The sequence below is a fragment of the Paenibacillus sp. OT2-17 genome, from assembly GCF_009827695.1.
Lineage (GTDB): Bacteria > Bacillota > Bacilli > Paenibacillales > Paenibacillaceae > Paenibacillus > Paenibacillus polymyxa_B.
In genome coordinates this window covers 57672-114109 of sequence record NZ_WUDQ01000001.1, presented here as the reverse complement: position 1 = coordinate 114109, position 56438 = coordinate 57672, and the positions used below count along the sequence as shown (strand labels likewise).

The following is a 56438-nucleotide window of genomic DNA, read 5'->3' as shown; positions in this document are numbered from 1 at the left end:
ATACAGCTGATAGCGATTCAGCAAGCGAACCTGTGGCAACCACATTGGCAAACATCCGGCCGTTTAAGAGACCCATATCTACGTTTTTCACGCGGGTAGAAGTCAGTGTACGGATCGCCAGCTCGGGACTTAGCGGAATTTGCAAGGCACGGGCAAAATCATTGACTGTCCCCAGAGGAATGACACCCAGTCTTGGACGATGGTCTTGATCAATGAAACCGTTGATTGTTTCGTGAAGTGTGCCATCCCCGCCGATGGAAACGACTAGGTCACAAGCTTCCTCACACGCATTGACGCAAAAACGAGTGGCGTCCAGTTCCTTTGCCGTCTCTTTAACCGTAACAACGTATCCTTGATCACGTAGAATTTCTTCTACGCTTCTGACATGTTGGAGGGATTCCTCTTTGCCGGAAGAGGGATTTACAATAATCATAGCTTTCTTCATATACATGTTCCTTTCTCTGGGGAAAGTCTGGTTACCAACTCTTACCCGAAAAGCAGACCTTTAGACTCTAGATTAGACATGTGTTATATTTTTAGTTACTATATAAAAGTGAATACAATTTGAATGGAGGATTTCATATGAAAATTGCATTAACAGGAGCAACGGGGCAACTGGGTTCCATCGTGATAGATACGTTGCTTACATTTGTCTCCGCAAACGATCTTATTGTTAGCGTAAGAAATCCAGAAAAAGCAGAGAACTTACGGTCTCGTGGTGTTGACGTTCGTCATGGCGATTTTGATAAACCGGAGACGCTGGATCAGGCGTTTGCTGGAGTAGATCGACTGCTGATTATATCCGCAGACGGGGATAATGATACTAGAATCCGTCAGCATAAAGCGGCTGTTGATGCTGCTGTGCGTGCTGGAGTAGGCTTCATCGCCTATACTAGCGCTGCCAATGCCGCTGACAGCACTCTATTCCTTGCGCCCGTACATCGCATCACGGAGGAGTTCATTCGTGAGTCAGGCATTCCTTACTCCTTCCTGCGTAATAATTGGTATCTGGAGAATGAGTCAGGCACGATCCAATCCGTACTCGCGGGAGCTCCTTGGCTAACCTCGGCAGGGTCCGGTAAAGTAGGTTGGGCTACCCGCGCAGATTATGCGCAAGCAGCTGCAACCGTTTTGTCTGGCGAAGGGCATGAGAATACAATATATGAGCTCTCCGGTAAGCCGATTACCCAAGAAGAGTTTGCAGCGGTACTTGCTGAGGTTCTGGGCAAAGACGTACCTGTACAGCAGGTGGATGATGCTACGTATGCCGAGGTTATGCTCGGTGCGGGAGTCCCGGAAGGTGCCATCCCTATTGTGGTCGGTATTCAACAAGCAATTCGTGAAGGAGCCTTGGATGTCGTAAGCAACGACTTCGAGAAGCTGTTGAAACGCCCCCTTACGCCGCTTAGTCAAGGAATTAGTGAACTGATCAAGCAAACCCAAGCATAATAAACGTGCCGTAAAAAAGGATGCTGCCTAGGAAGACAGCATCCTTTTTAATTACATGTTTACCTCTCGGCATTTTCAGCAGACAGAACGCTTACATATAAGATACAACAATACTCAGATTAGTTTCATCGATGAGTGGAATCGTGACGGATTATCCAATATACTTGTAGGGAACTCCAAGGAAGACTTGGAGCAAGCTTGGTCTATCAAGGAAGCTTAGCATAGCAGTAGAATTTGAAAATGAATGGAGTACATAATACCATGTCTAATTTACCAAATTGTCCTGAATGTAATTCAGAGTACACTTATGAGGATCGCAGTCTTTTCATTTGCCCGGAATGCGCTCATGAGTGGTCTACCGAGTCAGAAGCAAGTAGTGAAGACGTAAAGGTCGTCAAAGATGCGAATGGTAACATTCTGCAGGATGGTGACTCTGTAACGGTCATTAAAGACCTTAAAGTGAAGGGAAGCTCATCCGTCTTGAAAATCGGCACCAAAGTAAAAAACATCCGTCTGGTAGATGGCGATCACGATATTGACTGCAAAATTGATGGTTTTGGAGCAATGAAGCTAAAATCGGAGTTTGTAAAAAAGAATTAAAATGTAAGAAAGGAGAAGCCGGGGCTTCTCCTTTTTTATGTTTATAATGGTGCTAACCATACGGTTCCTGTTCCCCTGTACACATTTACTAGCCCTTCGCCGGAAGCAGCCGAGCCCATTTTGGTTTTCCCGGATTTTTCGACGGTGAACTGTAAGGTATTGGACCACATGAGGGCGAAGTTACCATCCACCTTCAGCACATCATTTTGCAATTCTATAACGACCGCTTCTTCGGAAGGGATCGGAGCTTGAAGTGCAAGCACTCCTTTTCCGCGGGCGCTTAAATTAAATAACCCTTCTCCACCCAGTGCAGCAGAGGAAAGATTACTACGTGCAACGACGGATATGTCTAGCGTGGTGTCACAAGCCAAAAACAAGCCGTCTTCGATGGCAATATCGTCATTGTCCACATCAATAAGCCAAATATATTGGTAGGTAGGCTCCAGCATGATGGTACCCGTGCCTTTATAGTGTGGTTTAATGGCACCTGTCCCGGTTACAGCACCGGACACCAAGTTTCGCATTAAGCCTCCAACGCCTTTTACACCGGTAGTCATTTCCATGCTACCCACAGTATATTGCATGGCTCCCGCCTTCATCATAATCTCACTATTGTTGATTTCGATCATGAGTTGTTTGCGGCGCATATTACTTTTGCTCATATAGTAATTGTTTTTCGCAGCCTCCACCGAGGTGGAACTCAAATCTGTTATGTATTCCAGTACCGTAAATCCGCCTAATTGGTCAGTGATGGCAACATTGCTGTTATCCTTTAAATTGTTAATGACAAAAGCCATAAATGTATGTGCCTCCTTGTTGTATTCATGTTGTGGGATGGGAATCTTCTTTATTCCATACAATATTCGACAAAGAGACTTCTTTTCCTGCGGCGAATCTAGACACTTCCCTTGGCTGGTTTTCAGACTCAGAAAAAGAGAGCTTGAAAAAGATGCAAAAAAGGTTCAATATAAAGATATCGGTTTTTAAAATGATTGGCTTCGAAAGCAGCCGTATGAGAATAGGGCATGAAAATAGGGGGTAGAACAAGTGGAGATAGGGATAAGCACGTTTGTAGAAACAACGCCGGATCCCCAAACGGGTGAGGTCATCAGTCATGCACAACGAATACGTGAAGTTGTCGAGGAGATTGTGCTTGCAGATCAGGTAGGGCTGGATGTGTACGGCGTGGGGGAGCATCATCGTAAAGATTATGCAGCATCTGCTCCGGCTGTTATCCTCGCTGCTGCTGCTGCGCAGACCCAACGAATTCGGTTAACCAGTGCAGTTACGGTGCTTTCATCGGATGATCCCGTACGTGTGTTTCAGGATTTTGCTACACTAGACGGCATTTCGAATGGACGAGCTGAGATTATGGCAGGCCGGGGTTCTTTTATCGAATCGTTCCCGTTATTTGGGTATGATTTGGATAACTACGATGAGTTATTCGATGAAAAGCTGGAGCTATTATTGAAAATACGGGAATCCGAGAAAGTTACCTGGAAAGGCGGACATCGGCCGGCAATCAACAATTTGGGCGTGTATCCGCGTCCAGTTCAAAATCCGTTGCCCGTATGGATTGGAAGTGGGGGCAATCAGGAATCTGTGGTTCGTGCAGGCTTGCTCGGATTGCCGCTGGTTCTGGCGATTATTGGGGGTAGTCCTGTACAGTTTGCCCCGTTGGTGGAACTGTATAAAAAAGCCGCTAGGCATGCTGGTCATGATGCATCGCTGCTTCCGGTTGCATCACACTCACATGGTTTTATCGCAGAGACGACTGAGCTGGCAGCGGATAAGTTCTTCCCTTCCACCCAGCAGAGCATGAATGTGCTTGGGCGTGAACGGGGTTGGGGTCCTTACACTCGCTCCAGCTTCGATGCCGCACGCAGCTTTGAAGGAGCGTTGTATGTAGGAGATTCCGACACGGTTGCCAAGAAAATCATCCATCTGCGTAAACAGGTAGGCATTACACGTTTTCTGCTCCACGTACCCGTTGGGACGATGCCGCATGATGATGTCATGAGAGCTATTGAGCTATTGGGAACAGAGGTAGCACCACGGGTGCGTGAAGAGATATCCAAGTGGGAATCCGAGAGTAAATAAGCGGGTTACCTCATAGATAAAAGAGAAAGGAGCAGGCCATGGGGGTGAGGTCGCTCCTTTTTTGGGTTCTAAAAAACTATATGTGAGCTGATAGATCGTTGTTTATTTTGTCCGTTTTTTATGCGTGATGCGTTTCTGTAATTGAGGCTTCCCTTGTTTTAGTCTCTTAGGTGTTGCAGGAACTCTGCGCAAAATAGGTTTCTCTTGGGTTGCTTTGGAAGGCAATGTCATGCGGAGTGTGGAAGATGCAGGTTTTCTTTGACTGCTGCTCGTTACAAAGTTGATAGTATAGTCGAAGACGAACGGGCTAACTGCGATTCTCCGCAGTCCCACGCTTCTACAAGTGGTACAGCCTGTATCCCAGCACCAATTGAAGGCATTCTCAGGAACTTGAGTGAAATATGAACCCCGCCATTCGCGTCCAAAATCATCTTCAGCGTAATAAAAGAACGTATTACCTCCTGCGAAGCCGCTCCACAACTGAACAGTCTGTCCGGGGTTAACGCGGTACCAGCCTGTTTTAGAGTAGTTAACAGGACTACAGCTGAAGTCCGGGTAGGCGAAGACCACAAAGATAGCCGCACTAGTACTGTTGCGAAAATTGAGACCCATTGTCGTCACTTCTTTCCTCATATAGTAATTTACAGTGTATCCTATGAGAGTTTTGAAAGAAGGGAACGGACAGGAGTCTCTTAATCACTAAAATTAAACCATTTGCTGATGTCTATTTTGTGATGTTCATTCATAGATCGCCATTCATTCGTATCTGGTTGATAGATATAATCTTTTTGCCAGGTCGTGATGTTTTCCACGATTGCTCGTAAGGAAGAGGCGATATAGGAGACTTCCTGATTCGTCATCATGGGATGGAGCGACAGACGCACCCAGCCGGGTTTTCGAGATAAGTCTCCCGCATGGATCAGGTCTGTCATTTGTTTAGATGTTTGCTGGTCGATGCCCAGCAAATAATGTCCGTAGGGGCCTGCACAAGAGCAGCCGCCCCGGACCTGAATGCCAAACCGATCATTCAATAGTTTTACAATCAGGTTATAGTGAATATGGCCGACAACGAAAGAAACGATTCCCATTCGTTCTTGGCTGCTTCCTCCTAAAATGTGTAGCCCTGGTATGGTATTCAAGCTTTTTAGTAATAATGATGTTACTTCCTTTTTGCGCTCCAACATGCGGTTGTATCCCATTTGCTCCTTCAGCCGAATGCAGAGCGCCGTTCGAACGGCCTGTAGAAAGGCAGGCGTCCCTCCATCCTCGCGGGCTTCAGTATTATCTTTATACTCGTATCCACCCCAAGGATTGGTCCAGCTAACTGTGCCCCCTCCTGGCTGATCTGGAGCACAATTGAGGCACAGCCTCGAATCCATAATTAAAACGCCGCTTGTACCGGGACCCCCAAGAAATTTGTGGGGTGAAAATACAATCCCATCCAGCTTCTCAAGGGGATCTGTGCGGTGCATGTTGATCTCGGTATAAGGTGCGCTTGCCGAAAAATCAACGAAACAAACGCCGCCATGTTCGTGCATTTTGCGGGCTAGCTGGTAAATCGGCACTTCGAACCCTGTAACATTGGAGCAGGCGGTAAAGGCGCCGATTTTGATAGGGCGATGCCGGAATTGAAGCAGCAGTCGTTCGAGATGAGTTGGATCGACCATCCCGCCAGGACCTGGAGGAAGACACACAACGTCTCCAATGGTTTCTGCCCAGGAAATATGATTGGAGTGGTGCTCCATGTGTGTAACGAAAATAACGGGACGTTCTTTTTCGGCGATGGGGTAGAGGGGCTTTAAATTTTCATGTATTTTCAATCCTAACAGTCGCTGAAGCTTATTCACTGCACCTGTCATACCAGACCCGGCGAACAGGATGATATCATGTTCATTGGCATGAACGTGGCTTTTAATGATTTGTTTCGCTTCTTCATAGGCTTGGGTCATCAGAGTCCCTGTCAAATTAGACTCCGTATGTGTGTTCGCCACAAAAGGGCCTAATTCATTTGCTATTTTCGACTCGATGGGTCCATACAGACGGCCGCTGGCTGCCCAATCCGCATAAATCAGCTTTTTTTGCCCATATGGAGATTCAAAGGTCTGGTGATATCCGATTGTACTTTCACGATACCTTTGGAAATAAGCCTCGTTAGAAGGCTGATACCTACAATTACTGCTTCCAATTCGAGCCATGAGCATACGGCGCCTCCCAAGTCGTTCTGTCTTCTTAGGGTACGTAGGTAGGCCCGAATGGGTTAAAAAAAATAGGCGAGTGTCATCATTTAGTCACAATAAAAGCCTCATCCAAAAGCGGGATAAGGCAGTAGGTCTATCTTATATAAACAACTGCATATCGGATTCGAGCGCATCTTTTAGATACGTTTTGGCCTCGATAATTTCCAGTTCAGGTATAAATTCTTCCGGTTTAAAACCCATAATATCGACCGATAGCTTACAGGCATAAAATTTTACATTTTTCTTTCGCGCTCCTTTCAAGAAATGAATGAGCTTCGGGGCTTCATTATCTTCGATCATTTCCGTCAGCATCAGCTTGCCAAGGCCGCTAAAATTCATTTTGGATAATGGCAGCTCTTCGGGTCCTTTTGGAGTCATCCAGCCCATGATTTTTTCATAAATCGTCTTGTCCTCAAACGTCATCTTGTCAGGGTCACGAACCAGAAATAGTCCCCAGAACGCAAAAAACATCGTCACGTCCACGTCCAATTCCCGTGCCGTATTTGCCAGAATCAGTCCAGCCATTGCCTTATCATAATCGCCGCTGAACATAAGCAGATTCATCCTTTTATCCATAATTCCCGCCTCCATTACCAACAGATATATTCAGTATGGATTTGGGAATGAGAAGTATGCCCAGTTCACATATTGCTCACAATTTATGGAGTGGGTGTTGCCAAGAAATTTTTAGCGTTGCTTTTCATATGGAGATAAAGGGCCGGATGCTTTCTTTCAGTGAAGTGAGCGGACCACCGATCAACTGTTCCAAATCATCCGACGTGGAGCGCGTATCTATTTTGCTCAAGAACCCAAATATCCAATTTTTGATTTGGGGGTCATGACGGAGGGAGACGGATCTGCCTGTAAGCTCGGTCAAAGCTGCTGTCAAGTCTGAAAAGGTCCAGGGACTGGAGGAGACAAATTCATATTTCTTGTTCTTATGGCGGTCTGGATCGGATAGCACTGCTGCGATCCCTCTGGCAAGATCCCAACGCGTGACGGTGTTAAATTTCCACTCTCCAGGGTAAATATCGAGTGCGCCCTTCGCTATGGCGGCGTTCAGGTCAAGAGTTTTGACAAAATCAGTATATAATGCATTCCGTAGAAAAGTGTAAGGAATTCCAGTGGTACAAATGGCGTGTTCTGTAGCCAAATGCAGATTGGAAAGGGGGATAGAGCTGGCTTCAGAAAAGGCAAAGCTGGTGTATAAAATGTGTTCTACTTCACATTTTTTAGCTGCTTCTATGATATGGGTATGTTGACGAATACGAATCGTATCGTCGGGATGTGAACTTGAAATCAACAACAGTTGGGAAGCACCCGCGAATGCTTGCTCAAGTGAATCGGGTTGATCGTAGTCACCCAATCGTACTGTAATTCCCTGTGCCTCATAGTGTTTTCCGGTTTCAAGGTGGCGAACACAAGCGGTAATTTCATGAGGTGAGACTTTTTGAAGGAGCTGTTGTATGATTAGGCTCCCCAATTGACCATTGGCTCCAGTAATAACAATTGACATGGAATATCATCCTTTTTATACAAATGGGATTTTAGTTTAGGACTTAACCAATTGAGTAAAAAAGCTGCATTACGTCCTCTTTAATTTGTTGAGCAGGGAAAGGAGCTGCTTCAATTCCTGATCATTCAACACTTGCATTTTTTCCTCAATCCTCTGCCGGTTTTCGGGTAAATTACGCAGCAGAAGGCTTTGCCCTTCGCTTGTTATAGAAATTACCGATTTTCTACCGTCCATGGGATGGCCTTCCCGGCGAATGAATCCTTCGTTTTCGAGCGGGGTGAGCAGCAGGCTAATATTTGATTTGGTGACACCGATCCTTTGGGCGAGCACAGATGGGAGAATTGTGCCTCCTTCCTTCATGATTTCAACCAGAATTCGAATTCTGGCTCCATTGGTTCCCTTCGAATGCCAGTATTTCTCTGAGACATCGACTAATCCAGCTGTCGTTTCCACCAGTGAAAAGAAAACCAGAGAATGCAGCGGCAAATCAAGTACGTAATCCTGTAGATCTTTCAAACGATCACCACCATAAATGTAGTTAAGTGCTTAACTAATATGAATTTACTAAAGTTCGGCAGTGCTTGTCAAATTAATTTTTTCAGCTCTGATAGGCGGATTCCAAGGTCACTATCGCTGTTGTATCTGTTTGGCCCCGCCGTTACCAATGTCATATCTACAAACCGCTCCTATTCTGTATAATCTCAAGGGGATTCAAGACTTAAGCCTGAGATTGGGAGGATCATGAGAAAGTGAGTATAGAGAACAAATATAAAGCACTTGAACTGGAAAAGCCGGGAATCTACGGGCTGGAGGGACTGGAAGTCGGGGTTACCTCCAATTGCAACTTCAAGTGTGATTACTGCTGCGCGTATCAGCGGAACGACGGGCAATGCATTAGCAGCAAAGAGGTCATTGATATTATTGATGACATTCCAACGTTAAAACGTGTGCGACTGTCCGGGGGAGAAGTGACCTTGAAGTATGAGGATTGTCTGGACATTGTGGCTCACTGCTCAAGCAAGGGCATCGCTACCCAGCTCAATACCAATGCCAGCTTGCTCAGCCCTGAACGAATTGAGAAACTGCGTGATGCAGGACTTTCCAATATTCATATCTCCTTCAACTTCACGGATGCCGATAAATATGCAACCTATTATCATGTTCATCCTCGCATGTATGAGAAAATCGTTCAAAATATCCGGTTATGTACCGAAGCCAAGCTGGAAACGGTGCTGGAGACGTTGCTGTTTGCCGAGACGCAGAACAACATGCCAGCGATTAGCGAAAAGGTATATGAACTCGGTGTGCGCATCCATGAAATCCAAAACAGCATCGTAATGGATCATACCAACTGGAACGCTATTTCCACCAAGGAAGCGCTCGTCCGTTCCGTTCATGACCTGATTGCACATAAAAAGGACGATACTGTGTTGTATTTCACCTGTATGGACCGTTTTGCAGAAGCGCTGGGCTTCAAGGAACAGCCTGGTGTTTATTTTTCCAACTGTGTTGATGGTAAAAAACAGCTCCATCTTCACGGGAACGGGGACATCCTGATCTGTGAGCTATGCCATCCTGTGGTCATCGGCAATATTTATAATGGAACATCCCTAAAGGATATTTACAAAAATAAACCGAAGCAGCTTCAGGAGTTTCTCGACAAACTGCCTTGTCCCGCATATGATGCGCTTTTTCCTGTAGGAAGCAAGCAAATATGATTTGAGATTGTGAGACTATAAGCATCTACCACCCTAACAGTTAGGGTGGTAGATATCCTTCATATAACTCCATGAGTCCTTTATCAATGATTTTAATGAAAGGGTTTACATGTTAAAATATAAAAATATGATCTTCTTATGAAAGAAGGAGTAGATATGAAATATAGAAATGTAGGCAACAGTGGTCTTAAAATTAGTGAAATCGGTCTGGGTAGCTGGTTAACGTACGGTACAGCTGCCGAGCAGGAAGCAGCTCATACCTGTATTGCCAAAGCCTTTGAACTCGGGATTAATTTCTTTGATACCGCGAACGCGTATAACCGGGGAGAAGGCGAGAAGGCTATGGGAGCTGCCTTGAAGCCTTATCGAAGAGAGAGCTATGTGTTATCTACCAAGGTTTACTTCCCTATGGATTCTGGTCCCAATGACAGGGGACTGTCACGCAAGCACATTATGGAGCAATGTGAAGCGAGTCTGAAGCGTCTTGGCACGGATTATATCGACATGTACTTCTGTCATCGTTATGATTCGGGTACTCCTTTGGAAGAGACGCTGCGAGCGCTTGATGACCTTCAGGCTCAGGGTAAGATTCTGTACGCTGCTGTCAGTGAATGGAGTGCTGCTCAGCTCACGGATGCCCATGGGATTGGAAAAAGGCTGAACTTGCGCCCGCTGATTGCTAATCAGCCGATCTATAATATGTTCGAACGTTATATCGAACATGAGGTACTTCCCGTATCCGGGCAGGTAGGTATCGGCCAAATTGTATTTTCGCCTCTGGCCCAAGGTATCCTCACGGGTAAATACAAGCCTGGACAACCTTTACCGACGGGCAGCCGCGGGGCTGATGCCTCTGTCAATAATGTCATCAGCAGTTACATGAACGATACCGTTCTAAACTGTGTCCAGGAGCTGGATAAGCTGGCGAAGGATTTGGGTATTACCCTGTCACAGCTCGCGCTTGCCTGGATTCTGAGAGAACCGGATATCAGCGCTGCACTCATTGGGGCCACTAAACCGGCACAAATCGAAGAAAATGTAAAAGCAGTCGAAGTGACGCTGCAACCGGAGACATGCGTGGAAATTGAGCGGATTCTCAAGCAAGCAGAAGGTTTTGAACCTTTGCGTTAAGCATTTTTAACTTGCTTCAAGCATGGCATAAATACCTGAAACCACACTAAATACAATCCCGCTTACTAAAACAAGGATTTGCTTCTTACTGAGATCCAGCGGATCAAAAAAGATAGGCAACAGCCATTTTAGGCTGATGACAGCCCATAAGCCCTCCAGTAGACCTAGCAGCAACACCTTTTGTCCCCAGTGAAACTTCATTTGTGGTGTTAGCGGACCTTCAAGAAACAGGTCACCTGAAGTATGGAGGTTCCAAGAAACAATAACTACGAATATAAGGAGAGTTAATAGGGTAGACATAATATAGGTGATATCTTTTTTAGCATTTTTCGTGAGTTTCGGCGATCTTTTAAACTCAGGCAAGCCAATCAGGAAAAAGACGATTCCTACGATAATAGCCACGCCTACAGAGGAACAGAGTATGATATTGGCTACGATGCCGATGCCATTGATGATTAATAATAAAATAAGCTCTCCCCCTTTGGGGTTACGATGATAGTTATTTTATTGTACACATAGGAACGAAAATGCTCAAATATTTGGAAAAGCCCCAGCGCTTTCGCCTGGGGCTTTTTTTTGCTTTTTGCCGATTACAATGCTGATTTAATGACCTTTTTATAATACAGGATGGATAGTATCCCGAAAATGGAATATAAGGCGGTGTACAGCACCATAACGATGATCATAGGCATCCAAATTTCAGTTCCAAACAAGAACCAGCCAGATTGAACGGCGAAATAGCTATGTGAAAGGCCAATTACTAGTGGAATGCCGAAGTTAAAGAGTTGTTTTATTTTAATGCCTCTAAGCAGGTCACTTTGAGTGAACCCTAACTTTCTTAACACGGTGTAATTGGCTTTTTCGTCTTCACTCTCATCCATTTGCTTAAAATAAAGGATGCAGCCTGATGTAATGAGAAAGGTCAGTCCTAAAAAGCCAACTACAAACATGATCACTCCCATGTTCCGCTTCTGATTGCTGCTCATTTCAAGGCGTGATGTTTGTTGATCATTAAAATTCGCAGCTGCAAAGAGACGATCGGCTTCTTTGATCTGTTCTGTATTTATCATATCAATTCCAATATATAAGGATGACTTCTTTTGAATCTCAGGATTTGCATCTTTCTTTAGCCGCTCAAAGATACTTTCGTCTACAATGACAGTGGGTAATCCACCGGCTGTGAAATAGTAGGGAATCACGTACTCCTTTTTTAGACCCAAATATTGTTGATGTATGACTTCTTTTTTTCCCTTCAAATCCAATGGACCAAAGTTTTTCAAGGACATAAATTTCTGTAACAGATCATTATAGCCCGTTAAAATCGTTTGACCTGGAGATACATCCGCACCCTCCACAGATTGATCGCTTATGACAGGCAGCGTCATAGAATCGGCACCAACATTTAATTCTTCCAGAGGAGTCTCCATAATTTGCGCTGTCTTCACACTGACTTGAACGATTTCAATTTTCTTCTCACGATACTTTATATCATGCTCATGAAGTAACGCTTTGAATTCCTCCGCATCCGGTACATTCGTCATTGCAAAATGGGAAGGCACATTGTCCTCAGCTGCTTGATCCGCAGAATAATAGGCGATATAGCTTAAGGAAAGTAAACCGATGGCAAGTGCTGATACTGTTGTAATAATGGTCAACAACAAAGCATTGGATTTCATGCGGAACATAATGGATGAGAGAGATAGCACCTCATTAATGTTCAAATAGCCGCCTTTACTTTTTCTGATGATATTGGAAATAAAGCGGATAGATCCTTTATAAAAAAGGAGTGTTCCGATGATGACAGAGCCCAAAATAAACACCATAGCCATAAATAACTCATTCATGGATGTAAAGTCTCCGCCAAATAATTTGGAAGAAACATAGTATCCTAAAGCGATGAATGAAACTCCAATGATCCCGATGATCATCTCATAGATAGATATTTTCTTGATTTTCCCCTCGGTAGTTGAGGTTACTCTGAACAAAGACAAAATACTTTGTCTTTTGATAAAGGAATAATTCATGAGCATGATCAACAGGTAGATGATACCAAAAACGATGAGTGTTTGAGTCAGTGCTTGGTTAGAGAAATATAAAGTGGCAATGGCTTCGACGCCCGTCGTCTTAAATAAAATCATGATCACTAATTTGGAAAAGGAAAATCCAACCCCAATTCCGATGAATAGTGAACTGAAGTATAGAATTAAGTTTTCAGCACTCAGGATGCGAAAAATTTTATTTTTAGTCATTCCGATCAATTGAAATAGGCCAATTTCTTTGCTGCGTCTTTTTATAAAGATATTATTAGCATACAAAAGGAAGATGCAGACAATGGCGACCAGTAAAACGGATGCTGCCCGTATGGAGGCTGCACCTTTAACAGAACCCTTCACTTCGTCCATGGAGGGATCGTATTGTAATGTGACAAAAGCGAAATAGAGCGCAACACTGAAAATGAGAGCAAAAACATAAAGGTAATAATTTTTCAGGTTTTTCTTCAAATTTTTTAGAATGAGCAGATTAATGTTCATATTGGACCCCGCCTAAGACCCCTTGGGTTTTCATGATATCCTGGAAGAAGCTTTGTCTTTCCTGCTCGCCTTTGTGAAGCTGCGTATACATTTGCCCATCTTTAATAAAAATGACCCGACTGCAATGGCTGGCAGCGACAGGATCATGCGTGACCATAATAATGGTTGCCTTGCGTTTTTGATTCAACTGGCCCAGCTTATTTAATAAATCGGAAGCCGACTTGGAATCCAGCGCACCCGTAGGTTCATCGGCAAAAATAATACTGGGCTCATGAATAAACGCTCTGGCCGCAGATGTACGCTGCTTCTGTCCACCCGAAATTTCATTGGGGTATTTGTCCTTGAGCTCATAAATTCCCAGTTCTGTAGCTACTTCCTGAAATTTTTGGTTGGCTTCTTTTTTAGGGGTTTTGGTGATGGATAACGGTAAGAGGATGTTTTCCTTCACAGTTAGCGTATCCAGCAGATTATACTCTTGAAAAATAAAGCCTAAATGCTTTTTGCGAAATTCAGCCAGTTGCTTTTCTTTCATTTTCGTCATTTCGATATCATTGATTTTAATGGAGCCTTGGCTCACTTTATCAATAGAGGAAAGAACATTCAGCAGTGTGGTTTTACCTGAGCCGGAGGCTCCCATAATACTGACAAATTCTCCTTCTTCAATGACGATATCTATTCCCTTCAAAACCTCCTGCATATTTAACTTATTACCGTAACTTTTATGAATTTTATGGGCTTCTAAAATACTCACTTCGATGCACTCCTTATTGTTCTTGTAGCCTTATTATAAAAATAGAGCCGATGTTTTTCCTTTGATTGGGCGAACAATACATAAAAGCATGTGACATCTCTGTCACATGCTCACCATGCTCACGAAATCATTTCGTTTGGGGAAAATTAAAGTGAAGGTTGTACCCACGTTCGGTTTGGAGTGCACATCTATATGTATGAGCAAGGACTGTGCTGCCTTTTTCGTTAAATATAACCCCATACCCGTTGAAGTATGATCAGAATGTTGGGTTGTGGAGGTAAAACCTTTCTCGAAAATACGGGGTATATCCTTCGGATCAATACCGCGCCCAAAGTCTTGGACCTCAAGCTGTATTCGATCCCTTTGTACATAGCTGTGAATGATAATATCACTGGCATCGCTATATTTGATGGCATTGGTTAAGAGCTGTCTGATGATAAAAGCCAGCCATTTGGCATCACTCAGCACTTCCATGTGCTCCAATTGGATGTCAAAACCGATCCCTTTTTGGATGCACCATGACTGTAGTGCTTTGATCTCTTTAAAAACAAGAGATTTTAAATTCACTTGCTCGACATACAGATCATTTTCAATAAAGGATATGCGTTTGTGATGGAGCTGTTGATCCAGCAGTAAGTGAATTCGTAGCCATTCATAGGTTAGCTGAGCTTTTAGGGGCTTATCGTCCAACCGCTCAATCATCAAATGCATGGTGGTCAAAGGTGTTTTTACCTCATGAATCCAGGATAATAATTCATCTTTTTCATGTTCAAGTGTCAATTGATTTTGCGAGATGATCTGCTGTAATCGTACGGTCTGGTCAGTGATTTTTTGTTCAATGATTTGCTCAAATGGACTCTCCGGTTCGCCTATACCCGTTAGTTCAAGAGGGCTCTCCCATTCTTCTAGTGTGGTATAGAATTTGGTTTCCTTGGGATAGCGAATGATTAAAAAAACCAAGAAAATCATCATAGATAAGAAGACGATATAAAGAATCGGCATTAACGGAATTGCTGCATCCACATAAGCAATGAACAGGATCAGGAATTGCTGACACACAAACAGTAGAATCCAGCTCCGCCTCTCTATAAGGTATTTTTTAATCATAGGCAGGTGCCTCTTCTGTAGCCATATAGCCTTGCCCGACTTTCGTTTCAATGAAACGGCCCAAATCCAGCTCGTCTAATTTTTTACGCAGGCGGTTCAAGTTGACGGTCAGGGTATTGTCGCTGACAAAACGTTCATCATCCCAGAGGCTTTTAATTAATTCCTCTCGTGCGACAATTTTATTTTTTTGTTCAATTAGCAACTTCAAAATAAAAATTTCGTTCTTGGTTAATTCGATGGAGCCAGCCTCATTGGCTACTACGTTTTTTTCATAATCGACCGTCGCTCCACGCCATGTTTTCAGGGAGACAGGTTCTGTATTGTAATTATATACGCGGCGGAGTGTCGCCTGTAATTTTGCAATGAGTACATCAAAATGAAACGGTTTTTGGATAAAATCATCCGCGCCAAGCTGCATCGACATCACCATATCCGTAGGATGATCCCGTGATGATAAGAAAAGAATGGGCACGTTAGAGTGGGATCGAATCATTCGACACCAATGAAACCCATCAAATTTCGGCAATTGAATATCTATCACGACCAGGTCAGGCTTTATCGTTGTGAATTCCTGAATGACTTTATTAAAATCCTGGATGCCATACACATCATAGTTCCATTGAGTTAACCGATCCTTCATTTCATGGAACAAAGTTTCATCATCTTCAATTAGTAGGATTTTGAACAACGATTTCACCACTTTATACTTTTTTAGGATTTTGCAACTCCCCTTTTATAAAGTGTATAGCAAAAATTGTATATGTGCTACATGTGTGGATTCAACTTGATATTGCGATAATCTGCTGTTAATAGTTGAGGTTTATAGTGGGGTTTATATTGACTATCTCATATATATTAAAGGATGGATGCAATGATGGGGATTCACACGTATTTTCGGTCGCTAAATGAGCTGGAGAGAATCATCCGTTGTCCGGGTAAGTTTAAATTCGAGGAACACAGCGTATCGGCACATTCTTGGAAAGTAGTACAATACGCTAAAACGCTGGCTGATATTGAAGAGAGAAATGGTGTCAGTATTGACTGGAAAAAGCTATACGAGATTACGAGCAGTCACGATTACGGGGAAATTTTTATTGGGGACATCAAAACGCCTGTTAAGCATTCCTCTAAGGAACTACGATTATTAATCCAGCAGGTCGAAGAAGGTATGATTGAGTATTTTATTGAAGAGAATATTCCCGAGGATTTTAAAGCTATTTTTCGCAAACAGTTGCGGGAAGGCAAAGATAATTCAGTAGAAGGTTTGATCCTTGAAGTTGCTGACAAGATGGATCAGGTGTACGAAGCATTTGCCGAACTACAGCGGGGAAATACTGAAAAAGAATTTATAGTCATGTATCGTAATGCGCTTGTGAAAATCAAGAATATTCAGTTACACTGTGTTGATTATTTTTTGGAAAATATCCTGCCCGATATGGTCAAGGAAGAAACGCCTTCATCCATTGATATCAAAAAGATTACGGAAGAAGCCTTAGCTCTGTAAATGAATTTCTCTACCGTCCAGAAGCTACTGAAGCGCTTCTGTTCATACATAATCATAGTTTTATTTGTAATAAAGTAGCTTCTATATGAAAATAAAGAGCAATAAGGGCAGTTGATTGAACTGCCCTTATTGCTTTTTTGGGGTTGGAAAAACGGAGGGCTAAGCGTATTCCTTAAACAATTTATTAAGGTATAAGAATATTAGTTATTCCGAAAAAGGATTTGGGAAATTCGTTTTCGTGGCAGCATATTGTTCCTTGGTGTTGCCGATTCCCAGTTCGCCGTTTTTGTTATATCCCCAGGACCAAACCGTCCCATCGGCTGTCAAAGCATGGGAGTGGGTTCCTGCTGCACTGAATGCTACTACATCGGTTAGTGGCGTGTTTGTGTCATCTACAACTTGGGATGGGACTTTAACAGAAAATACATCGGTCCCGTCACCTACCTGTCCCTCATTATTGGTTCCCCAGCCCCAAAGAGTTCCATCATTTTTAAGTGCAAAAGTTTGAGTTTTGCCTGCTTTCAGTCTACTTACATTGGAAACATTGATCAATACGGGTGATCTTCTAAAAGTAGAGGTTCCATCCCCAAGCTTTCCAGAAGTGTTACTCCCGGAAGCATATACTTCTCCGCTGTTCGTTAGTACATAAATGCGGTCAGCTCCGGCAGTAAAAGTTTTGATATCATCAATTCGATATTGAACAGGGGTAAGCTGGTTTTCTTTGTCATCCTGCCCCAGTGCGCCGTCATAACCACGTCCCCATACCCATAGCTGATTATTTTTGTCCAGGGCTGCGCCAAAACTGTCACCAGCATCAATGGATACAATATCTTCTAAACCTTGTACCTGAACAGGCTTAACGGAAAAGGCGGAAACTCCTTTTGTGCCAATCCCCAGCTGTCCAAAGTTGTTTTCTCCATAAGCCCACACTGTGCCGTCATTTTTGAGCGCAAGCGTAAATTGACCTCCTGCTCTCACTTCCTTAACATTATCAATATATTTGTTTTTAACAGGTACTCTTGCCGTGTCCCTCTTATTCCCTGTCCCTAGTTCGCCGTAACTTGCAAACCCCCAAGACCAGATGGTTCCGTCTTTTTTGAGCAAAGTTGAATGCAAATCACCAGCATCAATCATTGCGATGTCGGATACATCTGCTTGCATTGGGCTTGTTTTATTATTCCCTCCGCCAGCGCCTACGCCGAGCTTGCCATCACTGTTACTTCCCGTTGCATAAAATGAAGATCCATCTTCCATGGCCAGGAAAGCGTTAGTGGTCCCTGCCGAGAGCAAATGATCGTAATTTACAGTAGAATCAGCGCTTGCCGTAATAGAGCTTCCTACTAAAAGTGTTGATGCAGCGAGAGCTACCAAACTGAGTTTTTTTAACATATAATTGCACACCTTTCAAAATGTAATGGATAAATACAGACTAAAGCAACCAAATTGTTCCTGTCCGCGTCTTAATAGTGAACGTATTCTTTAAACCAGATTAGGGAGGATCACTTATGAAAAATAGAGTTTCTGCCCTTGTCCTTGTCTTGCTTGCGGCAGCATTACTGCCTGCATGTTCTACAACAGAATCGGCTACGCCGGTTAACGAATCTAATGGAGCGGTGGCTCAATCTATTTTTGACTTAGTCCGTCTGGAAAGCACAACGGTATACACAGGGCGTGCCAAAATCGAAAGTATTGAAAGAATTGAAAAAGAAGTAGAACAACCCTTAGCAGCCCCCACCATGGACTATTTGGTCCGATTTGAACAGCCTGTTCAATTTGCTAAAGAACTACCCCAAAGTGATGATCCAACGGAAAAACCTATCCAAGCGGTCTATATATCTGTCCCAGATACACATATTTATAAGCAGATGGATGGTCAGCGGAGGCAATTAATCAATCCAGCAGAATTACAAGCGGGGCAACCGATTGAAGTTTCTTATCTGTACCCTGTAACACCTGTTTTCCTGGCATTGGAAATCGTTGTGCTGGATGATTTATAGAGGAGGCCGATAAGGCCTCCTTACTCCTATACAAGCACGTTATATCATAAGGCTTAGGTGATATTAATGAGTTTTACCATGTTGTAGATATAACGTGTTTGCTCATACTTAACCATAGTGCCTGCAGAGTTCTTAACTTGAATACCGGACGAGCCTCCACCATCAAGAAGAATGGCTTCAAAGCAATCCTGTTTAATAAAATAATTGCGAAGTTGTTTCAGTGTCGCATTTTCATGAACAACCAGGTAGACCTGCCAAACATTATTTACGACCTTGAAGCCCAGGCCAGTTCGCCCGGTGGAATCGGTGTATCGCAACGTTCCGCTCAAATCAAATTTTTCAATATCTTTTAAATCCTCAAGCCATGCTTCTTCCTCTTTCTTCAGCGACAGGCTACCGCCGCTAATAATAGACTTATACGTAATCGAAGTCCCCATTTGTTTTTTGAGATCCGTCACACTTGAAGCACGGGTAATCCCTATTTTCGTTTTGTTGCTCTCCGTGTATACAAATGCTGTACCACGGCTATTCCCTTTGGCATTCGCCTTAGTATCATGGGTATTATTAGGTGTGACCGCGATAGACAAACACTCGGTCGGCGCCTTTGCTGTGCTGATTGGGTTAAAGAAGCCCCCATTAATCCCGTAATCGGTTTGCTGTGTGATCCGGCTTCGAATATTTTTATTTTGAATATTCGAAGCTGGCGTGATGATAACATGGAAACCATCGGACGTTTTGGTGTAAGAGTAGTTTGCTGGCATGTTAAACCTCCAATTGGATTATTTTGAAACCGAACCTCGCGCGATAATTCGTTTCTCATATATATAGGAAATTTACAGCTGCCTCTTACAACCCGGAAATCAAATTTTTCTAAAAAATTTTGAAATAGCATATACAAGACAATACTTGACTTCAAGTTAACTTTAAGTAGTAACATACGGAATGTGACGTAGTGATTAGGAAATGCGATGACTATTCTGATAATTTAGGAGTGATAAAAATTGAAAAAGAAACAACTGGGTAACAGCGACCTTCAAGTATCTGCACTGGGTCTGGGCTGCATGGGTATGTCCGAATATTACGGTGAGTTGAATGATCAGGAGTCGATCAAAACTCTTCATCGTGCGCTGGAGCTAGGGATAAACTTCTGGGATACTGCTGATGTCTACGGTGTGGGGAAAAATGAAAAACTGATTAGCCAAGTCCTGCGGAGCCACCGTGACGAAGTCGTATTGGCTACTAAATTTTCCATTATGCGTGGGGAAGATGGCGCATTTATGGGTGTAAGTGGCCGTCCCGAATATGTAAAAGAGGCATGTGACCGCAGTCTGCAAAGACTAGGAGTAGATGTGATTGATTTGTACTACCAGCACCGTGTCGATCCGAATGTACCTATCGAGGAAACGGTTGGCGCGATGAGTGACTTGGTTCAGGCGGGAAAAGTCCGCTATTTGGGGCTGTCCGAAGCTTCTCCTGGGCTCATTCGACGCGCTCACAAGGTACATCCGATTACAGCGCTGCAAACGGAATATTCTTTATGGAGCCGGGAAGCGGAAGATGAAGTTATACCGACGTGTAAGGAGTTGGGTATCGAATTTGTGGCCTACAGTCCACTTGGACGCGGATTTTTGAGCGGGCAAATTCAGAAGTTTGATGATTTTGCAGAAGATGATTTCCGTCGCTCTGTGCCACGTTTTCAACCTGAGAATTTCCAGAAAAATCTGGATCTCGTGCAGCATGTTAAGGACCTTGCTGCCCAAAAAGGGGTCAAACCTTCTCAACTGGCGTTGGCATGGCTGCTTGCGCAGGAGGGAATTGTACCGATTCCAGGAACCAAGCGGGTTACGTATCTAGAGGAAAATGCAGGAGCAGTTGATGTGGTTTTGTCCGCAGAAGAAATGGAGACTATTAACGCAATCATCCCCAAAGGAATGGCAGCAGGCCTTCGCTATCCTGCAGAGCGGATGCCGAATTGGCAAGCTGAATAATGAAGATAATGAGATAAACCCAAAAGCCTTCTTTCACGCGGATCGGCGTGAAAGAAGACTTTGCGGGTTTCATAGATAAGCAAGAACGTACTTTATCTCTTTACAAAACGGGAGCTTGCAATGCAGTATTGATATTTTGCAGATCCATCGAAAGCTGCTCTTTTACGTTCCAAGGGTGATACCAGCCGCGTTCAATCATGTATGTGGAAATTTGTTCATGCGTATCAATAGCTTCATCCAGTTGCTTTGTAAGAATTGCCTTAATTTCTGGAGTTCCCGCTTCTGTTACGGCCATAGCGTAATTTCTCACACCGCTTTTGGCCGCGTTCAGAAAATCGGCTGCAATGACTTGGTCCGTTAAGGTATGCAGTCCGGTCAAATGCTCCAACAGTGTATTCATGGCTTAACCTCCTGTGAAATGGCTTGATCTAAGAGGGTGCCGAGTTCTTGTAATTGGCGGGTCGATAAGTCAACATCCTGCTGTAATATAGCTTTGAGAGTCGGATCAGAGATCAATGCTTGCATTGTTTTGGAATTGGTAAGACATACTGTTTTGAACGCTGACAGTTCATGGACTTCAAGGGTTTCGTGCAGGCCATACACCATATGACGTTTACCTCCAATACTCCAATATATAGTTAAGGTTTAAGCACAACTTTGATGCAATTGTCTTGTCTGGTATCGAAAATTTCATATCCACGTTTGGCGTCGCTTAACGGAATGACGTGTGTAACAACGTCTCCTGGGTCCACCTTTCCCGTATCAATCAGCTCATACATATATGGCATATAGTGAATAACGGGAGCCTGTCCCGTACGTAAATTAACATTTCGCTGAAAAATGTCTCCCAAAGGAAAACCGTTATATCGTCCGCCGTATACACCTGTAACTTGAATGGTCCCGCCTTTGCGGACAGCCTGTGTGGCTATGACCAACCCTCCTAAAGCTCCACCGTGAAGTTTGAGACCAGAAGCCAAGGATTCCAGCGGAGACATTTTACCACTCATGCCGGAGCAATCAATAACTACGTCCGCGCCTCCTTTGGTCATCTCCTTCAGGTAGTTGCCAACGTTTTCTTGCGATTCCACATTAACGATCTCCACGTGATTGGTGCGCTTCGCGTGTTGCAGACGATAATCCAGATAGTCTGCCGCAATGACTCGTTTTGCCCCTTTGAACCAGGCGAACTTTTGCGCTAACAGACCTACCGGCCCACAGCCAATAACAATGACAGTATCTCCCTTCTTCACTCCGGCATTATCGACGCTCCAAAATGCAGTAGTCATGGCATCAGCAATCAGGCAAAGCTTCTCGTCAGGATGTTCACAACTCTCCGGAATTTTGAAGTGAGTGAAGTTGGCAAAAGGCACACGTAAATATTCAGCTTGTCCACCCGGATATCCACCAGTTGTTCCTGAATAGCCGAAAAAACCGCCCATATCTCCATGCTCATTAGAATGATCACATTGACTTTCCAATTGGTTTTTACAATAAAAGCATTCACCGCACGCTATGTTGAACGGAATGATCACGCGGTCTCCCTTTTTCAAGTTGGTTACGCCGCTGCCGACTTCTTCTACAACCCCCATCGGCTCATGCCCAATTACATAATCCTCTTGTAGATTCGGAATCATTCCATGAATGAGATGCAGATCTGAACCACAAATAGCGGTTGTTGTCAGTCTGATAATCGCATCATCGGCTTTTTGAATACTCGGGTCCGGAACATCTTTAACCACAACGTTTTTGATACCTTGGTAGGTCACTGCTTTCATGCCTGGTTTCCTCCCATATGTTCGTCCGGCGTGCGATCAAACATACCCTTGCGGGTGGTATCGTCTGGGAACAGTTTCATTTTACTGATGTCCACCGTCTTGTTGGCTGATAGTTGATCCAATTGATACTGCTTTTGCAGATCATAGGGATGAAACCATTTTTTTCGTACCATAAGATCAGTGATTTCCTGATGAAACGCGATGCCTTGATGCAATTGATTGCGCAACAGAGTTCTAGCATCTGGGGAGACGGTTTCCGTCAAGGCTATGGCTGTATTTCGAACCCCTTCCTTGACGCGAATCAGAAAGTCCATCGCTAAGGTCATGTCTGCCATTTCCGGCATATTTAATGAGTTTTTTGGATCCACATAATCCATTCTTGCGGACTGGGTCTGATTTAATGTCACATCATTCACCTCAATTTAAAATTGGTGTTGGTCGGAATTCTGGAACAGGTGCCTGAAACGGTGCTTTAACATACAATGCTTGCAAATCGGCAATAGCTTGTATAGATTGCTGAACATCTTTTTCCATTAAATCCTTTAGCTCTTGATCGAATACTAAGCCCTGCATTAATTTGGACTTGGCTAAGCATAACGTTTTAAAATTAAGCGCTTCGTGGATCTCTAGGGACTCATGCGCCGCTAATGTAGGCTGTTGGCTTATCATAGGATCACCTTTCTTTTATGATTCTCAAAGGTATGTTGTCCAGCGTAACTATGTTTATTCAGAGCTACGAAAAGGTTAGGTTATCGGGGTGTAGCTCTTCATGTAGGGCTCTTGCCGACTTCAATCTTGCCAAGCGATTTTTTGGCCGGTCCTTCAATGACTTCGCCTTGATATGAAAAGCGTGAGCCATGACAAGGGCATGCGCCCGCTCTTTTGCCGTTTACCCGAATGACCGCCCCTTCGTCGTGCTGCAGTTCTTCGGCTTTTTTGTAGTTGATCCCCAATTTCCCAGCAATCAAATGTTTAGCCACATTCGCATTTTGAGTCACAAATGTTTTAATGTCAGGGTCCATATGAAATCTTGAAGGGGAGAAAAGATCCTGATACGGGCTTTCCTCTCTGGTAATCAGCTTCGTATTTAATAAAGCTGCCGCTACACTTGTGGTCATCCCCCATTTTCTATACCCCGTAGCAACGAGGATGTTAGAAGTGTTAGATAGTTCCTGCCCAATATAAGGGAGTTTGTCTAGCGTATACAAGTCTTGAGCCGACCAGCGATAAACGATCTCCTTTAATCCAAATGTTTGCTCTGCGAACTTTTGTAAAGCTTCATAGTACTGGAAAGTACAGATTCCTTGTCCCGTTTTATGGCCTTCCCCACCGACGATAACCATCGGTTCTCCGTTAACCATTACGGAGCGAAGCGAACGTTTCGGGGTTTCCGCACTTAGGTACATACCACCCGGATAGATTTTATCGGTTTTGACTGCTAGTACATAAGACCGTTCGGCATGCAATCGCGCAAAATAAAGACCGTTTGGATCATTGAATGGAAAATGCGAGGAGGATACGACATGATTGCGGGGTTTCCTTTTTCCACACCTACAACGGTGGTTTGTTCATAAATTTTCTCGCCCTGACGGATGACTTGGTTTGCCAAATATCTTAAGAAAGGTACCGGATTAAACTGGGCTTGGTTTTTCATCTTAATAGCTGCTTTAGTTGAAAACGGCAGAGGCGTTTGTTCGATATAACTTCCCGGGATGCCAAGTTCCTCTAGGCTTTATATTCAGCAGATATTTTTTCCACATACGTATCTGCACATGTATAAACGTAGGCATCTTCTTCTGTAAATTGACAATTGATATTAAACTCTTCTACCGTTTGCTTGATAAATTGAAGAGCGTTGTGGTTCGCTTCGTAATAAAGCCGGGTTTTTTCCTTGCCAAAATGTGAAAGAGACTCGCTGTAGATCAAATCATGCTGTGCGGTAATTTTGGCGGTAGTATGGCCCGTTGTCCCATGAAGTATCCGCCCTGTGTCGACGACTGCAACGTTTAGTCCTTTTTTAGAAAGTAAATAAGCAGTGGTAATGCCAGTAATCCCCGCACCTACAATGGCAACATCCACCTGAATATCTTCACTAAGTTTGGGGAAATTGGGGATGTCAGTTGTTGAAGCTAACCAATACGATTCGGGAAATTGCGGAAATGTGGTACGAGATTCGTCTTGTGTCATTTTTTAAAATATCCCTTTGATTGCAATTTATGTATATTGTTATCATTGTGGGCTTTTATATTCACTAAACGACTCTCTTTAGTATTTTTTGATACGGAGGGAGTGATGGAAAAGGAATAAAGCCGTCCTTTACGCGGATCGGCGCGAAAGGCGGCTTTGTGGGTTTACATATACAGTTAAGGACGTGGCTTGAAAATGCCGAAAGGACGTCCAACGGGCAGGAATGTACGGCCAAAATGAGCATTTAGAACGGCAGCTCCTGTACCGTACAGTGAGAGTAGACCAATGCCCATTTCAGCATAAGCGGCGATGGTATGGAATATCTCTGGTGCAACGCCGAATGCATCGAAGCTAAGACCGAGGAACAGAAAATCAATCAACACAAAAATAAAGAATAGAACCTTATGCGTCTCCATCGCTCCAATGGTCATAAAGAGCGTAAAGATGAGATAGCCCGCAAAGGCAAAGCCGAGCTGCTTGCCGTCTACAGCAGACGCCAGCTCAGGGCCGAATACGCCCATTTTAATCATCCAGCTACTAGCTACGGCTAACCAGAAGAAGGCGTAAGCACCAAATGCCGTCATGCCGAAGGTATTGTTATGTTTTGCATCCTGAATGGAGGCAAACAGCTGCGCAAAAGCACCGAGAAATATAGCCCAAGGGATGATGAAGCTTAAGCCTTCGGTGAGACCAAGCTTTTGGGATGAAGCCACAAGCGTTACAATAGCCAAGCCAAACAGGCCGATCGCACTCGGATCGGCCGTTATGATTTTTACGTTAGAATGAGATTCATTTTGCATGAAAAAATAGAAGCCTCCAATAATATTCAAGTACGCGTCAATCTGCCGATGCCAGAATCACACTGACATATTGTAACGGAAACCGGCGTGCTCGCATAGTAGGGAATTCATAGATTTTCTATCTGTTACGGTTGCCTGTATTAACGTTATTGCAACCACCCTCGATACTGACTGAGGTAAAAGGAATACTTTCAGCTAGCTTTAATCCTGTTTTCAGCTTGACCGGGTACAATCAAGGCAATTTTCCCGGAGAGGATGCATAACTAATGAAAACGAAAAAGACCGTTTGGATTCCGGCAATCATCGCAGTTACGGTAGCAGCTCTGCTCGTAATCTACTATTACTACATGCCTTCGGTTTCCGGGGGCGGACCTGGCCTGCGACCGCCGGGAGGCGAGGTAAGCAATGTGCCAGGGCACATGGGCGGACGTCCCGGTGAAAAAGGAGGTGGAGGCAACGGGGAATTATTCAAGACTTCGGGTACTATCTCCGTGTTCCTTGGGGCTGCGACCTTCTCTTGGTTCTGGTTTAAGAAGAAGTTGAGATCGCCATCGATGTTGGTTAGAAAGACTGGGAAATTGTTACACTCTATGCATAAACTGCTGGGTTGGGCGACCTTGATCCTGATTGCCGTTCATGGTATTTATTTTTTGATTACCAAGCTTCAAGATAACAAAACCTATACCGGGATTGCGGGATTTGTCATTCTGCTGGCGATCGCCGGGTATGGCTTCTTCATTAACAAAGTTCGTAACAAGTGGATGCGGACTGTGCATCGTTCGCTCGGGCTGCTGTGGGTTCCCGTGCTGCTGCTGCATGCTGGCGGATCGGCGATTATGGCGGTCATCGCTAGCCTTGCAGTGGGGGGACTTGTCTGGGTGCTGGAAAAAATGGTGGGAAAAACGGCGGAACCGTCCCGGGGGATCGATAATTAGCCAAGCAGCTATTCGGCTAAAAGTCATATATCACCTGGCACAATAGCAGGCTGTGTCACCAGCGCTTGCTGGAAATAAAAGCTCCGCTACCGAAAGAGGTTGCGGAGCTTTTATTATTTGGTGACAGCCTATTTTCTGTGGTCCGAACCCCGAGTCTGTCCAAAAGGGTGTCTCCTAGGGGGGGTGGTATTTATAACAGCTGGGACATGCCTTTTTGTAACATAAATCTTGGTTTCTAGCAGAGGTAGCGGCCCACGCAGAAGGGGATCTGGATGCATATGCATACTGTATGCGCAGAAACCCAAAAAGATAAGAGGGATGACAAGTGCCTATTGGAAAAATGAAAAAGCATAAAGAAATGTTGCAACATCCCGTTTTGCGTTCGCATTTACCTGAAACCCACTGGTTTACGGATTCAAGGACCTCGCGGATGCTGAATACTTATTCATCGGTCTTCATAAAACCCAATCACGGGAGTGGTGGCAGCGGGATCATCCGGGTCAAGAGATTGAAGAAAGGATATGAGGTTCGTAGCGGTTCAAGTCGAAAGTTTGTTGGATCTCGTTCTGTCTTAAAAGCAATTAAGTCATACCGGAAATCCAGACACCGGTATTTGGTACAGAAAGGACTTCGGTTGGCTAAGTACCACGGGTCGATTTTTGACACCAGGATATATTTACAGAAACCAGGGAGAAAATGGGTAATTTCCGGAGCGGCCGCCCGTGTTGCGGCACCTCATAAATATGTTACCAATTATCTTAAAGGAGGGCATGCAGTATCTTTGCAACGAGTGCTATTCAGCCTTTTTAAGCACAACCGTACGAAAGCAGATGCCTACTATCATAGAATCTCTAAGCTATCCGTCAGCATTGCCAAAACGATTAATAAACGGCATCCGGTTCGCGAATTGGGGGTCGATATTGCCATAGATAAAAAAGGCCATATTTGGATTATAGAGGCCAATTCACACCCTGGACATATGCTATTTACTCAGCTTCCCGATCCTACTATGATCAACACGATCATGAGAAACAAGAGTATTATTTGGAAGTAGATTCCTTGCACGTTATTTTTAGGGGAGAAGGAGAAAGTCTCAATGAAAAAAACAAAGCAGCTAAGAGAGTTGGTCAATTCTCAAAAACTGGAGTTTATCATGGAAGCTCATAATGGTCTGTCAGCCAAAATTGTGGAGGAGGCGGGGTTTAAAGGAATTTGGGCCAGTGGGTTATCTATCTCTGCAGCGATGGGAGTCAGAGACAACAATGAGGCCTCCTGGACGCAGGTATTGGATGTTTTGGAATTCATGAGTGACGCTACCTCCATCCCGATTTTGTTGGACGGAGATACGGGGTACGGCAATTTCAATAATGCAAGGCGGCTGGTAAAGAAGCTGGAACAGCGTCATATTGCTGGGGTATGCATCGAAGATAAGCGGTTCCCCAAAATGAATTCTTTCATTAACGGTCAAGGGCAGACCTTGGCTGATATCGAAGAGTTTTCCGGGAAAATTAAAGCAATGAAAGATACGCAAACGGACGCGGATTTTACGGTGGTGGCCAGAGTAGAGGCATTTATTGCCGGGAAAGGGCTTAAAGTGGCGCTGCAGCGGGCAGAGGCGTACCGGAAGGCAGGAGCCGATGCCGTATTTATACACAGTAAAAGATCGGATGTCACAGAGATTGAAGCGTTCATGAAGGAATGGGCCGGAAGATTGCCGGTAGTGATCGTACCTACCAAATACTATACAACCCCAACCGTCAGGTTTCAGGAGATGGGGATCAGCCTTGTGATTTGGGCAAACCATAATTTGAGAGCATCCATCCGAGCCATGAAACAATTATCTGACCGAATTTATCGGGATGAAAGCCTTGTCCATATCGAAAAGAGCGTCGCAACCCTCGAAGAAGTATTCCGGCTTCAAGGGGTAGAGGAGCTGCAAGCTGCGGAACGAAAATACCTCCCATCGTCAGAACCGGATTCGGGTGAGCGCGTATAATGGACACGAAATTGTTAGGAGAAGAGCTGAAAAAATTAGGATTTACCTTTTTCAGCGGTGTTCCATGCTCCTTCTTGAAAAGCTTGATCAATTATGCCATAAACGAATGCGATTATGTTGCAGCGGCTAACGAAGGAGATGCGGTCGCCATTGCATCCGGAGCTTATATAGGGGGGAAGAAATCGGTAGTCCTTATGCAAAATTCGGGGCTGACCAACGCTGTTTCGCCATTGACCTCCCTTACTTACCCTTTTCGTATTCCTCTGCTTGGATTTGTCAGTCTGCGCGGAGAACCGGGGATACCTGACGAGCCTCAGCATGAACTGATGGGCCAGATTACAACGCAAATGCTGGATTTGATGGATGTGGAATGGCAGTATCTCTCCAAGGATTTAGAGGAGGTAAAAAATCAATTGATCCAGGCTAATGAGCAAATCGTCCGGAATCGCCCGTTCTTTTTTGTCGTTAAAAAAGGCACGTTCGACAAAGAGCCATTGAAAAAACAGCAAACCTCCATCCATTTAAATCAGATCCGGCAGCATGGTCGTGCGAATCATCAAATGCCTACGCGCTATGATGCATTATGTGCGATTAACTCCATGAAAGACAGCCATACCGTCCAGCTCGCAACAACTGGTAAAACTGGGCGCGAACTATATGAAATTGAAGATGCAGATAACAACCTGTACATGGTAGGTTCTATGGGGTGCATCGGTTCTTTTGGACTGGGGTTAGCTCTGAGCCAACCAAGCAAAAATATTGTCGTGATTGACGGAGACGGATCTCTGTTGATGCGTATGGGGAGCCTGGCAACCAACGGGTACTACCATACGGCCAATATGATTCATATCATGCTAGATAATAATGCCCATGAATCAACAGGCGGGCAAAGTACGGTATCGCATAATATTGATTTTATAGATATTGCTGCTTCCTGTGGGTATACAAAGTCGATTCTTGTTCACAGTCTCGAGGAACTAAAAGTCTTTTTACAAGAATGGAAAATGAATAGAGAACTTACGTTTTTGTGTCTGAAAATATCCAAAGATTCTAAGGATCAGCTTGCTCGTCCGCATATGAAGCCTCACGAAGTAAAAGAACGTCTGCAGCGTTTTATTCATAACGATCCTTTGAAGGGCAAGGAAGTGGGCGGTTCATGAGTTCTGTCGTCAAGAAAAACATTTTGCTAACACCTGGGCCGGCAACGACTACAGAAAGTGTGAAATGTTCACAGGTGGTTCCGGATATTTGTCCTCGTGAAGCCGAGTTTGGTCAAATCATGGAGTACATTTCTACAGAACTGACCCGGTTGGTTGCTGACCCGGATGATTATGCGACCGTATTGTTTGGCGGATCAGGTACTGCAGCGGTGGAATCCATCATCAGTTCGGTCCCGAATCACGATGCAGTAATCATTGTCAGCAATGGGGCCTATGGAAAACGGATGTGCGAGATAGCGAAGGTTTATGGAGTGGATTATTTTGAATTCAAAAGTCCCCCCGATGATGCGATTGATTTGGCTGAATTAGAAAGGTTTATCCAATCTTCCGAACGCACTGTCTCCCATCTGGCCGTCGTACATCATGAGACGACAACTGGCCTGCTTAACAAGGTGAAGGATATCGGAGAATTGTGCAAAAGCTATCAAATCGACATGATCGTGGATGCCATGAGCTCATTTGCGGCCGTTCCAATTCAATTGAAGGAAATGAACATTGCCTACCTGGCGGCAAGCTCCAACAAAAACTTACAGGGAATGGCCGGGGTTTCGTTTGTGATCGCCGAAAAAAGCAAATTGGAGAATTTGAAAGGCCAGAAACCAAGAAGCTATTATTTGAATTTGTATGCTCAATATAACTATTTTGTGGAACATGGGCAGATGCGGTTTACTCCCCCAGTCCAAACCTTATATGCGCTTAGACAAGCGATTGAGGAATTAAAGCAAGAAGGGGTGGATAAAAGGTACGAAAGGTACGCGACATCCTGGAAAACCTTAATTAACGGGTTAGCCCGGTTAGGCCTAACCTATATCATTCCCGAAGAGCATCATTCCAAAATCATTACTTCCATTCTTGAGCCTCATTGTGCAGGTTATGATTTTCAATCTATGCATGATTATTTTTATAGCAAAGGCATGATGATTTATCCCGGCAAGCTAGAGAAGCTAAATACGTTCCGGATTGCCAATATAGGTGATATTACGTATAAGGAAATGGAGTTATTTTTGGAATTGCTTGAAGGCTATCTCAGTAGCATAAAATGCGGATGAGAAAGGTGGAGTCCCCATGGCATCAGGAGCAAAAGATAAGTGGTACAAATATTTGTTATTGAGAAGGTATGCGTCTCTGAGGTCTTATGTCCCCGAAACGAGGCTCCTGGATAGGTATAATTTCTCGAAACTTCTCTCCAAGTACGTGCATGTTATTGTGAAACCGGTGTGGGGGAGTCGTGGACGGGGGATCTTCCAGGTCTCCTGGTTAGGAAACCATAAGTACATCGTACATTACGAGAATAAAAGAGTTTTAGTAAGGGGTAGAACCAATACGTATCATTATATTAGAAGAAAAATCGGGAACGCCAGTTATATGGTTCAACGCAGAATTACCCGTCCGACCATCAACAAACGCCCTTTTGATATGAGAGTCATCATTCAACGGAGAACCGGCTCACCTGTATGGGTAGTCACAGGGAAGGTTATCAAAGTTGCAGGCAAAGGTTATATTGTTTCCAACAATACACGGAGTAAGGGAACTTTACTCAGTTTTAAATCCGGCATAAAACAATCTTCTGTTCGGCACCTGTCTGCCAGTGCCCTAGAGTCCCATATTAATCGTGTTTCCATCCGTTCCGCGAAGAGATTAAGTAATTTTTTTCCGGGACATCGTATATATGGACTGGACATTGGAATAGACCGGAAAGGACGTATCGGGATTATTGAGGCTAATCTTTATCCGGCAAGGTCCCATTTCCGTAAGTTGAAGGATAAAACGATGTATTACCGCATTACGGATTACAAAAATGGATAACATAAATAAAAAGGTGGCTCTGTATTCAACAGAGTCATCTTTTTCTCATACAGTTTCTAAGTCGGGAGTTTTAGTCATGGGACAAAGGATTATTAAATGGTGTTACCACGGGATTTGTGATAATATTTACACCTATATAGAATGAGGAAGTGACATAGTGATTAATATAACAATTCCAACTCCGGATATCACAATTACCAAACAGGTTAACCCTGAGCTCAGCCATATTTACGGATTTACCGACTTTCACCTGATCCCTAGAGATAAGGCTGGTATCTTTATGTTCTACAACACGCAGGAGGAATTGCTGTTCGTTGGTAAAGCAAGAAAGCTGAGACAAAGAATCAAAAAGCATTTTGAAGATACCGTATCGCCGATCAAGGACAAGCGGAACGAAGTAGCGATTATTGAGGTTTGTATTGTGGAAGATGCTGTAGAGCGAGAAATCTATGAAACCTACATCATCAATTCACAAAAGGCTAAATATAACGTCGAAAAAGTGTTTTTTAAATAATGAAGTAACTTCCGTATGAAAAAAAGAGCAATAAGTCGCAGTGACTGTACTGCCCTTATTGCTTTTTTGTATTTCTGCATTTTAGATCCTTCCAGAGAGGGGCCGTGGTATGAACAAAACAGATCGTTTGCTAGCGATCTTGCTAGAGTTGCAGCGTAAGGATATTTTACGAGCCGAGGATTTGGCAGCCATATTCGAAACGAGTGTGAGGACCATCTATCGGGATATTCAGGCTCTAAGTGAATCGGGTGTACCGATTGTAGGAGCACCGGGCATTGGATATTCCTTGATGGAGGGGTACTTCCTGCCCCCCCTGAGCTTTACCGCAGAAGAGGCTGTGGCGTTGCTAATCGGAACGGATTTTGTCGAACAAAAATTTGATACAGACTACGGTATCAAGGCGCAAACCTCCCGCAGGAAGATTGAAGCCATATTACCGGAGAGCGTTCGCAGGGAAGTTTCCCGGGTGCGTACGACCATCAGACTGCTCGCGGTGGGTGAAGGGGTAAACCATAGCGAGAAAACCTGTTTGGAAACGTTGCGTCTCGCAGTATTGGAAAAACGGAAAGTACAGTTTGGCTACTCCAAGAGAATGCCAGAGGCTGACGGGAATCGTCAAAGTGTGCGTGTGGTCGCTCCTTATGGTCTTGTACTGCTCCGTGGTTCTTGGATGTTAATTGGGCAATGCGAATTGCGACAGCAGCTTCGCCATTTCCGTCTGTCACGTATGGACAAGCTTATCGTGCTGGAGGACAGGTTTCAGTTGCCTGTCGATTTTCATTTGCAGGATTACAAGCAAACCGATGACCGTCATGTAACTGTTCGCATATTAGCACGTTCAGATATCGCAGATAAGGTGAAGGAAGCGAACAACTTTTATATGGAGGCCATAGAGGAGCGTGCAGATGGACTGCATGTACTCTTCCGCGTCAGACAGCCAGAGGAACTACTGCAATGGATACTTGGATGGGGCGCGGATATGGTTGTGCTGGAGCCTGAGTCGCTCAGGGAGCGGATACGTGTGGAAGTGGAAAAAATGTTGAAATGCTACTGACATAATGCTGTCAGTAGCATTTTTGTATAGTAAAGCTACTTTGATAGAGAGGGGCAATTATTAATATATGAATACAACTGAAACATTGCAGCGTTTCGAAGAAACGGCACAACACTATCTTCTTGAATTGGACAGCTTTAGCTTGGAGGAACTGCAATACACACCTCAGGAGGGTCAATGGTCGCTTGGACAAATGTATCTTCATTTGGTGAACTCTGCACTGTATATGCATCTTAAGAACATTGATCTTTGTCTACAGCCTAATGGGGAGACAGGAGTTAAAACGGAGGCAGGCACGGCCATTTTTAATCTGGGGAGCTTTCCGCCAATGCGTGTCCAAGTTCCACCATCCCCTCAGTACACTCCCCAACAACCCACTAGCAAAGGAGAAATTGTGGAGGGATTAAACGTCGTGATCCGCAAGATGAGAGAGATTGAGCCGACCGTTGGGAAATCAACAGGGCCGTCTACCGTCTCTCATCCCAGATTCGGCGCGCTGAATGCTGGAGAGTGGTTTTCGCTCATCGAGATGCATTATCGTCATCATCTTTTGCAGAAGGAGCGCTTGAAGCACGCAATAGCCGATTAATCGTCTCCCGACGCAGCCCAATAAACTGGCCGATTTCCTCCTGCGTCAGCACGTCCGTTAACGTGGCGGGTGCGATGTAGGAGTGGAACCAGCGTTGGAGCTTCCGAAGCTTCTCGGCAGGTGACACCTCGGTGAGCTGGTCAATTCGTTGCTGCATCATGCGTAACTTGTCCTGTAGCTGCAAAGCGATAGCCCGACATTGAGCCGGATCTTGCTCCAGCGCCTGATACCATTCTTTTTGCGACAGAACCTCGACCTCAGAGGTTACCAACGCCACCGCTGTACCATAATAAGGATTGGGGCTGATCAGGGAGTGGTGCGGGATGATTTCATCGGGCACAATCACATTAACTAAAATTTGCGAGCCGTCTTCATGGACTCGGACAATTTTTAACAAGCCGCTCTTTAAGTGATATAAAGGGCCGGATTCTCCTTGTCGAAATAAGGTCTCGCCTTTGTGTAATATCATGAACGTAAACAGCCTCCATTCCATGTATTCCAGCTTTTAGATGAACCCGCCATTGACGCGGATCGTCTGCCCGGTAACCCACTGTGATTTGGCGCTGACCAGGAACTCAATCACATCAGCGATATCTTCCGGTTCGCCGAGCCGCCCCATAGCATTCATTTTTTTCATGCCTTCGATTTGCTGCTCGGTTTTTCCTGCTTGGAAAAGCTCGGTGTTCACAGGACCGGGAGCCACAGCGTTGATCGTAATTTGCTTGCTTCCGAACTCTTTGGCTAGCTGACGGGTAAATTGCTCCACTGCGCCCTTGGTACCTGCATATACGCTATAGGCCGGGAACATTTGTCCGATCACGGATGTAGACAGGTTCACGATTCTTCCGTAGTTCTCCATATATTTCATGGCTTGCTGACATGCAAAGAAAGTGCCTTTTACATTGAGTGCGAATTGTTTGTCAAAATCAGCTTCGGTCACCTCAGCCAGAGGTTGGGTGATCATCAGCCCAGCGTTGTTAACCAGAATATCCACTTTACCGAATTCAGCAATCGTATTTGTAAATAATGCTTCAATATCACTCATTTTGCCCAGATCAGCGTGAAGTGCTATGGCTTTGCCGCCTTTTTGAAGAATGCTCTTCACGACTTCTTGGGCTTTGTCCGGACTGCTAGCATAATTGATGACTACATTAGCGCCCAGATCAGCCAGTTGCTCGGCAATGGCACGTCCAATCCCTCTGGAGGACCCGGTGATAATTGCTGTTTTTCCGTCCAAATGCTTCATATGTGTTTTGTCCTTCTTTCCTTTATCTATTTTAAGTGATTCCTTTTTCTAAAAGCATCCACACATCCGAAAACTCCTGATTAATCACGGGACTCTTCCATTCGTAAGCATGAGCGGGATGATGAAAACGGGCTGTGGCATAGAAAAGGGTACGCGCCAGTTGGGCTGGCTGATCCGATGTGATGTCCCCGCGTGCAATGATATCAGCGAGCTGATCCACAATGTGTGTGATATGCAGGTCGATTAAATCAGCGGCTTGCTCGGTGACCCTCGTATACATCTCAAACATTTCCTCGTCGTCGCGGGCATAATGCTGCTTAAGTTCGACTAAGGTCTGTATATATCGTTTTAAATGTGGCGTTCCCAGTATAGATGAATTCTGACAGACCTCCGTTAACGGGCCAATAATCTTTTCATTCAGCCATTTTTCGGTCACGCCTTCAAGAAGCTCGGCCTTACTTTTAAAGTGTCGGTAAATGGTGCCATGACTTACTCCCAGTACTTTGGCAACATCGGTCACGGAAGTTTTGGCTACACCAAAACGTCTAAGGGTGTCTTCTGTAGCGATGAGAATCTGTTCCTTGGTTAGCACATCTGAGGATTTTTCCATAGGGACACGGTCAAGTGCCGTGTGAGTCACCTCCTTGAAGTCAGGATAACACAAAGAGTATCAAATGACAAATATTCATTTTTGTCATTTGATACTCTTTTTTTAAAGGATCCAAAGAAGTGAACGGAAAAATTACAATAGCGATTCGATGACAGGATCAATGGCACAGGGCTCGGTTGTTACTTCAAACCTTCCTTTTACATGACCATCGCGATCGACCAAGAATTTAGAAAAGTTCCACTTGATACCGTCGCCAGCGTATATTTCTGGATACTTATCCCGCAGGAAATCCTCCATCCACTGACCGTCTTTGGTCTGGGTATCGAAGCCTTGAAACGGTGCCTGTTGGGTCAGATATTGAAATAAAGGATGAGGAGATAAGCCTCTTACATCCGTCTTCTCAAATAGCGGGAAGGTTACTCCATGGTTCATTTGACAGATTCCCTGAACCTCCGAATGGCTACCCGGCTCTTTTTCATTGAATTGGTTACAAGGAAACGCAAGGATTTCAAAACCTTGTTCCCTCCGTCTTTCGTAGAGCCTCTGCAGATCAGCGAATTGACTGGAGAAGCTACACTTGCTGGCTGTGTTTACAATGAGGAGAACCTTTCCTCTGTAGTCTGAGAATTCAATCGGTTTCCCGTTAATTGAGGTTGCCTGAAAATCATAAATAGACATATTAACGTTCCTCCTCACGTTATTTTTTAATACATCATATATCCAGAATTATTATTGGTCTAATATATTATTGGAATCAACTTTATAGGTATTTGCAATAACTTCATCATGCAAAGAACACATTGTTCATTTCTCTCTTGAAATCAAAGAAGACTCGCCTTAAAGAAAGTAGGAGATTTGCCTCTTTCATAGCAAACTGTGGCATTCGCCGTTACCAAGATAGAATATAGTTGCATATTCATGTAATGTGTGCAAAAACCCAACAGAATCGAGGGATATTCGTGCCCATTGGAAAGATGATTCAATACAAGGAAATGCGACAACATCCCATTTTACGTTCTCACTTGCCCGAAACCCGCTGGATCAGTAATGCAAGGACTTTACGGATGCTGGATACCTATCGCACAGTCTTCATCAAGCCTAATTATGGGAGTGGAGGAACTGGCATCATACGTGCGAAAAAGCTGGGGAGGAAATATGAGATTCGTTGTGGCTCCAGTCGCAGAGTCGTTAGATCCCACGCCGTAAGAAGAGCAGTTAGAACCTATCGGAGACCTCATCGCCGTTATTTGGTACAGCAAGGACTTAAGTTAGCCAAGTACAAAGGTTCCATTTTTGATGCCAGAGTGTATATGCAGAAGCCGGAATCGGAATGGGTCATTTCAGGAATAACCGGCCGTGTCGCTGCACCTCGAAAAGTCGTTACCAACTATCGGAAGGGAGGACATGCGGCGCCGTTGTCCAAAGTGCTTTTAAGGGTCTTTAAAAATGACAGAACAAAAATGAAAGAGATTCTGGACCAGATCACCGAGCTTTCTAGAATCATTGCCGACACGATAGATACAAATCATCCGGTTCGCGAGCTGGGCATCGATCTTGCTATTGAAAAGAGCGGTCAAATCTGGATTATCGAGGCCAATCCGCATCCCGGACATATGTTGTTCAGGCAGCTCCCCAATCACAAGATGATTCGCAACATTTTGAGAAACAAACGTCGTATTCATCACTAGGATAAAGTTTGTGAAATCATTCATTGATAAGAAAAGAGGAGAACGCCCAAGCAAAGATGCGGGAGCGTTCTCCGTTTTTTTGTTAAATGACTGACGGATTTAAGACGAAGCTTTTATGTTAAAATGTGTCCGCCATCCACATGAAGGACTGTTCCAGTCACAAACTGATTTTGAATCAAATAAATTACACCTCGTGCAACATCCTCGGCAAGTCCAACTCGCTTCACAGGAAGCTTATGCGCGATCGTATCATAGAATTGATTGCGCGTATTTTCAGGCATTTTGCTGCGTGAAGGTGTATCAATAATGCCGGGTGAGACGACATTCACGCGGATGGGAGCAAGCTCTAACGCCAAGGTTTGACCAAGATTCGAAACCGCTGCATTCACAGCACCGAGCGCAGAGGAGCCAATCATCGGTTTGTATGCCACCACTCCTGAAAATAAGGTAATGGAACCCTCGGTTGAAAGTTGGGAAGCACCGTATTTAGCTGCATAATACTGGCCCCAAAATTTGTTTTCGAATAGCTTGCGGGCTTGATCCGTCTCCAACTGAAGGAATGACCCACCTGATGTTTCTGCCGCGCTAACGATAAGATGATCATAGGGGCCGACTTTTCCGAAGAAGGATTTTACCTGCTGCTCATCTGACGTGTCCAGCACATATATTGCAGCACGAGGGCCCAGCATTTCTTTGGCCTTGTGCAATTTATCCTCCGAGCGGCTGGCGATTACCACTTCCGCTCCAAGCGAAATGACTTGCTTAGCTGTTTCTAAACCAATACCTGAGCTTCCACCAATAATGACAATCTTTTGGTTTTGCAAATGGATTCCCTCCTAGTGTTCCTCTGGATTTGTTAATCATGTAATACGGCTTGTAGATGTATATCAAGATCAGTAATAAATTTAGGTATATTTGGATTTTTAATAACATCGTAGCACGCAAAGCTTTTCAAAGGCTCCATGCCGAGAAATGTATGTGCAGAATGCAAATGCCTGAGTGCGGCTTCTAGACTAGCGCCATTAAAAAATTGATTTGGATCATTAAAAGCTTTTTCTGGAGCGTTCCAAGTCGTGGAGAACATATATTTCTTGTCGGTTAATAAACCTCCGCTACCATATTCATGAGCACCCGTGAAGAATACACCGTAAGCATAGACTTCATCCATATAAGTCTTTAATAATCCAGGAACGCTGAACCAATAGATAGGGGTTTGGTAAATGACTACATCCGCCCATAAAAATTTTTCTTGTTCTTCGCTGAGGGTATAGCCATTTTGAACAGACGTTGTTTTGATTTTGTTCTCTTCACTTAAGAGACGCACCATATTGTCCATCAATGTTTGGTTCAATTTCCCTTCAGACGAATCATATTTTTGATGACCGTTAATGATTAGTATATTTTTCATCTCTTCACCTCCTCGTATTAGAGAAAACATGACTTGCTACAGCGATATTGTATATGTAGTAAGTTCATATAGGGAAGTAGTGATATTTAATTCATATAGTTTCTTAAAAGGAACTATTGTGATACCATTGGGTTTAACAGATATTTTTTTTGGAGGAGTTCCTATGCACGCCCAAGAACCTATTGAATTGACCAAAGGAGTACCAGGCAAGCCGTGTCCTATTGCCCAAACACTTGATTTGATCGGAACGAAATGGACTTTTTTAATCATCCGCGACCTTCTTATCGAAGGAACACTGAGATTCAGCCAACTTCAAAAATCCATGAAGGGGATTAGCCCCAAAACGCTTTCCCTACGCCTGAAGGAACTTGAAGATAACGGCCTGTTAGAAAGAAAGGTATATGCCGAGGTTCCCCCGCGTGTTGAATATTCGTTAACGGAAAAAGGGAAGCGACTGGAAGGTGTTTTTATTGAGCTGAAGAGATTTGGCTTAGATTTAAAAGCAGATCATTGAGGGACATGACGCAGTATTCCAAGGTATCGTTGAGATGAACGATGCCTATTTCTTATATACAAAAAAGGAAGCGCTTACTATAAAGTTCACAGAAAGTTCACTTATGTGGAGGTTTTGACTATTTATATAATTACCAAGGTACACAGAAGGGATGATGGAATTGCCAACAACGAAGAAAGAAGATTTTTATTTTGGTTTAATGATGTGCTTGGGGATGGTCGTATTCATGACATTTTATAATCTATATACAAATGACTTGATTGGCACAATATCTCTAAAAGTAATGTTTCTTCAATTTATTTTATGTTTTATCATTGCTTTCGTATTGGAATTATTTATTGTCGGCCCACTAGCAAAGAAAATAGCCTTCTCATTACCATACGACAAATCTAAAAAGGTATTTGTGATTCTGTCCCTCTCATGCTGTATGGTCATTGGAATGGTTCTCTGTATGTCACTTTATGGATTGGGGACAGCTTACTTTTTTAATGGTCTTTCGGGAGACTCATTATTTAAAAATTACTTGTCTTTAGTTTTTAAGAATTTTATTTTTGCTTTCCCTCTGCAGCTCTTAATTGTAGGGCCGCTTGTTCGGTACTTATTTGTTAAATTCGTGAAAGGTACACGAATTGCGGTATCTCTAAGCTAAAAAACGTAGTCAACGACGGTATACGATAGCTCAAAAGCCGCCTTCTGTCTGAGAAGGCGGCTTGTTTTTACGCAGAAATCCCAGTATTTTTACAGCGTTTGTCCGCTGTCCACCGTAATAGTCTGGCCTGTCATGGCTTCCTGTTCCAAAGCAGAGCAGATCATGCTAGCAATATCCTCGGGCGTGGAAATGTGCTGTAGGAGCAAATGAGGAAACAGTTGCTTCATTTGTTCTTCCCTGCCTGCCCACCATCTTGTCGCTACGGCTCCCGGCACGATGCAATTGACACGAATATCCGGTGCCAGTGCTCGTGCTAAAGATTTGGTCAGCCCGTGGACGGCCGCTTTGGATACCGCATAGGGAAGAGAGGAACCTAGCCCTGTTTGCCCTGCTATACTTCCCAGATTGACGATAGCTCCTTGCTTACTACGCTTCATAAAAGGAGCTACGGCTCTGGCACAGTAAAACATGCCTTTTACATTTACATTAAATAGATCATCCCATATCTCTTCCGTGGCTGCCTCCAGATCATCCATAGGAATGTGATACGTAATGCTAGCGTTATTCACAAGTATATCAATCGTACCGAATTGCTGGACAATCTGGTCAACCATAATTCGAACTTCCTGATCTCGGGAAACATCTGCCTGTAATGCGATAGCACGTCCGCCTTTTTCAAGGATCATACGTACAGTTTCCCCAGCATCGTTTTTAGAGCGGGAATAGTTTACGACTACCGTAGCTTTTCGATCTGCCAAGGCCATACATACGGCTCTCCCAATTCCTGTACCTCCACCTGTAACCAGTGCTACTTTTTGATGTAAATCCATATATATTCGCTCCTTCCCATCCAGTTCATTTTGCGTCTGAAAAATAATATGATCTGATATGTATCATTGTAGAAGATGTATTGTTTTCTGTATAATTGAATTAACTGAATTTACAATTCAATAAAATTGAATTAATTGTGCATATAGGAGTTTGAGAATGGACATTAAAACACTCAAAACATTTCAAATGATTGTGAATTACGGGAGTTTTATTCGTGCAGCGGAAGAGTTGAATTATGCACAATCTACCGTGACGATGCAAATACAGAAGCTGGAGCCGATATGGGAATTCAACTGATCGAACGGGGCAAGAAAATAAAGCTAACTGAAGCAGGCAGGATGTTTTACGAGCAAAGTCTACATATTGTAAAGGATATGGAGCAATTGCAGGAAAATATGGACAATCTGCAAAGAGGAACCGCAGGCGACCTTCGTATAGGAGTGACCGAACCGACTGCCAGTTACCGACTACCAGAAATTTTAAAACGATTCTTAACCCATTATCCGAACATTCGAGTTTCTGTTGAGTTTGGGAATACCCCTACTCTAAGCGAGCGTGTTCTCAAGGGGGATATTGATTTAGCGCTGTGTTCCGCACCGGATTTGGGCACAGAGCTATATTTTGAACCTTTATTTAGGGAGAAATTTGTAGTTTTAATGCCTGAAAATCACCTGCTTGCGGAAAAAGAAAACATTGGGCCGGAGGATTTACAGGGGCAGCGGTTGCTTATTACGTCGGCCACCTGTCCATATCGTCGCAAACTTGAAATGGTCATGAAGGAATATGGAATAACCATATTAAACACGATGGAAATTGGCAGCATGACGGCTCTGAAATTTTATGTGGAGAGCGATTTAGGTATTGCACTTGTGCCACAAGTTCTGGTCAGTTCTGTCCCAGCAGGAACAGCGGTGAGGGAATTAAGCGGCAGCCTGATCGATATGACCTTCGGCCTTCTTTGCAAAGCAACAGACTATCCGCTAAAGCCGGCAGGTTCAAGGCTATACTCTGTGTTGAAGCAGGAGCTTGGGGAGTTGCCTGGGAGCATTAAGCTAGAGTAGCGAGTATGCAGGGAGTTGTGTTTTCTGCCACCTTATGATGTAAATGCAGTACGGTATAAAACCGACTGCAATAGGCAGTCGGTTCGTTGTTTACTTTTTCTTAATCGGAATCCAAACTTCACTTCGGTAGTCTTCAGCATGTGAATCCCCCATAGTATACACTTCCAGTTCCGGGCCGCCTGAATGCTCATAATTACTGGCAGGGAACCATTCCTGAAAAATTCTTTGCCATACCTTTTGGATCGAGTGAGGCATAGGGCCGATGGATGTAAACACAGCCCAGGTTGAAGCCGGAATGGTTCTGGCTTCCAGCCCATTCGCGGTCGCTACGTCTTCGCTGCCTTCTGCGGCAATCAGGTACGTGAATTTCTCTTCCCCATGCTTGAAATCCAAACAAATACCGAGGATGTCGTCGCCTGTTCCCAAGGCATGAATCTGATCCGATGTACCATCCGCATTCAGTTCGTTCCAGAATTTTGGGATTTCTCGAAGATTATCGCCGTTCTTAGTGGTGACTTGAATGGACTTGCCAATGACCGTAAAGGCCGCCTTCTCTATAATTTTGTAATCCATTTCCTGATCTCCCTTCAACGATAAATGGAAGGTGATGCGTGGAAAGGCTTTCAGGTTTACCCCAGGGCTTCTGGCCTCAGAGGGAGAAATACCGTGTACCTTTCGGAACGCTTTAGAAAAAGATTCGGGGGAATCATATCCGTATTTGAACGCTACATTCAGCACCTTGGCGGAAGAAAGACTCAATTCCTGAGCAGCCAAGGTCAATCGACGTTTGCGCACATATTCTGCAACCGTGACGCCGGTTAGCATATGAAACATACGCTGAAAATGGAAAGGAGACGAATAGGCTGCCTTTGCAATTTCATCGATATCGAGTGGCTGCTGCATTCTCTCTTCCATCAGATCCAGTGCGTTCTTGATCCGAAGCAACCATTCCAACCGCATCACCTTCCTTAGTTGTAATCATATCATTAGGAGTATCTGTAATCCTGTCTTTGCGTGCTCTTATCGAACAGGTTCTGTCGCCTAGTTTAATGTGGCTTGTACTTTGTTTCAAGATATAATTTCACGCTAAAATTTTGGAGAAACCATGTGCCTGCCCCCTTGTGTTCATAATTAAAATTTGGGACAATGGAAGAGGCGTTTAAATAGCGCAGATTGCTTAAACATGCTATGATGCAATGATGGTTGAGACGAATGGTGCGTGCTTAGTTTTATATAGAGGAAGACGAATTTGAATGTTTTGAAAAGAGGATCGAACATGAAAAAAGAATCCATTTATGGATTAACGCTAGATCAATTGACAGTATGGCTCATCGAGCATGGACATAAGAAATCCCGGGCATTGCAGGTATGGGACGCATTGTACCGGAAGCGGGTTACTGATTTTGCAGCGATGGCAGAGGTTCATGAGGATTGTACTCGCCTGTTGGCCGAGCACTTTTCCATTGAAACACTTGAAGAACACGTGAAGCAACAGTCAGCAGACGGGACGGTTAAGTTCTTGTTCCGGCTTCAGGATGGTAATTTGATTGAGACAGTATTGATGCGGCATAAGTTTGGCTTATCCGTATGTGTGACTACGCAGGTAGGGTGTAACATTGGGTGCAGCTTCTGTGCGAGCGGATTGTTGAAAAAGAGCCGTGACCTGTCCAGCGGTGAAATTGTAGAGCAAATTATGAAGGTCCAGCTGTATCTGGATCAGGAACGACCGGGCGATCAGGTCAGTCATGTTGTTGTGATGGGAATTGGCGAACCGTTTGATAACTTCGTGAACCTGTCCGATTTCATTCGGGTCATTAAGGATCACAAAGGGCTAGCGATTGGGCCACGGCATATTACCGTTTCCACAAGTGGACTGGCTGATAAAATCATTGAATTTGCAGATTCCGACCTGCATGTCAATTTGGCGATCTCCCTCCACGCTCCGAATAATGAGATTCGTACTCGCATTATGAAGATCAACCGGGCGATTCCGATTGAGAAACTCATGCAGGCGATTGATTATTATTTGGACAAAACAAATCGTCGGATTACGCTGGAGTACATCTTGCTGAAGGATGTTAATGACGGTAAGGAGCACGCGCTCGAACTGGCTGAGCTGGTGGGCCATCGCCGTAATCTGGCCAATGTAAACCTGATTCCGTACAATCCGGTGGATGAGCATAGCCAATACCAGCGGAGTGAGTCGGAGTCGATTACTGGCTTCTATGATGTTCTGAAAAAACAAGGCATTAGCTGTAGTGTTCGGCTGGAGCATGGAGTCGATATTGACGCGGCCTGCGGGCAGCTACGCAGCAAGCAAATCCGCAAGGATGCCAAGGGTAGCCGCAATGCGGAGCGCGAAGCCATTAGTTAAATACACAAGCGTACTCTCTAACAGGAGTACGCTTTTTTATATCACGAGCCGCAGGGCGAAACGTTACCCAAAAATGTGAAAATAGTCACGTAATAGTTGCTGCTTTTACGTTATAGTGAGTGGTTAGTGGAGGGGTTATATGGCTAACGTAATTTCGAATGTGGCGCTCGTTCCGGGCATTTATGTGATGAAAATAGAGGGAAAGTTTAAAGGGAACATGGGGCAGTTTTACATGCTGCGCAGCGGGACAGGTTACCCACTGCTGCCCAGACCCATCAGCATTTATGATATCAGGGAAGAGAGTATTTCCTTTTTGTACCGGGTTGTTGGAGAGGGGACAAATTTGTTTTCCCAATTACAGCCTGGTCAGGAGATTCATTTAGAAGGACCTTTCGGAAACGGTTTTCCGCAGGTAGAGGGTAGTTTGGCTTTGATCGGCGGTGGCATGGGTACAGCTCCGTTGCTGTTGGCTGCAAAGTATTACCCGCATGCGCACGTTTATTTGGGGTTTGCACAGCAAGCCTTCGGGGTTGAAGCGTTCGAAGCTGTGGCGGCATCTGTACAGGTCAAGGTAGGGGGAAGCATCGTCGAACAGGTTGATCCGACGCTTTATGCAAATATGTTCTCCTGCGGGCCAACTCCGATGTTGCAAGCACTCGCCATGAAAACGGTGGATACGTCATCCCGTTTATATATTTCAACTGAAAGACACATGGCCTGTGGTATTGGCGCATGTTTGGGCTGTACGATGCGTACCCGTGGAGGCAATCGAAGGGTATGTAAAGAAGGGCCTGTATTCCCGGTGGAGGAGGTGGAGTTTGATGATCTCCATGGTGTGTAATATTGCGGGTGTACCATTCAAGAACCCGATCATCATGGCTTCCGGTACGTTTGGATTCGGACGTGAGTATGCGGAATTTTATTCTCCTGAATTATTGGGTGGTATCGTCGGCAAGGGACTGACCCTGCATCCGAAGGCTGGTAATACGGGATCACGAATACATGAGACAGCATCGGGCATGCTCAATAGTGTGGGGCTGGAGAATCCGGGTGTTGCCGCCTTTTTGAAGGATGAGCTGGATGACATGACACGCTGGAACACGGCTGTTATTGCCAACGTGGGCGGCTCCAATCTGGAGGAATACGTTCAGGCCGTAGCGATGATTACGGAAAACGCACAAAAGCGTCGCACGATGAACCGCAGAGGCGTTGATATGCTGGAATTGAACATTTCATGTCCCAATGTGAAGCAGGGTGGAATGCAATTTGGCATCCAGACGGAGGTAGCGCGGGAGGTTGTGCGTCAGGTGCGCAATGTGACGGCGCTTCCGTTGGTCGTCAAGCTGTCTCCAAACGCAGAGAACATCACACAGATGGCGGTTATGTGCGAGGAAGAAGGCGCAGACGGAGTTTCGCTGATCAATACATTTTCTGCAATGAAAATAGATATACGCCGGCGTCGCAGTGTCTTCGCCAACACGTATGCTGGTCTTTCCGGCCCGGCAATTAAACCGATTGCCTTGCGCATGGTTCACCAGGTGGCACAGGCGGTGTCGATTCCGGTGATCGGGATGGGCGGGATTAGCTCGGTGGAGGATATTATTGAATTCACCATGGCAGGGGCCGCTGCCATTCAGGTGGGAACGTACAATTTTGTTCATTTACATGCAGGGGCTGAGCTGGTACATGGCCTTGAACAATGGATGCAGCGGGAAAAGGTGCAGTCATTGGATGAGATACGGGGAATTTTGTGAATTTGGAACCTTTTTGCATACACTAATTCATATAGAACCGGCTTGTCTTTAAAAGACAAGTCGGTTTTATTTATTTTACTGAAATAGCCAAGCATCAACTAGTGGTTAATATCGCACTTGTTCAAGATGAACGAAATTTGATTTTCTAGCCGATGAATGGCTTCCTCGGACGCCTGGTCGTTTGCACCTTGTTCCTGAAGCGCAGCGAGTTCCTGCTTGAGCTGATGAAGGTCTTGTCCTGCATTAGCGCAGTTGTAATTGCTTTCGAGATTGTCAATCATCCGATATCCTCCATTTCATTAGGTATACGTCCTTATTATGGAGAATTGATCTTTCCTTATTCAGCATATCGTTTTATTTCAGATAAAGGATACGTTTGGTTGTCGGTGGAGCGCGCAGAGCTTGCAGAATAAGAAGGAAATTGTCAAACGATGTCGAATATCAAGGGAATATAGGGTCAGAGATAGGCTCTTCTTCCTAATGGAGAGCTTAACAAAGAAGCTAGGTGATGGGGTTGCGGTTAAAAAGTAAGTCGAAACCGAGACGACAATTCAAAGTTTCGCTACAATTCATGATTATTATTTTGGTTGTTTTAGTTATCATTATTTCTTTAATTATATCCTTGCTTCTCATTCGTAATTTCGTGATTAACCAACATTTTGATAATACGAAGGAAAAACTTTCGGGTATTGCCAAGATGGTTGCCAGTGACAACGATGTTATTCGTAATGTTGAGCAGGGAGTTCCTGTGAAGCAGATCCAAGACTACTCGCTTGGAGTCATGCACAACGTTAATGTGGATTTTGTTGTCATTTTGAACCACGATTTAATTCGGCTATCTCATCCGAATGCAACGATGGTTGGCAAACCGTTCTCTGATTTGAATGATGCCAGAAGAGCGCTATCCGGTCAGGGACATTTTTCTGAGAATATAGGTATTTTGGGCAAAGGTTACCGATATTTTACGCCGATATTTAATCAACAGCATGAGGTCATTGGCATTGTATGTGTAGGGCTGACCATGAGAACCCTAAATCATGATTTGATGCAGGCGCAGTATACCATTTTTGGGGGGCTGATGTTGGGGCTCTTTAGTGGAGTTCTGGGGGCGATCATTCTGGCTCAGAAAATCAAAACGATTTTATTTGGGCTTGAGCCGCAAGAGATAGCAACACGATTGCGCGAAAAAGAAATTATTGAAAATGAGGTCGCTGAAGGAATTATAGCCATTTCGGCGGACAAGAAAATTATGCTCATGAACAAAGAAGCTCAGGCCAAGTATCAACTGGCAAACCAAGAGATGAAAGCCCCGATTGGCGAGCAGCTAGATACCAACTTTTATAACGTGCTCTTCAAGAGAGTGTTTGATGATAAAAAGAAAATCAAGGATCGCTCATTTTATGTGAATGGTATAGAAGTCATTGCGACAGTAACCCCTATATATATTGAAAATGAGTTTTTTGGGGCAGTTGCAACGCTGCGCGACCAATCCGAGATGATCCATCTCAGCAACCAGTTAAGTGGTACAAAATATTATATTAACTCCCTTCGCGGACAGACCCATGAATTTATGAACAAAATGCACGTAATATCCGGCCTGATTGAAATGAGGAAATATGCGGAGGTCAGTCAATATATTCAGCAGCTAAATCACCGGTATCAAGATGAGGTAGGCTTTTTGACTGAGAGAATTAAAGTTCCGGCATTAGCAGGTTTTATTATGGGTAAAATCAATGAAGCACGCGAACAGAATATTTCGGTTCTTCTTGCAGAAAGCTCGGATGTCTCTAATGTGGAGATGCAGGATATCGTTCATGATGTCATACACATCCTGGGTAATTTTTTTGACAACGCCATAGATTCCATCTTACAAAAAAAAGAACCCGGCAAAATTGAGCTGAAATTGAATTATGAGTGTGAGGGAAATGTATTCATTTTGAAAGTGAAAGATAATGGGTTGGGGATTGATTTTGAGATGCAAAAAAGGATATTCGAGCATGGCTTTTCAACCAAAGGAGAAGACAGAGGCTACGGCTTGAATCTGGTTAAAACCATGGTGGAAAATCATCAAGGAATCATTGAGCTTGATAGCCAACCGGGTCTGGGAACAAGTATATATGTAGAGTTGCCCTGTACATTGGAGGTGACAAATGAATGAAAGTTCTAATTGTTGAGGATGATCCGATGGTTGCTGAGCTCAATCAACAGTTTATCGAGCGCATGGACAATTTGGATGTTGTATGTAAGGCAGATACCGTCAAGAAAGCACAGGACTGCCTTCAAAAATGGTCACCGGATCTGGTATTACTGGACGTTTATTTACCTGGAAAAAGCGGATTAACTTTATTATCACATATGCAGGAGCATCAGTATCATGCTTCAGTTATTTTAATTACGGCTGCAAAAGATATTCAGACGGTGAAGGAAGCTGTTTTTTATGGTGTTGCAGACTATTTAATTAAGCCCTTTACATTCGAACGCTTTAGACTGGCTGTTGAGAAAATCCAGCGTCTGGCCACGGTGATGGAGGAAGGGAACGGAATTAATCAAGCTGTTATTGACCATTATTTTAATAAAGAAGAGCATGCGGGTGTGGAAAAGAAAAAACCTGTTGAACATCCATCGCATAATTTATCAAAAAACCTGTCTAAAAATTTGTCTAAACTGACCATGACCACGATACTGAAGAGTATTCAAGAGCTGGACGGACCATTCTCGGTTGAAACGTTAGCCAGAGAAGTGGACTTGTCCCGTATCACGGTAAAAAAATATATTCAGTTCCTGGTGGACGATGGCTTTCTAGTTGAATCGATAGAATACCACAAGGTTGGTAGGCCGCTAATGCTCTATCAGTTGAATCCTGATATAAAAGAACCGCCATTTCCGATGTAATCTGGAAATAGCGGTTCTTTTTTTGTTCAACAAGAGTACCGAGCTTCCTAATTATTTCATAGAGAGAACAGGAAGTGGAACTAGGTTATCCGAAGAATGAGTTGTAACGATATCATGGAAGTTGTCGTAGCTAGTTTCAATCATGTTGGATAACGCCGTAACGGTATTCGAGCCAGCATGAGGCGTTACCAAAACTCTTGGATACAGCTCCACAAGCTTCTGGATCGTTGGGTCCGGGAGCATTTGCCATGGTTCAAATGCTCTAAAGAATAATTCATCTTCTTTAGGAAAGACATCCGTAGCGAAGCCTTCCAGATGGTTACTGAGCAAAGCGTCCAAAATGGCTTGGTTATCTTGTAATTCTCCACGTGATGTATTGATGAGAATAGATCCCTTTTTCATTTTTGCTAAAAAGCTGGCGTTAATCATTTTGTCGTTCTGTCCCGGCAGATAAGGAACATGCACACTAACGACATCACTCTCTGCCAGTAATTCATCCAAGGTTGTGAATGGAATGACTTCCTTGGCCGCGTCCGATTGGTACACATCATAACCAATAACAGAGGCTCCCAATCCTTTAAACAATTTGGCCTCCGTCAGACCAATGCGACCAACCCCGATAATCCCAACTTTACAGTTATGGATCTCTTTGCTGAATGTATGCTCATCCACAATAAAATTTTTGAACGAGCTTTTGGTAGTCATATAAGCGGTGTGTCGGAACAGCATCATTGCTAAAGTTAGGGAGAGCTCGGCGATGGCATTCGGAGAGTAGGATGGCACGCGTGCCACCTTCATTCCGAATTCGCTGCAGGCATCCAAATCAATGTGGTTGATTCCGACTGTTCTGGTGAAAACATATTGAATGCCGTATTCATTGAATTTTGTGATATTTTCCCGATTGGCAGCACAGTTTCCTCTTAGCAAAACGGCATCGTGATGCTGTGCCAATTCTGCATTGCTGGTGGTTAACAACTCTTCTACTAGCGTTAGTTGGAAGTTATATTTATTGAGATCCTGGAAATAGGGTTTCTCATAAGAACGGACACCATAGCAAATGATTTTTAACATGTTGTTTTCCCCCTGATTTAGAAAATTCCAATTTTATCAATGACATTGAGCGTAATGATCCACACTGGAATCATGACGACAGAAGTGATAGTAGATAGAAGCGATGCATTAGAAGTTAATATGGCTTCCTTATCAAAACTGATGGCATAGGCTGCGGCTACGGTAGCTGTAGGAGTAGCCATCATGATGACAATAGTAGCTAAAGCGACTGAATCGACTGACAGAATATGAGATACAGTCAACAAAGCCAGCAAGACGATGTTAACAATAGGTACAAGCCAAACCTTAACTATGCTGTAATACCAAGAGGTCTTATCAGTAGCTGCCGACTTGAAGCTGATCTCCCCTAATGTCGAGCCAATCGATAACCAGGCTAATGGAGAAGCTAGTCCAGCTAGGTAGGTCATGGGCTTGAACAGCCAGACAGCGGTTTGATCAATTCTTAGAAAGGCGAACTGCTGAATGGCCCCATCCTCTGTAGCTACACTCATCTGTGGCAAATAACCTTGAAACAACCAAACAAACAAGCCTAGAAACGTGGCGATAACGATGGGATTCAAAAACATGGTTTTGAGATTTTTAAGCTCCATTTTCAAGCCGCTCATTTTGATATAGCCATAGGAGTATAAGAAAATGCGGTACCCTATGTTAAAAATGGAACTGTACATCACTCCGGTAGGACCGTAAATGGCTCCGACAATTGGAATTCCGAAAAAAGTAGTAGAACCGAAAATGGTTAACACCCGCAAAACATCCTGTTTATCCTTGTTGTAGCTCAGGAAGAACGGTTTAGAAATAAAGATGAGAATAATATAAATTAGAACTCCCCATATTAAAACATTCATGCCTTGTTTTAACATTGTAGGATTAATATCCTGCATGAAAGAATTAAAGGCTAGTGCTGGTAGAGCCACGGTTAGAACAACCTTGGATAACATCTTTCCTACTGCTGCGTTAAAAATCCCCTTCTTCCGGCAAAAGAAACCAAGAAGGATAATAAAAACGGTGGAAGCGATAGAACTGAGAATTTTGTTATCTGTTAAGGTCGCTGTAATCATTTCTAGTAAAGACATAGATAAAACCCTCTCTTGTACCTTTTTTCACATAAATGACGATGCAGAATGTGACGATGCAATTCCCTGATCTTTTGGCCAAAGTGTTGGTTTGCACTTTTATAGTAAAATGACTTTGTGAAAAAAAGAACAATATCTAATTAATTTAACTTATGAAACTAATTTAAAAAATTTATACGTTACATCAGATGGCAAATGAAACGAAAGGGGACGTCTTCACGGAATGATTTTTTCTTGGCTTTGTGAGTGCTCATCAACATTCGTGCTATAATGTAAATCATTAAAACCCACTTGATTAGTGGGTTAAATAGAAAAGACGAGCAGGAGGGCCACATGAATCCGATACAATATATACTTGACGAATTTCAGCTGATCGTGCTGGACGGCGCCATGGCGACTGAACTGGAGCGTCATGGACATGATCTGAACGATAGCTTATGGTCAGCTAAAATCCTCCATGAGCATCCGGAGTCGATCAAGCGTGTACATAGGGATTATTTTGAAGCTGGGGCAGACTGTGCGATTACTGCGAGCTATCAGGCTACCGTTGAAGGCTATGTTAAACGGGGCCTAAGTGAAAATGAGGCGCTGGAACTGATTCAATCATCGGTGCGGATTGCTGTGCAGGCACGCGATGAGTTTTGGGCTGACGTGACGGCTACTGCTAGTCAGCGGCATCGTCCCAAGCCGCTAGTCGCGGCCTCTGTTGGCCCTTACGGGGCGTTTTTGGCAGATGGGTCAGAGTATCGCGGCGATTACAAGCTGAGCGAGGAACAGCTAGTGGAGTTTCACAGGCCACGTATGAAAGCTCTGATCGAGGCGGGTGCAGATATTTTAGCTTGTGAAACGATACCCTGTCTGGTTGAAGCGAAGGCCATCGCACGATTGCTGAAGGAATTTCCTGGCACGTATGCCTGGATCAGCTTTAGCGCAAAGGATGGACAGCATATCAGCAATGGTGAGTCTGCCGCGGCATGTGCTGAGTGGCTGAATGGGCATGAGCAAGTGGCTGCTGTAGGAATCAATTGCACTTTGCCGAAATTCGTTCCATCGCTTATTCACGAAATACACAGCCACACGGATAAGCCTGTGGTGGTATATCCCAATTTGGGGGAGGAATATGACCCGGTCACCAAGACATGGCATGGCAGCACTTGTACAGAGACATTCGGACAAAGTGCCCGCCAATGGTATGAAGCGGGAGCTCGTCTGATTGGCGGCTGTTGCCGGACTCAGCCGCAGGATATTGAGGAAATAGCATCATGGACGAGAGATGTATAAACGGAGATAAACGATGGTCCGAAAAAAAACAAGCAGGCTGAACCAAGTTGTGCTCCAGCAATGGAGCAGCTTGGTTCAGCCTGCTTTGTTAACTACCTGCGCCGATCCGGTCAACTTTCTGCCAAACGTTCCAGCAGCGCGTCCCCATTGCGGCTCACCCGAATATGGGCAAAATGTGCGTTCTGTTCTACAGTACGTCCGGTTCCCTCAGGGATGAAATAATTCTCAATACCGTACAGAATACGAGAACCATACCATTGTCCATTTAGAACGACCTCATGACTGGCAAGTTTTTCACCATCTTGATATAGGCGATCCGCGACGTATACTCCTTGGCTATCTGGTGTGAGAACGACTTTGACCTTGCCTCGGCTCCATTCCTCCTCCTGAAGAGGGGTCTTGGAAGGCGGGGTAGATATGTCGTAATTCAGTGCCACATAATCGCCTTGCAGCAGGGAGCGCGGGTCTATAGGAGCCAGTTTGAGCTTAATGGAAGCCCCTGTGGCGAGCAGGGTTTCACTTCTCGCCGTCTGATAGCCGATGATCCCCAGCTGTAGCACGATGACAATAGCAATGAGTAACGGGCTTAAGCGCATAAAGCTAAAGCTGCGGTGGTCGGCATCAAATGCTGCTTTGCCGCTATGGGCCATTCGCCGATCCGCCCACCAGGTCAAGCCGAGTGCAATGATCCCTAGAAGCGCCAACGTAAAAGACTTATACAGTAGCGTCCACAATAAATCATAGTATTTGAAGCCGATAAAAATAAACCAGAAGACAACGCTCATGAGGGTCTCCGATTTTTGTTTCAGACGGGCAAAGGCAAAGATCATCCCGGTAACGATAACAAAATAAAAAATGTTAATGAACATATAAGAGTGTGGAATGACATCCTCGAAAAACGTCGCCCAAAAAAGGAACAACAAGCTGAAAAATAATGAGCTATTCCGCAGATGTTCTTTTAACTCCGTCTTGAATTTAAAGTAACTTACCCCATATAACACGGCATTGACGATGAAAAGAGAGAAGATGATGAATTTATAGGTCCAGTTCCAACCATCCCACTCCTGATACTGCTGAAATAAAATGGTCGCCAGATTCAGGTTTACAAAGGCGTAGGCAAAAAACAACTGCCTTTTCCCCTTGGAGCGGAACCATCCAGCGATGGAAACGATCAGAAATAATACCGAAAGCAGCGACTGATCTGACCATAGAATGGCCGCCAAGCCTGTAATATAGCTGATGGTCAGCAGTGTATAACGTATTACCGAATCCAGCTTGGATTCCGGTATGACAATCATCAAAATCATAAGCAGCAACGACACAACCAACAGTACATATTCGGTGTGGTTTACATTCGTGCTAATCATAATCAATCCGATGAGAGATATACTGCCGATCAGCACTCCAACCACTTTGATCACACGGGATACGGTTTTGCTAATCCATTCACTGCCATGTTCCTCTTGGACGGTCGTCTCAGTCTTTGATGTACTAGTGTCCGTTGTCCCTGCTTCCGGCGGTGTTTTTCCCAAACGATTCAAATAGCGGAAAAACCACACGTTACCCGTCAGCAGCAACGCCACAAAAATCAAACCAAAAACAAAAAACAGAGATGAGGAGTACGCCTCAGCCAGCTCTATAAATTTAAAGACAGCAAACGCCGAAAGTGCCAATGCATTCAAGGTCAGTAGCGTTTTATTCAGTCGCACCTTGATAAATATATAAAATCCTAAAGCAATCACAGCGATATACGGTATATTCATGACCAGCCCATACCCATCAAATGCAAAAGAGTTGGTCATCGCTAACATGGCTATATGAAAAACAGTAAAGCTCATATATTGTAGTGGAGCAGAGCGTATACGATGAAGGAACGCCAATAGAAACAACACCAGATTGACCAGTGCGAACACTCCGGCAATCGACAATGATCGAAGTTCGCTATAAGGCACACTTTGCATCGTAGGGTAAAAATAAAGCCACAAACCAAGTTGAATCAGTACATAAGACAGCATATAAAAGGGATTGTAGCGAGTAATCCAGCTAAGTAGCAGAGCCGGCACCGACCAAATGAAAAACAATCCGTAGCTGTCCGCATGGGAATTGTAAATTTGACCGAGCAATGCCACGGAAACGCCAAAGGCTATACAGCCAGCCACCAAAAACATATTAGACAGAAAAGCTTGTTGGCCGGGAACAGCACGTATCCGTGCAAATACAAAAGACAAGCCATAGAACAGAACAATAAGCGCAGCAGCAAGTACAATCTTGGATGTCCGATCCAGTCCGCCCCAATTGGAGGCGAAAAAATAAATAATTGCGGCCAGTATCAGTGAGATGCCCAGCAGATAGCCCGTACGTATCGCATTGAATCGCAGCATGGATTTCACGTACCTTTCCTGTTGGTTTGAAGCCTATTATAGCGTTGAAAGGGTTCAGAACCAAGTGTAAATTAGGATCAGGTCATAAAAAGAGAGCCACCGTATACGGCGGCTCTCTTTAACGTTACTGGATTCCGACTAAGCGTTGACGGTACGAATCTCTTGCCGGGACTGATGTCGGAAGCGATACTCACGCGGTGGAATCCCTGCTGTTTTCTTAAATGCCTTGGAAAAGGTGGACATATCGGTATAGCCGATGGACTGGGCTATGATCGACAAATTGTAAGTTGTCTGCTCCAGTAATCTTTTGGCTTCGTTAATCTTGAGGTTTTGCAAATACTTGGCGGGAGAGATGAGGAAGGTGGAATGGAACTTACGTGAAAAATGCGCACGATCCACACCTACATGCTCGGCAATTTGCTCAATCGTAACACGGTCACAATAATGCATTTCAATGTAATCTTTCCCCTGCTGGAGCCAATAATCAGAGCATACAAAGTTGCGCAGTACGTCAGATGTGTTGCGGGATAACTCCTCGAAGATCTGATGCAGTGTAATCAAGCGGGCCAGATCGCTACCCTGTCTGTTGTCGTTTACGATGGAAAACAGGTTGGAGATAAGCTCAAGGATTTCCTCGCTCACTGCGTTAGCCATAAATGGCGTAGAGGGATTAATTCCGATCCGCTCCAGTAGCGCGAGGGATTTAGGTCCCTCAAAGGCAATCCATACCTTTTGCAACGGGTGCTCCTGATCGGTGTAATATTCATGGGCAAGATGCGGAAAAAAACAGAATAAATCAGACTTTTGGACACGGTACTTCTGCTGCTTATAAATAAACTCAGCCTGACCTTCAAGTACAAAAATCAAATAAAAATAAGGAACAGCCTTGGGACCGACATGGCAGCTTGTTTTCGAAATATCCATACCCAGTCTGACTGGCCAAATGGCGCTGGATTTTTCCAGTTCGGTAGCTGTGAAATAATGGTCTTCCACGATGTCGAAGTGATCTTCATTTTTTGCTCTTTTCATAACTTGTCACCTCTCCTTTGGTGGAGATAAGGGAATTTTGATTTTATTGTATATAAAGGAAAGCATAATTACAAGTTAATTCATTGGAATTTAGGGTTATATAATTAAAGCTAGGTATGCCAAAGGCTCCATGGCCGGTTTGAGACGAGCCATGAAGCCTTTTAAGTTCTGTATTATGAGATGAAGATTAGTCTACATTTATACGTTCAGGATTCCTTCTTTTGGAGTAACGTTGAAGGCTTTGGCCAAATCGGCCAATTCCTGATCTGTAATCCGTTGCTGAATATCATGGTGAGCAATGAGCATATAAATTTGCGCCGCTTTTTCAATCGTTTCAATCAGGCCAAACGCTTCATCAATGGAGCTGCCCGTTCCGAAAATGCCATGATGAGGCCATAATACAGCGTGATGATCCTTCATTTTTTTAGCCGTTTCGCGGCCGATTTCGCTGGAGCCCGGTACCATCCAAGGGATTACACCGATACCGTCTGGAAAGACGACAATACATTCGGTACACATTTCCCACAGCGTTTTGGTGAATTGGTTTTCGTCCAGACTATGAATGAAGGTCATGGCAATAACATGGGTGGCATGATTATGAATCACAACACGATGGTTAGGATCGACCTTCAAGCGCTCAATGTGGCCCATAAAATGGGATGGTAACTCACTGGTAGGCACCGCCCCGTGTTTGAGGCCCCACAAGACTTCCAATTGCTCGCCATCCTGCGAGACACGAAGAACTCCTAAATTGGCTTCCGGATCGGCAATTACGTTTTTGAAATATTTTCCTGATCCGGTGACGATAAAATATTTACCAGCCAGTTCATTCACCGGAAAAGCAGGTTTAATCGTCCGAATGACCTGATGAATATCTATATATTTTGCAACCTCAGCTTCATCCAGAATATAGCTTACATTACCTCCATTGCGTTCATCCCAGCCGAATTTCCACATGTTTTGTGTAATTTCCGCCATCTCGCGAACAAATGGGATATCCAGTCCCGATTTGCGTTCTTTTTGATTCTCCAGCACAGTAGTCATGGATAATCTCTCCCTTTGTATGATATG

60 protein-coding genes and 2 pseudogenes (1 of these 62 only partly in view) are annotated in these 56438 nt (G+C 44.2%); 27 read left to right on the top strand and 35 right to left on the bottom strand.

Annotation, left to right across the window (positions count from 1 at the left end; translation table 11 throughout):
* Positions 1–445 carry the 5' end (the start) of a diacylglycerol/lipid kinase family protein gene (locus GRP75_RS00540; RefSeq protein WP_075155097.1) on the bottom strand. The gene continues 446 nt to the left of window position 1, outside the view, so only the first 445 of its 891 coding nucleotides appear in the window; its start codon is at positions 443–445; its stop codon lies off the left edge, out of view.
* A 137-nt stretch (positions 446–582) separates the two neighbouring features.
* Here GRP75_RS00540 and GRP75_RS00535 point away from each other — a divergent pair, with 137 nt between their 5' ends.
* Positions 583–1449, top strand: coding sequence for an SDR family oxidoreductase (locus tag GRP75_RS00535; RefSeq protein WP_160788333.1), 867 nt, complete (start codon positions 583–585; stop codon positions 1447–1449).
* Between the two features lie 261 nt (positions 1450–1710).
* Positions 1711–2049, top strand: coding sequence for a zinc ribbon domain-containing protein YjdM (locus GRP75_RS00530; protein ID WP_013312677.1), 339 nt, complete (start codon positions 1711–1713; stop codon positions 2047–2049).
* A gap of 41 nt (positions 2050–2090) precedes the next feature.
* Here GRP75_RS00530 and GRP75_RS00525 read toward each other — a convergent pair whose 3' ends face one another.
* Entirely contained in the window at positions 2091–2846 is a 756-nt protein-coding gene (locus tag GRP75_RS00525; RefSeq protein WP_068939217.1) for an AIM24 family protein, read from the bottom strand.
* Positions 2847–3096: 250 nt separating this feature from the next.
* Between GRP75_RS00525 and GRP75_RS00520 the strand changes: the two genes are divergently transcribed.
* Positions 3097–4149 carry an LLM class flavin-dependent oxidoreductase gene (locus tag GRP75_RS00520; RefSeq protein WP_134902742.1) on the top strand — a complete coding sequence of 351 codons (1053 nt, stop codon included), beginning with the start codon at positions 3097–3099 and terminating at the stop codon, positions 4147–4149.
* Positions 4150–4251: 102 nt separating this feature from the next.
* Here the strand turns inward: GRP75_RS00520 and GRP75_RS00515 are convergent, their stop codons facing one another.
* The 5 genes from GRP75_RS00515 to GRP75_RS00495 form a co-directional block, all read right to left on the bottom strand.
* Positions 4252–4761, bottom strand: a complete 510-nt coding sequence (locus GRP75_RS00515) for a DUF1036 domain-containing protein (protein ID WP_160788402.1) — start codon at positions 4759–4761, stop codon at positions 4252–4254.
* A gap of 80 nt (positions 4762–4841) precedes the next feature.
* The gene (locus GRP75_RS00510) at positions 4842–6350 is read right to left on the bottom strand and encodes an aminotransferase class V-fold PLP-dependent enzyme (RefSeq protein ID WP_160788332.1); all 1509 of its coding nucleotides are present in this window, start codon (positions 6348–6350) and stop codon (positions 4842–4844) included.
* A 135-nt stretch (positions 6351–6485) separates the two neighbouring features.
* Entirely contained in the window at positions 6486–6962 is a 477-nt protein-coding gene (locus tag GRP75_RS00505; protein ID WP_023991039.1) for a DsrE/DsrF/DrsH-like family protein, read from the bottom strand.
* Positions 6963–7086: 124 nt separating this feature from the next.
* Positions 7087–7902 (bottom strand): NAD(P)H-binding protein, encoded by an 816-nt coding sequence (locus GRP75_RS00500; protein ID WP_160788331.1) that lies wholly within the window; start codon positions 7900–7902, stop codon positions 7087–7089.
* A gap of 69 nt (positions 7903–7971) precedes the next feature.
* On the bottom strand, positions 7972–8418 hold the full coding sequence (locus GRP75_RS00495) for a MarR family winged helix-turn-helix transcriptional regulator (protein WP_160788330.1): 447 nt from the start codon (positions 8416–8418) through the stop codon (positions 7972–7974).
* A 233-nt stretch (positions 8419–8651) separates the two neighbouring features.
* Here GRP75_RS00495 and GRP75_RS00490 point away from each other — a divergent pair, with 233 nt between their 5' ends.
* Together GRP75_RS00490 and GRP75_RS00485 are read left to right on the top strand one after the other, a co-directional pair.
* Positions 8652–9620 carry a radical SAM protein gene (locus GRP75_RS00490; RefSeq protein WP_160788329.1) on the top strand — a complete coding sequence of 323 codons (969 nt, stop codon included), beginning with the start codon at positions 8652–8654 and terminating at the stop codon, positions 9618–9620.
* Between the two features lie 156 nt (positions 9621–9776).
* Positions 9777–10751, top strand: coding sequence for an aldo/keto reductase family protein (locus GRP75_RS00485; protein ID WP_160788328.1), 975 nt, complete (start codon positions 9777–9779; stop codon positions 10749–10751).
* Between the two features lie 6 nt (positions 10752–10757).
* Here GRP75_RS00485 and GRP75_RS00480 read toward each other — a convergent pair whose 3' ends face one another.
* The 5 genes from GRP75_RS00480 to GRP75_RS00460 form a co-directional block, all read right to left on the bottom strand.
* A complete protein-coding gene (locus GRP75_RS00480; protein ID WP_160788327.1) occupies positions 10758–11153 on the bottom strand; it encodes a hypothetical protein in 396 nt (131 codons plus the stop codon).
* A gap of 188 nt (positions 11154–11341) precedes the next feature.
* Complete coding sequence (locus tag GRP75_RS00475; RefSeq protein ID WP_160788326.1) at positions 11342–13282, bottom strand: FtsX-like permease family protein; 1941 nt, start codon at positions 13280–13282, stop codon at positions 11342–11344.
* The gene (locus GRP75_RS00470; protein ID WP_028540913.1) at positions 13272–14033 is read right to left on the bottom strand and encodes an ABC transporter ATP-binding protein; all 762 of its coding nucleotides are present in this window, start codon (positions 14031–14033) and stop codon (positions 13272–13274) included. Before GRP75_RS00470 ends, GRP75_RS00475 begins: the two co-directional genes overlap by 11 nt.
* A gap of 102 nt (positions 14034–14135) precedes the next feature.
* Positions 14136–15140: a sensor histidine kinase gene (locus GRP75_RS00465; protein ID WP_069081195.1), complete on the bottom strand. Its 1005-nt coding sequence runs from the start codon at positions 15138–15140 to the stop codon at positions 14136–14138.
* Entirely contained in the window at positions 15133–15828 is a 696-nt protein-coding gene (locus GRP75_RS00460) for a response regulator transcription factor (protein WP_028540911.1), read from the bottom strand. Before GRP75_RS00460 ends, GRP75_RS00465 begins: the two co-directional genes overlap by 8 nt.
* A gap of 186 nt (positions 15829–16014) precedes the next feature.
* Between GRP75_RS00460 and GRP75_RS00455 the strand changes: the two genes are divergently transcribed.
* Entirely contained in the window at positions 16015–16644 is a 630-nt protein-coding gene (locus GRP75_RS00455) for a YfbR-like 5'-deoxynucleotidase (protein WP_023991029.1), read from the top strand.
* Between the two features lie 204 nt (positions 16645–16848).
* Here the strand turns inward: GRP75_RS00455 and GRP75_RS00450 are convergent, their stop codons facing one another.
* A complete protein-coding gene (locus GRP75_RS00450; protein ID WP_076264587.1) occupies positions 16849–18033 on the bottom strand; it encodes an RCC1 domain-containing protein in 1185 nt (394 codons plus the stop codon).
* Between the two features lie 116 nt (positions 18034–18149).
* Between GRP75_RS00450 and GRP75_RS29440 the strand changes: the two genes are divergently transcribed.
* The gene (locus tag GRP75_RS29440; protein ID WP_237448875.1) at positions 18150–18641 is read left to right on the top strand and encodes a hypothetical protein; all 492 of its coding nucleotides are present in this window, start codon (positions 18150–18152) and stop codon (positions 18639–18641) included.
* 53 nt (positions 18642–18694) lie between these two features.
* Here the strand turns inward: GRP75_RS29440 and GRP75_RS00440 are convergent, their stop codons facing one another.
* Positions 18695–19402 carry a phosphodiester glycosidase family protein gene (locus tag GRP75_RS00440; RefSeq protein WP_202403909.1) on the bottom strand — a complete coding sequence of 236 codons (708 nt, stop codon included), beginning with the start codon at positions 19400–19402 and terminating at the stop codon, positions 18695–18697.
* Positions 19403–19642: 240 nt separating this feature from the next.
* On the opposite strand from GRP75_RS00440, the gene GRP75_RS00435 reads away from it, so the two are divergent.
* On the top strand, positions 19643–20629 hold the full coding sequence (locus GRP75_RS00435; protein WP_028540908.1) for an aldo/keto reductase: 987 nt from the start codon (positions 19643–19645) through the stop codon (positions 20627–20629).
* 100 nt (positions 20630–20729) lie between these two features.
* On the opposite strand, the gene GRP75_RS00430 is transcribed toward GRP75_RS00435, so the two are convergent.
* The 7 genes and pseudogenes from GRP75_RS00430 to GRP75_RS00400 form a co-directional block, all read right to left on the bottom strand.
* Entirely contained in the window at positions 20730–21029 is a 300-nt protein-coding gene (locus GRP75_RS00430) for a spore coat protein (protein ID WP_025719163.1), read from the bottom strand.
* Entirely contained in the window at positions 21026–21235 is a 210-nt protein-coding gene (locus GRP75_RS00425) for a hypothetical protein (RefSeq protein WP_160788325.1), read from the bottom strand. Before GRP75_RS00425 ends, GRP75_RS00430 begins: the two co-directional genes overlap by 4 nt.
* 32 nt (positions 21236–21267) lie before the next feature.
* On the bottom strand, positions 21268–22404 hold the full coding sequence (locus GRP75_RS00420; RefSeq protein WP_160788324.1) for a zinc-dependent alcohol dehydrogenase: 1137 nt from the start codon (positions 22402–22404) through the stop codon (positions 21268–21270).
* Positions 22401–22781: a spore coat protein gene (locus tag GRP75_RS00415; RefSeq protein WP_160788400.1), complete on the bottom strand. Its 381-nt coding sequence runs from the start codon at positions 22779–22781 to the stop codon at positions 22401–22403. Before GRP75_RS00415 ends, GRP75_RS00420 begins: the two co-directional genes overlap by 4 nt.
* A gap of 40 nt (positions 22782–22821) precedes the next feature.
* Complete coding sequence (locus GRP75_RS00410; RefSeq protein WP_160788323.1) at positions 22822–23073, bottom strand: spore gernimation protein GerQ; 252 nt, start codon at positions 23071–23073, stop codon at positions 22822–22824.
* 98 nt (positions 23074–23171) lie between these two features.
* Positions 23172–24591: pseudogene (locus GRP75_RS00405) on the bottom strand (FAD-dependent oxidoreductase).
* Positions 24592–24767: 176 nt separating this feature from the next.
* On the bottom strand, positions 24768–25391 hold the full coding sequence (locus GRP75_RS00400; protein WP_053326442.1) for an acetate uptake transporter: 624 nt from the start codon (positions 25389–25391) through the stop codon (positions 24768–24770).
* Positions 25392–25657: 266 nt separating this feature from the next.
* Between GRP75_RS00400 and GRP75_RS00395 the strand changes: the two genes are divergently transcribed.
* The 9 genes from GRP75_RS00395 (at position 25658) to GRP75_RS00355 (ending at position 33505) form a co-directional block, all read left to right on the top strand.
* Positions 25658–26326, top strand: coding sequence for a hypothetical protein (locus GRP75_RS00395; RefSeq protein ID WP_028540903.1), 669 nt, complete (start codon positions 25658–25660; stop codon positions 26324–26326).
* A gap of 325 nt (positions 26327–26651) precedes the next feature.
* The gene (locus GRP75_RS00390; RefSeq protein ID WP_160788322.1) at positions 26652–27380 is read left to right on the top strand and encodes a YheC/YheD family protein; all 729 of its coding nucleotides are present in this window, start codon (positions 26652–26654) and stop codon (positions 27378–27380) included.
* Between the two features lie 42 nt (positions 27381–27422).
* Positions 27423–28322 (top strand): phosphoenolpyruvate mutase, encoded by a 900-nt coding sequence (aepX, locus tag GRP75_RS00385; RefSeq protein ID WP_160788321.1) that lies wholly within the window; start codon positions 27423–27425, stop codon positions 28320–28322.
* The gene (gene aepY / locus GRP75_RS00380) at positions 28322–29482 is read left to right on the top strand and encodes a phosphonopyruvate decarboxylase (RefSeq protein ID WP_160788320.1); all 1161 of its coding nucleotides are present in this window, start codon (positions 28322–28324) and stop codon (positions 29480–29482) included. Before aepX ends, aepY begins: the two co-directional genes overlap by 1 nt.
* Positions 29479–30591 carry a 2-aminoethylphosphonate aminotransferase gene (locus tag GRP75_RS00375; protein ID WP_160788319.1) on the top strand — a complete coding sequence of 371 codons (1113 nt, stop codon included), beginning with the start codon at positions 29479–29481 and terminating at the stop codon, positions 30589–30591. Before aepY ends, GRP75_RS00375 begins: the two co-directional genes overlap by 4 nt.
* A gap of 16 nt (positions 30592–30607) precedes the next feature.
* Complete coding sequence (locus GRP75_RS00370) at positions 30608–31348, top strand: YheC/YheD family protein (protein ID WP_160788318.1); 741 nt, start codon at positions 30608–30610, stop codon at positions 31346–31348.
* Between the two features lie 157 nt (positions 31349–31505).
* Positions 31506–31862 carry a nucleotide excision repair endonuclease gene (locus GRP75_RS00365; RefSeq protein WP_023991017.1) on the top strand — a complete coding sequence of 119 codons (357 nt, stop codon included), beginning with the start codon at positions 31506–31508 and terminating at the stop codon, positions 31860–31862.
* Positions 31863–31971: 109 nt separating this feature from the next.
* Positions 31972–32916: a helix-turn-helix transcriptional regulator gene (locus tag GRP75_RS00360; RefSeq protein WP_028540897.1), complete on the top strand. Its 945-nt coding sequence runs from the start codon at positions 31972–31974 to the stop codon at positions 32914–32916.
* A gap of 67 nt (positions 32917–32983) precedes the next feature.
* Complete coding sequence (locus GRP75_RS00355; protein ID WP_160788317.1) at positions 32984–33505, top strand: DinB family protein; 522 nt, start codon at positions 32984–32986, stop codon at positions 33503–33505.
* Here the strand turns inward: GRP75_RS00355 and GRP75_RS00350 are convergent.
* The 4 genes from GRP75_RS00350 to GRP75_RS00335 all read right to left on the bottom strand — a co-directional run bounded on the left by GRP75_RS00350 (position 33438) and on the right by GRP75_RS00335 (position 36039).
* Positions 33438–33974 carry a Crp/Fnr family transcriptional regulator gene (locus tag GRP75_RS00350; protein WP_071643971.1) on the bottom strand — a complete coding sequence of 179 codons (537 nt, stop codon included), beginning with the start codon at positions 33972–33974 and terminating at the stop codon, positions 33438–33440. The two genes, GRP75_RS00355 and GRP75_RS00350, sit on opposite strands and share 68 nt — an antisense overlap.
* A 36-nt stretch (positions 33975–34010) precedes the next feature.
* On the bottom strand, positions 34011–34751 hold the full coding sequence (locus tag GRP75_RS00345; protein WP_023991013.1) for an SDR family oxidoreductase: 741 nt from the start codon (positions 34749–34751) through the stop codon (positions 34011–34013).
* Between the two features lie 31 nt (positions 34752–34782).
* The gene (locus GRP75_RS00340; protein WP_160788316.1) at positions 34783–35361 is read right to left on the bottom strand and encodes a TetR/AcrR family transcriptional regulator; all 579 of its coding nucleotides are present in this window, start codon (positions 35359–35361) and stop codon (positions 34783–34785) included.
* Between the two features lie 132 nt (positions 35362–35493).
* The gene (locus tag GRP75_RS00335; protein ID WP_028540895.1) at positions 35494–36039 is read right to left on the bottom strand and encodes a glutathione peroxidase; all 546 of its coding nucleotides are present in this window, start codon (positions 36037–36039) and stop codon (positions 35494–35496) included.
* Between the two features lie 281 nt (positions 36040–36320).
* Between GRP75_RS00335 and GRP75_RS00330 the strand changes: the two genes are divergently transcribed.
* Positions 36321–37049 (top strand): YheC/YheD family protein, encoded by a 729-nt coding sequence (locus GRP75_RS00330; protein ID WP_023991010.1) that lies wholly within the window; start codon positions 36321–36323, stop codon positions 37047–37049.
* A 113-nt stretch (positions 37050–37162) separates the two neighbouring features.
* On the opposite strand, the gene GRP75_RS00325 is transcribed toward GRP75_RS00330, so the two are convergent.
* Both GRP75_RS00325 and GRP75_RS00320 read right to left on the bottom strand, forming a co-directional pair.
* The gene (locus GRP75_RS00325) at positions 37163–37873 is read right to left on the bottom strand and encodes an SDR family oxidoreductase (RefSeq protein ID WP_053326432.1); all 711 of its coding nucleotides are present in this window, start codon (positions 37871–37873) and stop codon (positions 37163–37165) included.
* A 32-nt stretch (positions 37874–37905) separates the two neighbouring features.
* Positions 37906–38457 carry an NAD(P)H-dependent oxidoreductase gene (locus GRP75_RS00320; protein ID WP_103744504.1) on the bottom strand — a complete coding sequence of 184 codons (552 nt, stop codon included), beginning with the start codon at positions 38455–38457 and terminating at the stop codon, positions 37906–37908.
* A gap of 163 nt (positions 38458–38620) precedes the next feature.
* On the opposite strand from GRP75_RS00320, the gene GRP75_RS00315 reads away from it, so the two are divergent.
* Together GRP75_RS00315 and GRP75_RS00310 are read left to right on the top strand one after the other, a co-directional pair.
* Complete coding sequence (locus GRP75_RS00315; protein ID WP_103744503.1) at positions 38621–38971, top strand: winged helix-turn-helix transcriptional regulator; 351 nt, start codon at positions 38621–38623, stop codon at positions 38969–38971.
* 160 nt (positions 38972–39131) lie between these two features.
* Positions 39132–39620, top strand: a complete 489-nt coding sequence (locus GRP75_RS00310; protein WP_023991007.1) for a DUF2798 domain-containing protein — start codon at positions 39132–39134, stop codon at positions 39618–39620.
* Positions 39621–39709: 89 nt separating this feature from the next.
* Here GRP75_RS00310 and GRP75_RS00305 read toward each other — a convergent pair whose 3' ends face one another.
* On the bottom strand, positions 39710–40450 hold the full coding sequence (locus GRP75_RS00305; RefSeq protein ID WP_160788315.1) for an SDR family NAD(P)-dependent oxidoreductase: 741 nt from the start codon (positions 40448–40450) through the stop codon (positions 39710–39712).
* 157 nt (positions 40451–40607) lie between these two features.
* On the opposite strand from GRP75_RS00305, the pseudogene GRP75_RS00300 reads away from it, so the two are divergent.
* Positions 40608–41512, top strand: a pseudogene (locus tag GRP75_RS00300) (LysR family transcriptional regulator).
* Between the two features lie 90 nt (positions 41513–41602).
* Here GRP75_RS00300 and GRP75_RS00295 read toward each other — a convergent pair.
* The gene (locus GRP75_RS00295) at positions 41603–42472 is read right to left on the bottom strand and encodes an AraC family transcriptional regulator (RefSeq protein ID WP_160788314.1); all 870 of its coding nucleotides are present in this window, start codon (positions 42470–42472) and stop codon (positions 41603–41605) included.
* Between the two features lie 316 nt (positions 42473–42788).
* Between GRP75_RS00295 and rlmN the strand changes: the two genes are divergently transcribed.
* From rlmN to GRP75_RS00280, 3 genes are all read left to right on the top strand, one after another.
* Positions 42789–43886: a dual-specificity RNA methyltransferase RlmN gene (rlmN, locus tag GRP75_RS00290; RefSeq protein WP_160788313.1), complete on the top strand. Its 1098-nt coding sequence runs from the start codon at positions 42789–42791 to the stop codon at positions 43884–43886.
* A gap of 139 nt (positions 43887–44025) precedes the next feature.
* Entirely contained in the window at positions 44026–44727 is a 702-nt protein-coding gene (locus GRP75_RS00285) for a dihydroorotate dehydrogenase electron transfer subunit (protein WP_160788312.1), read from the top strand.
* The gene (locus GRP75_RS00280) at positions 44708–45640 is read left to right on the top strand and encodes a dihydroorotate dehydrogenase (protein ID WP_023991001.1); all 933 of its coding nucleotides are present in this window, start codon (positions 44708–44710) and stop codon (positions 45638–45640) included. The genes GRP75_RS00285 and GRP75_RS00280 overlap by 20 nt, the downstream gene beginning before the upstream one ends.
* Before the next feature lie 98 nt (positions 45641–45738).
* Here the strand turns inward: GRP75_RS00280 and GRP75_RS00275 are convergent, their stop codons facing one another.
* The gene (locus GRP75_RS00275) at positions 45739–45921 is read right to left on the bottom strand and encodes a hypothetical protein (protein ID WP_013312637.1); all 183 of its coding nucleotides are present in this window, start codon (positions 45919–45921) and stop codon (positions 45739–45741) included.
* 227 nt (positions 45922–46148) lie between these two features.
* On the opposite strand from GRP75_RS00275, the gene GRP75_RS00270 reads away from it, so the two are divergent.
* Both GRP75_RS00270 and GRP75_RS00265 read left to right on the top strand, forming a co-directional pair.
* Positions 46149–47798 carry an ATP-binding protein gene (locus tag GRP75_RS00270; RefSeq protein WP_160788311.1) on the top strand — a complete coding sequence of 550 codons (1650 nt, stop codon included), beginning with the start codon at positions 46149–46151 and terminating at the stop codon, positions 47796–47798.
* Positions 47795–48532: a response regulator gene (locus GRP75_RS00265; protein ID WP_160788310.1), complete on the top strand. Its 738-nt coding sequence runs from the start codon at positions 47795–47797 to the stop codon at positions 48530–48532. The genes GRP75_RS00270 and GRP75_RS00265 overlap by 4 nt, the downstream gene beginning before the upstream one ends.
* A 51-nt stretch (positions 48533–48583) precedes the next feature.
* Here GRP75_RS00265 and GRP75_RS00260 read toward each other — a convergent pair whose 3' ends face one another.
* Together GRP75_RS00260 and GRP75_RS00255 are read right to left on the bottom strand one after the other, a co-directional pair.
* On the bottom strand, positions 48584–49603 hold the full coding sequence (locus GRP75_RS00260; RefSeq protein WP_028540889.1) for a 2-hydroxyacid dehydrogenase: 1020 nt from the start codon (positions 49601–49603) through the stop codon (positions 48584–48586).
* A 17-nt stretch (positions 49604–49620) separates the two neighbouring features.
* A complete protein-coding gene (locus GRP75_RS00255; protein WP_025720201.1) occupies positions 49621–50676 on the bottom strand; it encodes an AEC family transporter in 1056 nt (351 codons plus the stop codon).
* 333 nt (positions 50677–51009) lie between these two features.
* Here GRP75_RS00255 and mmuM point away from each other — a divergent pair, with 333 nt between their 5' ends.
* Entirely contained in the window at positions 51010–51957 is a 948-nt protein-coding gene (gene mmuM / locus GRP75_RS00250) for a homocysteine S-methyltransferase (protein ID WP_160788309.1), read from the top strand.
* 110 nt (positions 51958–52067) lie between these two features.
* On the opposite strand, the gene GRP75_RS00245 is transcribed toward mmuM, so the two are convergent.
* From GRP75_RS00245 to rhaD, 3 genes are all read right to left on the bottom strand, one after another.
* Positions 52068–54338, bottom strand: coding sequence for a GDYXXLXY domain-containing protein (locus GRP75_RS00245; protein WP_202403914.1), 2271 nt, complete (start codon positions 54336–54338; stop codon positions 52068–52070).
* Between the two features lie 138 nt (positions 54339–54476).
* Complete coding sequence (locus GRP75_RS00240) at positions 54477–55367, bottom strand: helix-turn-helix domain-containing protein (protein ID WP_075154949.1); 891 nt, start codon at positions 55365–55367, stop codon at positions 54477–54479.
* A gap of 198 nt (positions 55368–55565) precedes the next feature.
* On the bottom strand, positions 55566–56411 hold the full coding sequence (gene rhaD, locus GRP75_RS00235) for a rhamnulose-1-phosphate aldolase (RefSeq protein ID WP_023990992.1): 846 nt from the start codon (positions 56409–56411) through the stop codon (positions 55566–55568).
* Positions 56412–56438: the final 27 nt, after the last annotated feature.

What these genes read in the sequence shown, in the direction of transcription:
- GRP75_RS00535 (WP_160788333.1), top strand. Translation starts at nt 583, where the DNA reads ATGAAAATTGCATTAACAGGAGCAACGGGGCAACTGGGTTCCATCGTG.
- GRP75_RS00530 (WP_013312677.1), top strand. Translation starts at nt 1,711, where the DNA reads ATGTCTAATTTACCAAATTGTCCTGAATGTAATTCAGAGTACACTTAT.
- GRP75_RS00525 (WP_068939217.1), bottom strand. Translation starts at nt 2,846, where the DNA reads ATGGCTTTTGTCATTAACAATTTAAAGGATAACAGCAATGTTGCCATC.
- GRP75_RS00515 (WP_160788402.1), bottom strand. Translation starts at nt 4,761, where the DNA reads ATGGGTCTCAATTTTCGCAACAGTACTAGTGCGGCTATCTTTGTGGTC.
- GRP75_RS00510 (WP_160788332.1), bottom strand. Translation starts at nt 6,350, where the DNA reads ATGCTCATGGCTCGAATTGGAAGCAGTAATTGTAGGTATCAGCCTTCT.
- GRP75_RS00505 (WP_023991039.1), bottom strand. Translation starts at nt 6,962, where the DNA reads ATGGATAAAAGGATGAATCTGCTTATGTTCAGCGGCGATTATGATAAG.
- GRP75_RS00500 (WP_160788331.1), bottom strand. Translation starts at nt 7,902, where the DNA reads ATGTCAATTGTTATTACTGGAGCCAATGGTCAATTGGGGAGCCTAATC.
- GRP75_RS00485 (WP_160788328.1), top strand. Translation starts at nt 9,777, where the DNA reads ATGAAATATAGAAATGTAGGCAACAGTGGTCTTAAAATTAGTGAAATC.
- GRP75_RS00475 (WP_160788326.1), bottom strand. Translation starts at nt 13,282, where the DNA reads ATGAACATTAATCTGCTCATTCTAAAAAATTTGAAGAAAAACCTGAAA.
- GRP75_RS00465 (WP_069081195.1), bottom strand. Translation starts at nt 15,140, where the DNA reads ATGATTAAAAAATACCTTATAGAGAGGCGGAGCTGGATTCTACTGTTT.
- GRP75_RS00455 (WP_023991029.1), top strand. Translation starts at nt 16,015, where the DNA reads ATGGGGATTCACACGTATTTTCGGTCGCTAAATGAGCTGGAGAGAATC.
- GRP75_RS00450 (WP_076264587.1), bottom strand. Translation starts at nt 18,033, where the DNA reads ATGTTAAAAAAACTCAGTTTGGTAGCTCTCGCTGCATCAACACTTTTA.
- GRP75_RS29440 (WP_237448875.1), top strand. Translation starts at nt 18,150, where the DNA reads ATGAAAAATAGAGTTTCTGCCCTTGTCCTTGTCTTGCTTGCGGCAGCA.
- GRP75_RS00440 (WP_202403909.1), bottom strand. Translation starts at nt 19,402, where the DNA reads ATGCCAGCAAACTACTCTTACACCAAAACGTCCGATGGTTTCCATGTT.
- GRP75_RS00430 (WP_025719163.1), bottom strand. Translation starts at nt 21,029, where the DNA reads ATGAATACACTGTTGGAGCATTTGACCGGACTGCATACCTTAACGGAC.
- GRP75_RS00425 (WP_160788325.1), bottom strand. Translation starts at nt 21,235, where the DNA reads ATGGTGTATGGCCTGCACGAAACCCTTGAAGTCCATGAACTGTCAGCG.
- GRP75_RS00420 (WP_160788324.1), bottom strand. Translation starts at nt 22,404, where the DNA reads ATGAAAGCAGTGACCTACCAAGGTATCAAAAACGTTGTGGTTAAAGAT.
- GRP75_RS00415 (WP_160788400.1), bottom strand. Translation starts at nt 22,781, where the DNA reads ATGGATTATGTGGATCCAAAAAACTCATTAAATATGCCGGAAATGGCA.
- GRP75_RS00410 (WP_160788323.1), bottom strand. Translation starts at nt 23,073, where the DNA reads ATGATAAGCCAACAGCCTACATTAGCGGCGCATGAGTCCCTAGAGATC.
- GRP75_RS00400 (WP_053326442.1), bottom strand. Translation starts at nt 25,391, where the DNA reads ATGCAAAATGAATCTCATTCTAACGTAAAAATCATAACGGCCGATCCG.
- GRP75_RS00395 (WP_028540903.1), top strand. Translation starts at nt 25,658, where the DNA reads ATGAAAACGAAAAAGACCGTTTGGATTCCGGCAATCATCGCAGTTACG.
- aepX (WP_160788321.1), top strand. Translation starts at nt 27,423, where the DNA reads ATGAAAAAAACAAAGCAGCTAAGAGAGTTGGTCAATTCTCAAAAACTG.
- aepY (WP_160788320.1), top strand. Translation starts at nt 28,322, where the DNA reads ATGGACACGAAATTGTTAGGAGAAGAGCTGAAAAAATTAGGATTTACC.
- GRP75_RS00375 (WP_160788319.1), top strand. Translation starts at nt 29,479, where the DNA reads ATGAGTTCTGTCGTCAAGAAAAACATTTTGCTAACACCTGGGCCGGCA.
- GRP75_RS00370 (WP_160788318.1), top strand. Translation starts at nt 30,608, where the DNA reads ATGGCATCAGGAGCAAAAGATAAGTGGTACAAATATTTGTTATTGAGA.
- GRP75_RS00360 (WP_028540897.1), top strand. Translation starts at nt 31,972, where the DNA reads ATGAACAAAACAGATCGTTTGCTAGCGATCTTGCTAGAGTTGCAGCGT.
- GRP75_RS00355 (WP_160788317.1), top strand. Translation starts at nt 32,984, where the DNA reads ATGAATACAACTGAAACATTGCAGCGTTTCGAAGAAACGGCACAACAC.
- GRP75_RS00350 (WP_071643971.1), bottom strand. Translation starts at nt 33,974, where the DNA reads ATGATATTACACAAAGGCGAGACCTTATTTCGACAAGGAGAATCCGGC.
- GRP75_RS00345 (WP_023991013.1), bottom strand. Translation starts at nt 34,751, where the DNA reads ATGAAGCATTTGGACGGAAAAACAGCAATTATCACCGGGTCCTCCAGA.
- GRP75_RS00340 (WP_160788316.1), bottom strand. Translation starts at nt 35,361, where the DNA reads ATGGAAAAATCCTCAGATGTGCTAACCAAGGAACAGATTCTCATCGCT.
- GRP75_RS00335 (WP_028540895.1), bottom strand. Translation starts at nt 36,039, where the DNA reads ATGTCTATTTATGATTTTCAGGCAACCTCAATTAACGGGAAACCGATT.
- GRP75_RS00320 (WP_103744504.1), bottom strand. Translation starts at nt 38,457, where the DNA reads ATGAAAAATATACTAATCATTAACGGTCATCAAAAATATGATTCGTCT.
- GRP75_RS00315 (WP_103744503.1), top strand. Translation starts at nt 38,621, where the DNA reads ATGCACGCCCAAGAACCTATTGAATTGACCAAAGGAGTACCAGGCAAG.
- GRP75_RS00305 (WP_160788315.1), bottom strand. Translation starts at nt 40,450, where the DNA reads ATGGATTTACATCAAAAAGTAGCACTGGTTACAGGTGGAGGTACAGGA.
- GRP75_RS00295 (WP_160788314.1), bottom strand. Translation starts at nt 42,472, where the DNA reads ATGCGGTTGGAATGGTTGCTTCGGATCAAGAACGCACTGGATCTGATG.
- rlmN (WP_160788313.1), top strand. Translation starts at nt 42,789, where the DNA reads ATGAAAAAAGAATCCATTTATGGATTAACGCTAGATCAATTGACAGTA.
- GRP75_RS00285 (WP_160788312.1), top strand. Translation starts at nt 44,026, where the DNA reads ATGGCTAACGTAATTTCGAATGTGGCGCTCGTTCCGGGCATTTATGTG.
- GRP75_RS00280 (WP_023991001.1), top strand. Translation starts at nt 44,708, where the DNA reads ATGATCTCCATGGTGTGTAATATTGCGGGTGTACCATTCAAGAACCCG.
- GRP75_RS00275 (WP_013312637.1), bottom strand. Translation starts at nt 45,921, where the DNA reads ATGATTGACAATCTCGAAAGCAATTACAACTGCGCTAATGCAGGACAA.
- GRP75_RS00270 (WP_160788311.1), top strand. Translation starts at nt 46,149, where the DNA reads ATGGGGTTGCGGTTAAAAAGTAAGTCGAAACCGAGACGACAATTCAAA.
- GRP75_RS00265 (WP_160788310.1), top strand. Translation starts at nt 47,795, where the DNA reads ATGAAAGTTCTAATTGTTGAGGATGATCCGATGGTTGCTGAGCTCAAT.
- GRP75_RS00260 (WP_028540889.1), bottom strand. Translation starts at nt 49,603, where the DNA reads ATGTTAAAAATCATTTGCTATGGTGTCCGTTCTTATGAGAAACCCTAT.
- GRP75_RS00255 (WP_025720201.1), bottom strand. Translation starts at nt 50,676, where the DNA reads ATGTCTTTACTAGAAATGATTACAGCGACCTTAACAGATAACAAAATT.
- mmuM (WP_160788309.1), top strand. Translation starts at nt 51,010, where the DNA reads ATGAATCCGATACAATATATACTTGACGAATTTCAGCTGATCGTGCTG.
- GRP75_RS00245 (WP_202403914.1), bottom strand. Translation starts at nt 54,338, where the DNA reads ATGCTGCGATTCAATGCGATACGTACGGGCTATCTGCTGGGCATCTCA.
- GRP75_RS00240 (WP_075154949.1), bottom strand. Translation starts at nt 55,367, where the DNA reads ATGAAAAGAGCAAAAAATGAAGATCACTTCGACATCGTGGAAGACCAT.
- rhaD (WP_023990992.1), bottom strand. Translation starts at nt 56,411, where the DNA reads ATGACTACTGTGCTGGAGAATCAAAAAGAACGCAAATCGGGACTGGAT.